This is a genomic window from Acinetobacter sp. TUM15071, assembly GCF_008980925.1.
Taxonomy (GTDB): Bacteria; Pseudomonadota; Gammaproteobacteria; order Pseudomonadales; family Moraxellaceae; genus Acinetobacter; species Acinetobacter dispersus.
This window is the reverse complement of record NZ_BKGB01000004.1, coordinates 115,343-173,013: the sequence shown is the minus strand read 5'-3', so window position 1 is coordinate 173,013 and position 57,671 is coordinate 115,343. Positions and strand designations below refer to the sequence as shown.

Below are 57,671 nucleotides of genomic sequence, written 5' to 3'. Positions count from 1 at the left end.
TAGGTTTTCGGATCATTCAGTGCCAATTTAGCCACTTCAATCATGCCCATATCCGCGGTCACAGCCACAATCACCACAGGGAAGATTAAACGCATGCCAAATACGGCTATCAAGATACCAACCGTTAAGAAGATCATCTTCCAGAAATGATCCCAACCACGTAGTACCGACGCATTTACAACCGCATTATCAAATGATAAAGAAACTTCCATCACTGCTAAAATTGCTGTAATCGTCAATGCTTTCAGCATGGTTGCTACGCCTGCTTCAGGACCATGCGTATAGCCCCAGTAGGCAGATAGTGCTAAGCACACTACCGTAAAAAATATTGAGAAACGGAAATGCTTCATGAGCAACCTTTTATTCAAATCGTAGGGTTATAAAAATGCGTCTATTGTAGGCGAGTTTTAGTTGAAATAGACAAAAGATTGTTGCACTTATTTTGAAGAAAAAATTATCACTGCAAGACTCTGTTATAGTGCTGACAGATTTCTTTTCGGCTTGCTTTAATAGGTTTAATCCATGACGTTTTCTCAAGATGTTTGGCAACGTAATCAAGATTTATATCAAAAAATATTAGCACTCCCGTTTAATCAAGAACTTGCAGCAGGTTCATTAGACCGTGAAGCCTTTTGTCATTATGTGATTCAAGATGCACATTACTTATTGGCTTATGGTCGCGCCCTTGCTGTGGCTGCGGCAAAAGCTTATGAAGCTGATGATGTGATTCAATTTTCTGAGGCGGCTAAAATTGCCATTATTGTGGAACGCAGTTTACACAGTGACTTTATGCAGGAATTTGAGATCAGCAAAACTGAGTTTGAAAGTACACCGCTCACGCTTGCCTGCCATCATTACACCTCTTTTCTGACAGCAACTGCTTGGTCTGAAAGCTACCCTGTCATTCTGGCAGCATTACTGCCATGTTTCTGGATTTATGCCGAAGTGGGTAAAGACATCGTCAGTCAATCGGTTGCCAACAATCCTTACCAAGCATGGATCGACACCTATGCAGGGGAAGAGTTTAATACCGCGGTGCGTAACGTGATTGCGACGGTTGATAAAGTCGCTGCTCGTTGTGATGCAGATACTTTAGCGAAAATGCATGCGGCTTATACCATGGGTGCAAAACTGGAATGGTTGTTCTGGGACAGCGCTTATCAGCAACGCCAATGGTTAGGCTTGGATTAAATTATCCTGATCCATTCGCATGTAAAAAAGGAGGGAAAAGCCCTCCTTTTACATCACACATAAAAGCTGATTCAAATATTTAATTCCTACGCCATTTCCCCCAATTAAGAAAAATGGTTGCCGCGATAATCACTAAAAAAATAAGAAACTTAGCCTCGAAACGGGCAAAACTCAATTCATGGCTACGACTTTTCTCTTGGAAAAAATTCTGCACTTGTTCAGCATCCATTTTTTGATGAATATTCAGTGCTATTATTTGTGGTGTTTTTTTCCCTTCCCCTATCACCAAATAAGCAGCCTTGATTTCAAAATCTTGCTGGTTTGCTATGCCAAAACTAATTTTAGCGGGCTTTTGTAAATTATATTCAGGAATCCAATCAATAATCTGACCATAAACACGAACATTACTCGCGTCACCCAATACTGGGTCTTGTATTTTCTTTCCCGTTTGATCTTCGATTTCTTCAACCAAATCATCAAACTCTTTAAAAGAATAGTTTTGTCGTGCTGGTAAATTATTGGCGACTAAACTTACAACCTCTGTTGGATTAGCAGGATGATCTTTATTAATAACGCCCTCACCACTAATCACAAAATCAGCTTTTGTATTCATTGCTGCAGATTTTGGAACACCAATTAAATAAAAAGCAGTCCACAATTGAGAGCTTGGATTTAGATTTTGCAGCTCTAATTCATAAAGCTCATCATGATTTAAATTAAAAACCTGATCAAATCCAAGAATTTTTGTCTCTTGTGCTGCCACCCCAAAACAAAAAAACAATCCACATCCGAATAACATGATTTTTCTTAACATTATTATTGCTCATTTTCTTTATCTTATTAATTTTAATCTATTTATTTTAAATTCCAGAAGATGTTTTTTGATTTTATTCACACATGATGACCAAAAATGGCAACTTGTGGCAGTCCTTTATCCATAATTCCCAGTCTTGCTCTCTATCAAGATGTGGGCAGCACAAGAGATTTTCCTTGAGACATAAAAAAGCCCCATATAGGGGCTTAGTCGTATATCGTATCGTCCGATATACTGTATGAGGCTCATCTCAAACTGAGCGCATTAAAGCATAAATCAGATTAAATGCCTACTTTTATTGCTCGCTTAAAAAACATTCACCACGATTAAAGCAATCAATGCAGGCACAGCCTGAATATAGATAATCTTTTTACTCGCAGTGAGTCCACCGTAAATCCCTGCAATCAATACACAGCCCAAAAAGAAATTGGCAATCGCAATAGCATATGTTGCAGGTGCTAATAATGACCAGAATAGACCCGCTGCAAGAAAACCATTATACAGCCCCTGATTTTGTGCCAACACTTTGGTCAGTTGTGCTTTTTCCAGACTATTACCAAAGGCCTTTAAACCATAGGGCTTATCCCATAAAAACATTTCCAGCACCAAAATATAAACATGCAATACTGCAATCAAACCGATCAGTACTTGTCCTAACATACGATTTTTTCCTTTTTATTGTGTTTGAATTTGATTGGATCAGTCGCAAAACTGACCCAGTATTTTACAGTGATGGCTTTAACAACACTTTACCTTGACGCGCGCCTTGAGTTGCTTTCAATGCCGCTGCTTCAATCTGATCGAAACCAAAAATCCCTTCAACAGGTAGAACCAGTTTTTTCTGAGTTGCCAATGTAATTAGTTCCACAAACAAAGCCTTTTTACGCTCTGCTGGCATTTCTTTATTGACCACACTGGCCCAGAAACCCTTAACCGTGGCTTGTTTAAAAATCAGATCACCCGATGAGATCTGCATGGTCTCGCCAGTCATGCTACCAAATGAAACCAACAGACTATTTTCGCTGAGCAGATTCAACATTTCCCCGCTGGCACTGCCGCCAATTGAATCAACCCCAGCAATTAATGGCTGATCCGCATGTATGGCTTTTACCTGTTGTTTCCAATCTGGTTGATCCGTCGCAACCACATGCTGAATCCCCAAGGCCTGCATTTCCGCAATCGCATCACTACGACGAACCAAATTAATCACTTGTAGTCCGCGCGCTTGGGCAATCATGGCAACCGTTTTTCCTACCGCGCCATTTGCCGTATTTTGAATCAGCCATTGACCTGCTTGTACATTGACAAAATCGAGTAACATTAAGGCACTGATCGGCATCCCGATCAGTTGTGCTGCGGTCTGGTCATCAATCGCATCATTTAAAGGAATGATACTTGCTGCTGGTGCGATAAAATATTCTGCCCAACTGCCATGTACCCCTGCGACCGCAACGCGCTGTCCTAATTTACTTGCATCAACACCGTCACCTACTGCATCGACGATACCCACCGCTTCGCTGCCACCAATTGCAGGTAAAGTTGGCTTATAACCATAGCTACCACGTACGGTCCAAACATCATGATTATGGATTGGAGACATGATGGTTTTAATACGAACTTCACCTGCTTTCGGCTCAGGCTGAGGCATATCACCCAACTGCAACACATCGACGGGTTCACCAAAACTGTGATGGATAATACTTTGCATGTTTTATTCCTTAATCGGTTGGAGCAGTTGTTGAGTGGTTTCTAAGGCTAAATGTAAGGGTGCTTTATCTTGAGCCAACTTGGTCATCAAGGCGGCACCTAGCCACAGTTGATACATCACTTGGGCTGTTTTGAGTGGGTCAAGATGGGCAGGAATCGAACCTTGCTGTTGCCCTTCTTGCAGTAACAACGCCACGCGTTGTGTCAATCGATGCACACCTAAGTTGAGAATTTGGCGCATGTCTTCAGATAAATCCGAAACCTCTGCGGCCAATTTCACAATCAGACAATTCTCTGCCCAACTACCATGAACAGGGTCATCAATCCACGCCTGCCATAACGCCATCAACCGCGCATACGCACTTTGTTCGGTCTGCTGCCAAAGCCGCTCAACACGGATTTTATAATCCGCCATGTACTGTTCAAGTAAGGCACAACCAAATGCCTCTTTAGAAGCAAAATAATGGTAGAACGACCCTTTCGGGACATCACAAGTCTTGAGAATTTCTTGTAAGCCAACACCAACAAAACCTTTACGCAACACCAGTTCAAAGCTGGTATCGAGAATGTGCTGTCGAGTGGCTTCACTTTTATTTGATCGTTTCATAGCCACACTATAAATCAATATTAGACCAGTCGTCTAGTAAATTATGTATTTTAATAAGTGATCAATTTTTAAATGGTAATCTGAGGCATTGAATGCTAAAAATACTAAGCGCTTAGCGTGAGATAAATGTGAACCAGTTCATTAACCGTCACAATTTGTCGTTTTAATTATTTTTATACCACTTGAACGATTTTAAATCGCTATCATATACACGTTTTCATATTCAGCTTATTGAGATGTATTTATGAGTCAAAGTCATATCCGTATTCGAGGCGCACGTACCCATAATTTAAAAAATGTGTCACTCGATATTCCACGTGACAAGTTTGTGGTGATTACGGGACTTTCTGGCTCTGGTAAATCATCATTGGCTTTTGATACCTTGTATGCCGAAGGTCAACGTCGTTATGTCGAATCGCTTTCGGCCTATGCTCGCCAATTCCTGTCACAAATGGAAAAGCCAGAAGTCGATTCGATTGAAGGTCTCTCCCCTGCGATTGCGATTGAGCAAAAGTCAACCAGCCACAATCCTCGCTCAACCGTCGGTACAATTACTGAAATTTACGACTATTTACGTTTGCTCTATGCCCGTGTCGGTACACCTTACTGCCCTGAACATGATCTGCCGATGGTGGCACAAACCATTTCAGAAATGGTTGATGCAGTAAAAAGCCTTGAAGAAGGTACGGCATTGATGTTGCTCGCTCCTGTGGTACGTGAGCGTAAGGGTGAATACACCCAGTTGTTTGAACAGCTACAAGGTCAGGGTTTTGTACGTGCGCGTGTCGATGGTGAAATCATTGATATCGATACCCCACCCGAGCTGGACAAAAAGAAAAAACACACCATTGAAGTGGTGGTCGATCGTTTTAAAGTGCGTGACGATCTCGGTAACCGTATCGCAGAATCATTTGAAACTGCGTTACGTCTAGGCGGTGATATTGCGGTTTTATCATGGATGAACGGCGAGCATCCTGAACGTGTTTTCTCAGCAAAACATTCTTGCCCTGAATGCGATCGTGCCGTGGCTGAACTTGAACCACGTCTATTCTCATTCAATAACCCGTTCGGTGCATGCCCAGTTTGTGATGGTTTAGGCACACGTAGCCATTTCAGTTCAGATAAACTGATTCCAAATCCTGAAGTTTCAATCAGCCAAGGTGCAATTCGTGGTTGGGACAGACAACGTCCTTATTACTACACCATGCTGCAAAAAGTTGCGGATCATTTCAGTATTGACCTCGATCAACCGTGGAACACATTAGATAAAGACACCCAGAAAAAATTCTTACAAGGCTCAGGCAAAGAGAAAATCGATCTGAGCTATATCGATGAACGTGGTCGTAAACACAGCCGTGTGCAAGCCTTTGAAGGGATTTTGCCGCATTTAGAACGTCGCTACCGCGAAACTGAATCGAATTATGTACGTGATGATTTAGCGCAATACTTATCCAATGCAGCATGTGATGCTTGCGGTGGTTCACGTCTCAATGAAATTTCTCGTCATGTACGAGTCAAAGACAAGACCATTGCACAGATCACTAAAATGTCGATTGGTGATGCAGAAAACTATTATCAAGATCTGAATCTGGAAGGGGCTAAAGGTGAAATCGCCGATAAGATCTTTAAAGAGATTCGTGAGCGTTTACACTTTTTAGTCAGTGTTGGCCTGAATTATCTCAGCTTGGCACGTTCGGCTGAAACCCTTTCAGGTGGTGAAGCACAACGTATCCGTCTGGCCTCACAAATTGGTGCAGGCTTGATGGGCGTAATGTATGTGCTGGATGAACCTTCGATTGGTCTACATCAACGTGATAATGATCGCTTATTACAAACTCTGATTCGCCTACGTGATCTAGGCAATACTGTATTGGTAGTTGAGCATGATGAAGATGCAATTCGTGCCGCTGACCATATTATTGATATCGGACCAGGTGCGGGTATTCATGGCGGTGCTGTGATTGCTGAAGGCACTTATGATGAGTTGGCCAATCATCCTGACTCCCTCACAGGTCAATATCTGTCAGGTAAATTGAAGATTGAAGTGCCGAAACAGCGTACTCAATCGCCACGTCCAGATGAAGTCATCAAGTTGTCTGGCGCAAGCGGACATAACTTACAGAATGTGGATCTGACTATTCCATTGGGCATCATGACCTGCGTCACAGGGGTTTCAGGTTCAGGTAAATCAACGCTGATTAACCGTACCTTATTGCCTTTAGCTGCGACTCAACTGAATGGTGCAACCACGCTGACTGCGGAAAAATTTGATTCAATTGATGGCTTACAGCATTTGGATAAAGTGGTCGATATTGACCAAAGTCCAATTGGTCGTACTCCACGTTCAAACCCTGCAACCTATATAGGTTTATTCACCCCGATTCGTGAATTGTTTGCGCAAACACCTGAAGCCAAAGCGCGTGGTTATAGTGCAGGCCGTTTCTCGTTTAACGTGAAAGGTGGACGTTGTGAAGCCTGTGAAGGCGATGGCATGATCAAGGTCGCGATGCACTTCCTGCCAGATATGTATGTGCCATGCGATGCCTGTCATGGCAAGCGTTATAACCGTGAAACCTTAGAAGTCGGTTATAAAGGTAAAAACATTTCTGATGTACTGGAAATGACTGTTGAAGATGCCGCTGAGTTCTTTAGTGCTATTCCTGTGATTCATCGTCGTTTAGATACTTTGACCCAAGTCGGGCTTGGCTATATCCGTTTAGGACAAGCAGCAACGACCCTTTCAGGTGGTGAAGCACAACGTGTGAAACTGGCACGTGAGTTGGCAAAACGCGATACTGGTCGAACCTTATATATCTTGGATGAACCGACTACTGGTCTGCATTTCCATGATATTGCCAAGTTACTCGACATTTTGTATGAGCTACGCAATAAGGGGAATACCATCGTAGTGATCGAGCATAATCTAGATGTGATCAAGACCGCGGATTGGGTGATTGATCTAGGCCCTGAAGGTGGTTCGGGTGGTGGTCAAATTATTGCCGAAGGAACACCTGAGCAAGTGGTGAAATCTAAAATTTCACATACAGCGAAGTTCTTAAAACCTTTGTTGAAATAAATTTAATTGGTTCACAATTGTTGGTGTAAATTTAGCCTGAGTTCGTTTTTCTAGTTTAAATTTACGCCAACTCCCTAAATGCTGAACTGGTGCATATTCAAGATTATCGAACAAAGAATGTTGTATTTTCTGGAGTTTTTCAGCCCGTTTTAAACATTGTCTTAACCATGAATAAGACATTTTCATATAATCAGCGATACTTAAATACGTATATTTGATTAATTTAGGTTTAAGGCTTTCAAATAAATGGACATAGGCTAAAGCCATAGAAAAACTATTCTCCTTGATTTGGTGTGTTTCTTTATTTTGTTGTATATGCTGATCTTCCGCATCTAACATTCGCTGTAATGGTTCAGTAGATGTAGGGGAAGATATCGTCAAAAGGATTGGATTGATTGCTTCATCTAAATCATTTCTAGTACTTTGATCAAAATCAAAAGCATTTTTAAGTATCCGATCTGCACCATGAACAAATTTATTCCACATTTTATGTTTCAATTCATTCCAATGTTCATCATTTGCTAAATTAAACTCTCCGTTCCAATGCTCGATAATAAATAAAAATGCATCTTGGGCAACATCATCGGCTTCACATTGTTTAGAAGCTTGGGCTATTTTGTGCCAGTCCTTATAATTCTGAGACGAATAAATAACTTGAGATAATTTATTTGGATCTTTTTCTAACACAGGCAGAATCTTATATTTCGGATTCTGCTAAGCTAGCAATTCTAAATTTAAATATGATGACTAAAAAATTAGCATTTAAATAAATGAAAAATACTCACCCCTCCACCACATTCTTCCCTTTCGCCTTCGCTTTGAGCAACGACTGGTCCGCTTTTTCTAACAACTCTAACCAGCTATTTGCCCCAATCGCAACACCAATACTGACCGAAACCTGAATCGGCTCAGCCACATTCGGAATAACGATTTTTTCTTTTAAAATTGCGGAACGAATACTCTCTGCCACTACTTTTGCAGCGGTCATCTGAATATTCTCAATGACCACCAAAAACTCATCACCGCCATAACGCACAATTAAGTCAGATCCACGAACGTTATACTTGAGCTGATCCGCAATCATAGTAATCACCTGATCACCAACAATATGCCCATATTGATCATTTACAAACTTAAAATTATCAATATCAATCGCAATCACACACGTCTGAGACAACCCCTCGGGCTTGGATTCAAGAGCCTGAATATACTCATCCAAAGCCAAACGGTTTGCCACGCCTGTTAACGCATCTGAATTTGCAATCTGCTTGAGTTGCAACTCCATGGTATCGCGCTGCTTTAACATCCCATTTAGTTTATCAATCGCTTCAAACAGCGAGACAAATTCTTCCTTATTATTTTTACCTGAAGGAAGTTCATCCGAGGTTTCTGATAAACGCAAAATCATATCACGGGCATGGATCAGTGGACTAAACACCTTGCGCTTGGCATAAATCATGGTGAAAATTGCAATCAATAGAGACAGACTAGAAATAATTAAAGTAAAAATGAACTGTCGCTTTGCGAATTTATTTTCATTCACTGCAACCCGAATGCTGTAATCCAGAATATAGCTTTGCAAATCCATGACTGGAGTAAATTTTCCCACCATGCGTTCTGTCAATTGTGTCCCAGACAGAAAGTACGCCTTATTATTTTTACTTTCATCCAATAAGCGCGCAACAATAGGTAATCCTTTATCTAAAAACTCCGTTTTAACACGACGATATAAATCTACATATTCAGGTGTCTTCGACTGTTCAGGCTGGATCGTATCAATTAACTCCCAAAGATAGATCGCTTGATGCTGTGTCTGTAATGATCGTGCCCGATTTTCATCTGAAATTTTTTCACCAAATGTCACTGGTGCCATGACATTGGACGCAACTCGCCCTGCTTGATCACGCATATCAGTGAGCACCAAAATCGAAGTGAAGTAATTCGACATCTTGCTGTTCTTACTATTGGAACGAACCAATAACCACGTTAAGAACTCACGGCTTTCATCCCAAACACTAAACATTGATAAAATCGCATGATCATATTGCTTCGACGTGCGCTCAGCATGCGGTGTACTGGCATATGCATCAACAATGGCCCGTGCTGCAGCCAATTTAACTTTTAAATCTGTTTCCAATTCATAAGCAATCAGCCTAAAACCGTTTTGTTTTAAAACTTCAATGGTGTTATCAATTTCTGCATCAACAATCTTTCGATACTCGAATAATTCTTTTTGATTTTCCAATAACACATCTGGTTGACTCGACATCACTTTATTGGAAGGTGCCCGTTCTCTAGAAATTTTATTGGCTGTTTTGACTAATGTACGGAGGCAGGTAATTTCAGTGAGTGTTTGTTCTGATTTTATATATTCTTGATAACTATTAATAATTAAAGGAATGGAGAGATAAAAAATCGAAAAGATAATGACTATCATGCAGAAAAAGAGGCGACGGCTAATCTGCTCAGAACGTAATTTTGAGCTTTTTAATTCACGCTCCATTCAGGCACCTTGTACTTTTCAAAAACGATCTCTATTGATTTTTAAACAGAACTTAATTTTACCCGAATTCTAAATGACACGACCACGCATTAACTCAGTTTTTTGGTTACATTAATCTTTATTGTCATTATTAAGTAGAGAATTCATCATTTAATACACTAATTGAGAATGATTTCCATTTAAACAAACCCCTATTATTAAATAAATAACTGAATAATATAGCTTTTCATCACACCAGCATTCCTACAAGAGATTAAAATTAAGATATTTTTTGAATAGATTTAGTTTTTAATCATCTTAGAACTAATATTCATAATGATATTAAACTTATACGATTTATGAATAACGAATAACTTTCAGCTCTGTTACTCAATATATATTTCCCACATTCACATTAATAATTTTTAACATTCTAAGCAGCCATGGTTAGTTTATTTTTCTTTATATATTTCAATAATGTCATTTAGTTTCAAAACTCGACCTATCATTGATAACCAAACTGCGAAAGATTCACCTTAAGCATTCATTACCCTGATTCCTCAAACATAGATCAAAGTCGAGCTAATGACTCATACAAATATAAATCAGCATGATAAAATAGTTAAAACACAATTTTTTCTATTAAAATCAATATCATCTGATTTTAAAACAAAGTTTCTTTTTTGAATATTTCATCTATCTATTGATCGAATAACCCTATCCTAAGTATAAAAATTATCAATTTCACAAATTACGTTCCACAGAACATAATTCAAGCATAGAAAGATTCCAGAATTTATACCAGTAACCCTCTAGGATGTTTTCTCCCCCAAGTTAAACATCCTTTCTCAGCCCAGCTTTCCCTAAAGCTGGGTCTTTTTTTGAGACTTTAGAAAGAATCTAATTCGCCAATAAATCTAGCTGCTGCAAAGCTTGATAGACAATCGCCTTCCGTGCCTCAGTATGCTCAGGTCGACTCATTTCCATATTTAATGAAAATGCGGTGATCTTGCCATTTGCTTGCTCTATCCAACCTGTCCACCATCCCACTTGGGGGCTAACATCCATACCCCAGCCACTTTTGGCGTATATTTTGGTGCCATGAACCTCATCCACCAATAACATGCCTTTTACTTGTTGCTGAGTTGACTGATCAAATGGCAGCTTTTGCTTCGCCAATGCGTAGGCAAAGCGTACTTCCTCCACAGGCGTAATTTTTAATGGACCAACCAACCAAAAGTTATCGACTTGTGTCCCAATATTCTTATTTCCATAGCCCACTCGCTTAACTTCACGAGTCATCAGCTCCAGACCAATACGTCGTGCCAGCTCTTGATAAACAGGCACAGCCGATGCCTGCATTGCCTCAGCTAATGTGAGATCTTTTTCCCAACTACTGAATGCGCGTTTCTGTCCATCCCATTTAAAGACTTCTTTTGGCGTAGTTTTATGATGCTGTATGCCAATTAACGCATTCAGCATTTTAAAGGTCGAGGCTGGGATATAGCGCTGATCTGCACGATGTACATCATTGCCAAATTTTTGAATTTTCTTTCCATCATAAATGACCAAAACACCGCTGGTTTGAGCATTTTGGAATAAACTCGCAATCTGCTGTTGTTCACTTTCCTGTGTCATTATTTGCTGCTTTTGTTGACTAAAGCTCTGGCAAGCCATCAAGGGTAAGCCCAGCATCATTGAAATAGATAAAGTGAGCATTTTTAGTTTTTTCGACATAAGCATAAAAGGTGGAAAAGTAGAATAAACAGCCACTATAAGTCTTTTATTACATGTCTTCTGTAGTGTTATTTCATCTAAAACTGAGAAAAAAGACAAAAAAAAGCTCGACCTTGGGGAAAGCCGAGCTAGTAAAACAGTGATGTAAAAACATCAAAATACTTCAAAGAAAATGTTACGAGACACTTAAATGCAAATTAGATATCTCTTGCTTTGTATTATGTGAATTAATTCTCATAAAGTAAAGTTGATTAAATAGATCGGGTTTATTGTTACAATCGATTTTGCTAATTGATCATTAAAGATGCGATTTTTACATGATTTTTAGTTTATATTAACTGAGAATGAATATCATAATTTTGCAAAGTCTATCGCAAAAAAATTACGGAATATTATTTTAACTCACACTTTTGAACTCAGATTTATGACAGAAATAAGAACTCAATAAACGAAAAAAACGATCATTACAATCGAACAAACCAATTAAAATATTTATTGATGTGAACACTATAAGCCCCCTTATCTCGTTAAAAAATAAACATATCTATTTGTTAGATATATACTTTATAAAAGGTTGACAATATTTTTTTCAATCGCTCACTTTTCACACACACTCTGTTCAGCATTTGTTCGTTTATCGGAAGCCCAAATTTATTACATTGACTTCATACTTTGTTACAATACAATGGCTCCAACTTTACTCTTTAATTGTTTTAAAGCTGGAAATCATTATGAAAAAACTCGGTTTAGCCACTGCTTTAGTTTTAGCCATGACCGGTGCTCACGCATACCAAGTAGAAGTTCAAGGTCAATCTGAATTCATCGACGCAAAAAGCGACAATGACAAAGACTTTACTGGTGCTGCTCAAGGTACTTACTACTTCAAAAATGTAGATTCTTCTAAAGGTCCATTAGCTGAAGCTGCATTCTTAAACCAAGCATCTAATGTTTCTGTAGCTTATAGCTTTGCAGAATTAAGCGGTGACGAAGTTGCAACTGTTAAGAACAACTCTTTCGGTGCAAAAGGTGAAGCTTACCTTCCAACTCCTTACTTACCTGTGTATACAAGTGCTGCATACAGCCACTCACAAACTAAGTCTGAAGGTAAAAAAGACAATGGTGACCGTTTCGCATTAGAAGTCGGTACTATGCTTACTCCTAACTTCTTAGTTGCTGTTGGTTATACTAACATTGCTGATCAATTTGCTTTAGACGCAAACAGCGTACTTTCAAATGGTATCGCTAAATCAGTAGCTCAAGCTAAAATCATTGGTCAAGACCAAGATGCGATCACTGCACGTACTAAATACGTAGGTAACATCGATGGTACAAACATGGCTGTAGGCTTCGAAGCTGGTCTTGTTTACGGTGATAACCAAGCATACGAATTAAAAACTGACGTATATGTAACTCCTAAGTTAAGCGTTGGCGCTTCTTATGCTGAAGCAAATTACAGCTCAAACCCAGCAAATGAAGACAACTTCTCTGCAATCAATTCTGCTTGGGGTGCAAACGTAAACTACTTCATCACTCCAGCGATTGCTGTAGGCGCAACTTATGTTAACGCAAATGCGAAACATGAAAGCACTGATACGCAAACTATCGGCTTAAACGCGAAGTTCCGTTTCTAATATTGGATTTAGGTTCTACATAGAACACTAAATTCATAACAAAAAACCAGTTCTTATGAACTGGTTTTTTGTTTTCTGATCTTCAATAAAATTAAAAATCGAATTTGTCATTCAATCTCTTACATCTTCTTATCTTCAATATTTAAAGCACTAATTGCCAACACCGCTTGGGTACGGTTTTGTACGCCCAACTTACGGAAAATTGCGGTGACATGTGCTTTGATTGTGGCTTCTGAAACTTCCAGTTCATAAGCAATTTGTTTATTCAATAAACCTTCTGCCACCATCATCAAGACACGGAACTGCTGTGGCGTGAGTGATTGTAAGCGTTCAGCTAAAGCGGTTTCATCTGCCGCACGAGGATCAAAGCCCGCATGGGTTGGCAAGTTTGGTGGTAACCAAATCTCCCCTTCTAAAACATGTTTAATGGCTTCCCCAATATGACTTGGATGGGAAGATTTTGGAATATAGCCCATTGAACCATGCGCAATCGCACGTTGAATAATCGACACTTCTTCATGTGCCGAAACCACAATAATCGGAATCGCAGGATATTGGGCCCTGACATAGACTAAGGCAGAGAAACCAGAAGCACCGGGGAGATTTAGATCCAGAAGGACTAAATCAGGTTCTGCACCATGCTCTAAACGTGCATAGAATTCATCTACATCTGCAGTCTCTTGGATCTGCGCCTGAGGCAAACTATAACGAACCGCTTGAATCAAAGCATGTCTAAATAAAGGATGGTCGTCTACAATTAAAATATTCATAAGCGCTTAAGCTATCTGCAAGTACGTCACTGTACGATGTTTATTTAAATTCAATCCGCTTAAGCCTATTTTCAATTCAAGGCTAGGTCAAGCACAAGACATGATTTATTTCCTTTTCCCGCAAAATAAATCAAATATTGATATAACTTGATTAAAATCACCTTTGCATAAAACAGATTCAAAAATATTGAATAGAAACAGAAAATTAACGACCTAAAATTTGATATTTATTGTGATTTATCGACATATCTTTAAAAAAGATAAGCTTGCAGCATTTCCTTATTTTACAGCTTGGCATGCGGTGTAGATAAATAAATAGTAATTCGAAATGATCTTTTAGGCCGTTATTATGTCCAATCACAATACCCTCTCAACTCCCCTTAATATTGTTGCAGTATCTGGTGGTTTAAATAGCCCATCAAAAACAGAAAGCTTAGTTCAGGCGATTCTGGATGAGCTGTCTGAAGCAATTAATATTAAAGTGCATTTCGTTAAGCTTAGTGAAATTGGACCTTTATTGGGTGGTGCAATTTATCGTAATCAACTGCCTCAACGCGTACAAGATGATTTGGCTGCAGTTGAAGCCGCAGATGCATTGATTGTGGGCACCCCTGTTTATCGTGCTTCGTTTACAGGTTTATTTAAGCATTTCTTCGACTTTGTTGAGCAAACAGCTTTGGTTGATGTACCTGTGTTACTCGCCGCTTCAGGTGGCAGTGACCGTCATGCACTGGTGTTAGAACATCAATTACGCCCTTTATTCAGTTTCTTCCAAGCACAAACCTTACCGATTGGGGTCTATGCCACTGATCGTGACTTTACGCCTGAATATACGGTAAAAAGCGAACAATTGTCTGATCGCGTCACCCTCGCTGTGGCACGTGCCTTACCAATTTTAGAATGGGCACCAGCCAAAGGCCAACGTGCAGCGGCCATCAAAGCCAAAACTGAGCAAGCGAATCAGAATCTCGGCATCAACAAACAAATCGAACAAGCCGAAGTCTTACCATCTGCGGCTGTACCGAATCTGGATGCAGCTGAATCTCGCTTACACCCGAAATCAACCAAGAATCTAACCCACGTCGCATAAACCATATCTGTTATGGAGGATACAACGATGACAACAACAGCATCCGCAATTAAATTTGCCTACTGGGTTCCCAATGTGAGTGGCGGTCTCGTTGTAAGCAACATTGAACAACGCACTGACTGGAGCTATGACTATAATGTGCGCTTAGCACAAGCAGCGGAACGAAGCGGCTTTGAATATGCTCTCACACAAATCCGTTTTACCGCTGGCTATGGCGCAGAAAACCAACATGAATCCGTAAGTTTTAGCCATGCTTTATTAGCAAAGACCGAAAAACTCAAAGTAATTGCGGCTATTTTACCTGGCCCTTGGAAGCCTGTACTTGCGGCTAAACAGCTGGCAACCATTGACTACCTCACCCAAGGGCGTATTGCGATTAATGTCGTCAGCGGCTGGTTCCGTGGCGAATTTGATGCGATTGGCGAACCTTGGCCTGAGCATGATCAACGTTATGTTCGTTCGGAAGAATTTATTCGTACCCTCAAAGGTATCTGGACAACAGACAATTACAGCTTTGATGGCAAGTATTACCAATTCCAAAATTACACGCTTAAACCGAAACCTTTGCAAAAACCTTATATCGAAGTATTTCAAGGCGGCAGTTCCCGTGCCGCACGTGATATGGCCGCGCGTGTATCAGACTGGTATTTTACCAACGGCAATAGCGTTGAAGAAATCAAGAAGCAAGTTGATGATGTCCGCAGCAAAGCAAAGTTAGCCAACAGACAAGTCAAAATTGGGGTTAATGCTTTTATTATCGCACGTGATACTGAGGAAGAAGCCAAAGCCGTACTGAATGAAATCATTGCTCAAGCCAATGTCGAAGCGGTGAATGCCTTCGGTGATGCTACCCGTGAAGCAGGGGCAGCGGCCCCTGAGCGTGAGGGCAACTGGGCAAAATCGACCTTTGATGATTTAGTACAATATAACGATGGCTTTAAAACCAATCTGATCGGTACACCACAGCAAATTGCAGAACGCATTGTGGCCCTAAAAGATGTGGGCGTTGACCTAGTTCTTTCTGGGTTTCTGCATTTCATTGAGGAAGTTGAATATTTTGGAGAAAAAGTTCTACCCCTCGTCCGTCAACTTGAACAACAACAGGAGCAGCATCTCGCAGCAAAATCAGCGTAGTTTTCAGCATTAAATAAGAAGAAAAACAAAAGAAATGGCAAATACTCCCCAAGGCTCGGCTTGGGGCTTTTTTATTTTAACGGGTCTCAATTTCTCGCATGACAGTTTCAACCGAATAACGGCACCATTTCGACAGCTGCTCAATAAATTCATTTAATTGTGGCGGATTAAAGTGACTAACAATCATATAGCAGGCGTTGCCGAGAATTTTAAAACACTCATCCACTTGCTCATATTGTTTGACCAAATGCTCAACCTCAATAAAAGCTTGCTGATCATTCATAAACAGTTGGATGAATTGTTTATGTTCGTATTTTATCGCGACGGTGTAATTTTTGATAATACCTGCATCCATTAACTGTGCAATACGCGCACCCACCGCCTGCCCAGTACGATGTACCCGCTGTCCAATTTCTTTATGACTTAAACGCGAGTCTTGCTTCAGCAGTTCAATAATTTTTAAGTCGATGGGATCAAGTTCAATATTCATTTTTCATTACGAAAGAAAACCAGCAACAATGCTTTCATTTGAATATAGCCGATTTCTCAGTTTCACCCTACTCTTGTTTTATCTTAATGTTGGACGTAAAAACAATGAAACAAGCCTTACTGATTATTGATGTTCAAAACGACTATTTTAAAAATGGCAAAATGGAATTGGTCAATCCAGAGCTTGCTCTGGCGAAAACCAACCAATTAGAAGATCATTTTATTCAAAATAATTTACCGATTATTTATATTCAGCATATTAATCCTGCCTCAGCCAGTTTTTTTCAGGAAAATACCGTGGGTGTTGAATTACATCCACAACTTAAAGTCACCGATCAATCATTGATTATCGAAAAGCATTTCCCAAATAGCTTTCTAGAAACCAATCTTCAAGCCATCCTTGAGCAGCATCAAGTTGAACAGTTAGTAATTACTGGCATGATGACCCATGTCTGTATTGATTCTGGGACGCGTGCAGCCAAAGAGCTTGGCTACCAACCAATTGTCATTGCAGATGCCACTGCAACCCGTGATCTTGAACATGAAGGTAAAAGCGTCAAAGCAGCAGATGTACAAACGGCGTTCTTATCTGCACTGGGTTTCTTCGCCACTGTACAAAACACTGTAGATTTTTTAGCGCACAATTAAATAATGGAGCTCTTTCAAAAGTCAAAAAATGATCAATCATTGGTAAAAAATTAGTTTTGAAAGTCCCATCTCCCTTTGGGATGAGGGCTGCAAGTCCGCAAGAGGATGAGGAAAATTCTTCATATAAATCCTCTCCCTAGCCCTCTCCTTTAAAAAGGAGAGGGGACTTTCATTGCGAATTCAATCCTGCTTAAAAAATGACTTATGCAAGAATTCTAATGCAGATAAAAAAAGAGCGTTCAATCGAACGCTCTTTTCACATTTGCATCGGGTTTATCGGTTTGGATAAACTGTCGCAATCAAATGATCAACCACAGCGGGTTCAGCAAGGGTCGAGGTATCACCTAAACTATCCAATTCATTGGCAGCAATCTTTCTCAAGATGCGGCGCATGATTTTGCCTGAACGGGTTTTTGGCAAAGCGGGCGCCCAATGTAAGGCATCTGGGGTTGCCACAGGGCCAAGTACTTTACGTACCCAATTCACCAACTCCTTACGTAGTTCCTCAGATTCAGCCACATCGGCTTGTAAAGTGACAAAGGTACAAATCCCCTGTCCTTTAATATCATGCGGCATACCCACCACCGCAGCCTCTGCAACTGCTACATGCGAGACCAAGGCACTCTCAATCTCGGCTGTACCTAAACGATGCCCCGATACGTTGAGTACATCATCGACACGTCCCGTAATCCAATAGTAGCCATCAGCATCTCGGCGTGCACCATCACCAGTGAAATAACAGCCTTTAAAGGTCGAGAAATAGGCTTCAATAAAGCGTTGTGGATCACCCCAAATGGTTCGCATTTGACCCGGCCATGAATCCTTAATCACCAGATTGCCTTCAGTTGCACCTTCTAGCTCATTACCCTCTCCATCCACCAGTGCAGGTTGAATACCAAAGAATGGACGTGTCGCGGATCCTGGTTTTAAGGCAGTTGCACCCGGCAATGGTGAAATTAAAATGCCGCCTGTCTCTGTTTGCCACCATGTATCGACAATTGGGCAACGGCCTTCACCAACCACTTCATGATACCAATTCCACGCTTCTGGGTTGATCGGCTCACCCACCGAACCGAGTAAACGTAAGCTACTGCGGTTACTTTCACGTACATAGGCATCACCTTCACGCATCATGGCGCGAATCGCAGTCGGTGCCGTATATAGGATGGTGACATTATGCTTATCAATCACATGACCAATACGTGCCCATGTCGGATATTGTGGAATACCCTCAAACATCACCGTGGTGGTGGCATTACTGAGTGGGCCATAAAGTAAATAACTATGGCCTGTAATCCAGCCGACATCGGCAGTACACCAATACACATCATCTTCACGTAGATCGAAGACTTCTCTAAATGTGGTATTTACATAGACTAGATAACCACCTGTGGTATGCAATACGCCTTTCGGTTTACCAGTTGAACCTGAGGTATACAGAATAAATAAAGGGTCTTCTGCTTTCATTGGTTCTGGTGGACAGTGTTCGTCTACTTCCATGATAGCAAGGTGATACCAAACATCACGTTCCGCATTAAACTGAATTGGATTGCCCGTGCGATGTACCACAATCACGTTTTCAACACTACTGGTACCATCAATGTCTAAAGCTGCATCGACATTTTCTTTCAGTGGCAGTAACTTTCCACCACGCATGCCTGCATCCGCAGTAATCACCAGTTTTGCTTGACAGTCTTCAATACGACTCGCCAAGGAGTCTGGCGAGAAACCACCAAACACCACACAATGCACTGCACCAATACGCGCACAAGCGAGCATGGCAATTGCTGCTTCAGGCACCATTGGCATATACAGCACGACACGATCGCCCTTGCGAATACCTTGTTTCTTTAACACATTGGCAAAACGACAGACTTCATCATGCAGTTCAGAAAATGAGATGATTTTATGACGCGAAGGGTGATCACCTTCCCAAATAATGGCAGGTTTTAATGGATTATCTTTAAGATGACGATCTAAGCAATTGGCTGAGACATTCAACTCACCATCAGCAAACCATTCGATTTTGAAATTATCTTGATTAAAACTGGTATTTTTGACCTGTGTAAATGGTTTGATCCATTCAATCTTGCTGGCTTCCTCTGCCCAAAATGCTTCTGGCTGCTCAATCGAATGCTGGTAACGTTTGAAATAGTCTGCTTCAGAGATTCTTGCCGTTTCTTTGAATTTATCAGGCACTGGGTAGATTTCTTTCATAGCTCACTTCCTTGGTTTTTTATCTCATACCTTAGATGTTCTCATCTATTACACGGGTATGTTTTGTTCTCACTTGCAGTATTGACACCATTTACAAGTGCAAACAATGCGGCTTTGGTCGTAGAAATGTCAGGACTTTTAATCTTTCGACCTTGACTAAGTTATAGGCTAAAATAGCAAAGCCGACGCTTTTACGATCAATTTATTTTCAAAAATTTACTCAAAATAATTTAAATTTGAACTGCTTGTCTATGCTTTTTGTTTTTAAAATAAGTGATTATTTTGATCATTGCCAAGACCACAAAAGATTTAATAAGCAGAAAAATAGGAACGCTCTATGTTTGATCCCGCAACAACTGCTCGAGTGCAGCCCATGAGTGACTATCCGCTCTCCCCAAATGGTCGCTTCAACCGCCTCAGCTATATCGCTTGGTATGGTTTACTCAGCTTCATATGTATGGCTGCTTTTTTCGGTATTTTTGCCTTCGCTGGCATTTTTAGTCTCAGTCATGTCGATGAAACCTTCTTTTCTACATTTTCAGGTCTTACCATCTTTGCTTTGATCGCACTGTGGTTAGTCGCATTTTATTTCCAAATCGTATTTCTTATCCGTCGCCTGCATGACTTGAATAAAACAGGTTGGCTATGTTTACTGCTCTTGGTTCCAGTGCTGCAATTTTTATTTACTTTATATGCCTTATTCGCACCTGGAACTCCCCATCGCAATGATTATGGTGATGTTCGCCCATCCAGTGCGTGGGAAAAAATTCTCGCTTGGATCATGATTCTGTTTAGTCTATTCATGATGTTTGGTGTCTTTATTTTTGCGTATTATTTTGCCAGCCCAGATGTATGGGATGCACCAACCCAGATCATTCAAAATACGACCGAATATTTTTAAGCGACTACATTCAGCGAATTGATTTGATCATCATGGGAAACAAAGACTGAATTTTGCATGCGTGTTGGCAATAAATTCATTATGATTGCTTCCCTCATTTACTCCTTCCTTTGCGAAATAGAGATCTTGCTGTGGCAAACGAACAAACAACATTGACTGAAGTGGCGAAAGATACAGGTGCGCTGATTCATCAAGCCAGCACCAAGACCACTGAAACGGTTTTGGCCCATACTGAAAAGTACCACGATGCCTATACCACGATTGATAAAATCATGGACAGCTTTTGGGAGCGTATTCCCTATATCGGTATCGCAATTACAGTTTTCATTATCTTTTGGTTACTCACCAAGTTGTTTAAACTCTTTATTCGCAAGACGCTAGAAAATCGCAGCTATACTCGCCAAAACCTAGTATTGGTACTGAATCGGGTCGGTAGTACTTTTATTATCTTCTTTGGCTTCTTGATCGCGCTGGTGATTGCTATCCCAGGCTTCACACCAAGTCAGTTGATTGGTGCACTAGGTATTGGTTCGGTTGCGATCGGTTTTGCTTTCAAAGATATTTTTCAAAACTTATTGTCAGGGATTCTGATTCTGATCAGCGAACCGTTTCGTATCGGTGATGATATTGTCGTCAATGGCTTGGAAGGAAACGTCGAGGATATTCAAATCCGAGCAACCTTCTTACGTTCGCCTGATGGCCGCCGTATCGTAATTCCTAATGCCACGGTGTATACCAGTGCTGTTACGGTTAACAATGCCTATCAACGTCGTCGTTGTGAGTTTGTGGTCGGGATTGGCTATGAAGATGACATGCAAAAAGCCAAGAAGATTATTCTTGATATTCTGGATCGTAATTTAAATGTACTGAGTCAACCAGGCTTCTCTGTCAATGTTACCGCACTGGCAGATTTCTCAATTAATTTAACGGTACGTTGGTGGGTCAATACCACTGAAACCAGCACCTCAGCCTCTATCAGTGAAATTCAAGAATTGGTAGTCACTGCTTTTGATGAGAAAGGCATTTCAATTCCTTATCCAGTGCAGGAAGTCAAAGTCTATCGTGGTGATCAATCTGAGCAGAGCGATACTTTAGACAAATAATCGCCCTAAAATATTTGACACCGCTGTTTCAGTTCGCAAAATTCGGTTGCCTAAGCTCATCGCTTGGCAGCCGTTTTTTATGAGTAGATCGACCTCATAGGGAATAAATCCTCCCTCTGGGCCAACGATCAAACTACAAGGCTGTTGAATTGCATACGGCATTTGCTGCTCAGCATAAGGATGCGCCACGTAAGCAGGCTGTTCTGCGCTGATCAACGTCGGTAAAACATCTTCAACAAAAGGTTTAAAGCGTTTATAGAGTTGGATTTCGGGTGCAATGGTATCGCCGGCCTGTTCTAAACCCAAAGTTATATAATCACTGAGCTGCTGTAAAAACGGTGTGTGCCAATAGCTCTTATCCACTCGATAACTATGAATCAGGCTAATCCGTTCCACCCCCAGTGTCGCAGCATCCATAATGATGCGACGCAATACTTTTGGACGTGGCAAGGCAAGAATCAGATGCACGGGAAGCTTTGCAGGAACCGCTTCAGTTTGAACTGGCCGAACTGTAATGCATTTTTCGCTGATAGCGACCACCTCAGTTAAGTATCGCTGACCTGCACGAATCCCAACCTTTAAGGTATCACCAACATTGAGCTGTAAGTGCTGAGCTAAATGCTGCAATTGTCTGGGCTGGCTGATCTGCCATACATCCGCTGAAACACACTGATCTGGCTCGAGTAAAACAATATTCATGATAATGCTGTTTGCTGTAAATAGTGATCAAGACACTGAATATGCTGCTGTAGTGAGCCTTTATTTGTTTGTAGAACCCGCTGAGCCTGCGTAACCAGTTGCTGAGTCTGAGCATCATCTTCTAAACAGGCTAATAATTGCTGCCCCACCTGTGCTGCATCCTCTCCAATCAAAATCCCTTGTTCAGCCACAAACTCATCCACAATCGTTTGAAAGTTGAAATAACGTGGACCAATCACTGTAGGCACATTCAAGACCATCGGTTCTAGAATATTGTGACCACCACCAGGCTCATTCAATGAACCACCGACAAAACAGGCTTGGCTCAAGGCGTACCACAACCACATCTCACCCATACTATCGGCAAGAAATACCTGTGTATCCGCTTGAATCGGTTGTTGAAGACTACGGCGTTGTGTTTTTAAATTTAAACTTTGACAAACTTGGTACACCTCGTCAAAACGTTCAGGATGACGTGGCACCACAATACAGATTAAATTTGGATTTGAATTTAAATGCGGCTGCAATTGTTTGAGTAAACTTTCTTCTTCGGGCGCATGAGTACTGGCCAAAGTGATGATCTGCCGCCCCACCAAGTGCCAATCTTGTTTCAACTGCTGTGCTTGTTGCAGATACTGTTCTGGTGCTGAAATATCAAATTTAATATTTCCAACCACCTGACTTTTGGTTTGTTCTAAACCTAATTCAACATAACGCTGTTGCGTTGCCACATCTTGTGCCAGCATCCAAGTGAGCTGTTGCAACATCGGTTGGGTCAAACGACGAACCTTGCCATAACCTTTGGCTGATTTCTCTGACAGACGCGCATTCAATAAAATACAGGGAATCTGTTGCTGTTTTGCTTGGGCAATAAGATTTGGCCAGATCTCTGTTTCAACCAATGCCAATAGTCGCGGTTGATACAGATTAAAAAATTGTTTTAATAATGCTTTTTGATCGACAGGCAAATATACCGCCTGAAATAAATCGAGATAAGGGGCTTTTAAAAACAGGGATTTGGCACGCGCTTGCCCTGTCTTGGTAGTATTGGTCACTAAAACCGGATGGCCTAGTTTTAAATAATGTTCTATTAACGGTTGAGCCGCGTTGGTTTCACCGACTGATACCGCATGGAACCAAATTGCCCCCAAATTTTTAGGGGGTTGGAATGGCCCAAAACGCTCAATACATTCCTGTTGAAACAGCGCATCACTTTCAGCCCGTTGTTTGATTTTCCAGCGGTACAACGGCTTGATACAAGCCAGTAAAAAGTTATACCAAAACGGTGTTTGCTGTGCTGCTGTATTCTGCGCCATCCGAGACCATAATTTACAATGTGATTCCTGCTCATTATGCGGAATTTAAAACAAAAACTCATGCAATTTTGGTAAATCACATGAGTCATTTTTTAAAGTTTTAAAGCAAATTATGCTTCTAACTGTTCAAAGGCAGGATAATCGGTATAACCCTCAGCACCATCACCGTATAAGGTTTGTGGTTGAAGTGGGTTTAAAGGTAAATCATGTTGTAAACGTTCAAATAAATCAGGGTTCGCGATATATTGTTTACCGAATGAGACTGCATCAGCTTGACCTGTCGCCAAAATGCGTTTCGCAGAATCCGCCGTTAAACCTTCATTGGCAATCCACACGCCTTTAAATTTCGGGCGTAATTTAGGTAACACACTATCCTCAGCTTCATATTCACGCGTGAAAATAAAACCAATATTGCGTTGATCTAATTGCTCTACCACATAACCAAACGTTGCTAATGGATTTTCATCACCCATATCGTGCGAATCACCACGTGGAGCAAGATGTACACCCACTCGACCAGCACCCCATACTTCAATGAAGGTATCTACAACTTGTAGTAATAAACGCGCACGGTTTTCAATTGCACCGCCATATTCATCATCACGATGATTAGTGCTGCTTTGCAGGAATTGATCAATCAGATAACCATTGGCAGCATGCAATTCGACACCATCAAAACCAGCGGCTTTGGCCTGTTCTGCTGCATTTTTATATTGTGCAACAACTTCTTGGATTTCTTCATGCGATAACGCACGTGGTGTCACAAAAGGACGTTTTGGACGAAGTAAGCTCACTTCACCCGCAGGTTGAATTGCACTTGGCGCCACAGGTGTATCACCATCCAATAAGTCTGGATGTGAAATACGACCGACATGCCACAGCTGAACCACAATTTTTGAACCTTGTGCGTGTACGGCTTCAACAATTTTATGCCATGCCTGCGCTTGTTCTTGCGACCATAAGCCTGGTGTATTGGCATATCCCGCTGCTTTAGGGCTAATCACCGTTGCTTCGGTAATAATAAGGCCAGCATTGGCACGTTGTTGGTAATATTCCACCATCAAATCATTTGGAATACGCTGCGCACCACTACGCGCTCTCGTTAAAGGAGCTAAAACCAAGCGGTTTTTAATCGTGAAATCACCTACTTGCAAAGTAGAATTTAGTTCAGCCATGATCGCCTCAACTTACACTTCTTCGATTTAAAGTGCTTGTTTTAAATGTTCGATATATTGCTGAATCAAAGCTTCATTGCGCGTGAAATAAGACCACTGCCCATATTTCTCAACCTTAATCAAACCCGCCTGTTGTAGTACAGACAAATGATTCGACATAGTCGATTGTGCAACTTTTCCTAAACGTTCGATGTGTCCTGCACATACACCACGTTCAAAACTACCACCACATTGCTCAACGGGTAGAAATTGCTCAGGCTCTTTTAGCCATTGCAAAATCTGTCGACGTAATGGATTGGCTAAGGCTTTGCTTATAACATCAATATCCATAGACTCACCACGTTTCTCAAGCGGCAACGCTTTGTTCAGCACCTAAATCCAGTATATCGAAATTTTAAAATATTAATATCCATTTTTTTCGATATTAATATCATATTTTTTCGATTAACTAGCAGATGCTGAACGAGATTGCCGTTTTAATTGGATTAAAACTTATAAACCTTGTTTCAAACTTGCTTCGATGAACTTATCCAAGTCACCATCTAACACTGCTTTGGTATTGGAATTTTCCACACCAGTACGCAGGTCTTTAATACGTGAATCATCGAGGACATACGAGCGAATCTGGCTTCCCCAACCAATATCTGACTTCGAGTCTTCTAAGGCTTGAGCAGCTTCATTACGTTTGCTCATCTCTAATTCATACAGTTTGGCACGTAATTGCTTCCATGCATGGTCACGGTTGGCATGTTGTGAACGTTGGTTCTGACATGCCACCACAATACCTGTCGGTGCGTGAGTTAAACGAACTGCAGAATCGGTTTTGTTAATATGCTGACCACCCGCACCCGAAGCACGGTAAGTATCGGTACGCACATCAGATGGATTGATATCAATTTCGATATTGTCATCAATCTCAGGTGAGATAAACACGGCTGAGAATGAAGTATGACGGTTGTTGTTACTGTCAAATGGTGACTTACGGACTAAACGATGTACGCCACTTTCAGTACGTAACCAACCATAGGCAAATTCACCATCCACACGGATGGTCGCTGATTTAATCCCAGCCACATCACCATCTGAGACTTCCATCAATTCAGCTTTAAAGCCGTGACGTTCGATCCAGCGTAGATACATACGCAATAGCATCGAAGCCCAGTCTTGTGCTTCTGTACCACCCGAACCTGATTGAATTTCAAGGAAGCATGGGTTTGGATCCATCGGATTACTGAACATACGGCGGAATTCAAGATTACCTAAGGCCTGTTCAGCACTATCTAATTCTGCTTGAACATCCAACAATAAACTTTCATCATCCGCTTCAACCGCAAGGTCTAGCATGGCTTTTGCATCATCTAACTGTTCAGCAAGACGATCAAATACACCTAATGTGTTTTCTAAACTGCCCTTTTCTTTTGCGATGGCCTGAGCACGGCTTTGATCATTCCAAATCGCAGGGTCTTCTAATTCTCTTAAAACTTCTTCTAAACGCTCAGCTTTTAGATCGTAGTCAAAGATACCCCCGTAGTGTTTGGCTACGATCAGATAAATCTTTCAATTGGACTAAATACGGATTAATTTCCACGCGTGTTTTCTCACAACTTTTTCACTTAATCCGCTATTTTAACATAACTGTTTTGGTCGACACAGCCATGTCATTTTGAATACCTTTATTTATTAAAATTGATTTTTTTAATTACTTAATCTTATGCCTGAAATGTTTAGTCAGATGTATTAGATTCAAGTTTTTGTATAAAAATTAGACCATTTACACTAAAACACACAATCTCTCCTAAGTTTTAATAAATCAAAACATTGATTTTTTATTAAACAATATCAATTAGATAAAATGTCAAAATTACAAGTCAATTACATTCGTACTGTTCGATTACCTTATCAAGATTGACGATCATGAAAATTGCTCTAGACTCGAGTTGTAACAAAACATGTATCAGTGTTTAACACTTGGTTTAAATCTTAATGAGGAAACAACCATGAAAAAATTAGCAATTGCATCAGCACTTTTATCTGCTATCGCAGTAACAGGCACTGCTCATGCTTATCAAGCTGAGGTAGGTGGTTCTTATACCTATAAAGACCAAGATCGTTTTGGTGACAATGATCGTTTCAGCGTAGACGGCAAATATTACTTTAACCCAGTACAAACACGTAATGCACCTCTTGCAGAAGCTGCGTTCCTTGACCGTGCGAGCAATGTAAAAGCTCAATACGCTCATGAAGAAGATGATGCATTCAAAAACAATCAATATGGCGCAGGTATTGAATACTTCGTTCCAAACAGCGATTTCTATTTAAGCGGTAATATTGGCCGTGAAGAAATCAAACCGAATTCGAAATATGCAACTGATGAAGACAAATTAAAAATCAATCACTACGCAGCAGAAGTAGGTTACTTACCAGCACCAGGTTTATTGGTTGCTGCGGGTGCAAAAACTGTTGATGTGAAAGATGGCGACCGTGAAACTAGTCCAACACTTCGTGCGAAGTATGTGACTAAAATGGGTCAAAATGACGTGAACCTAGAAGCATACACTGCTTTTGGTGACAACAAAGAAGTGAAGTTAAAAGGTGATTACTTCATCGACAAAACTTTAAGCGTTGGTGTTGATTACCAAAAACTTGATTATGACAACACTTTCATCAATTCAAATGAATGGGGTATTTCTGCGAAGAAATTCTTCAATCAACAAGTGAGCTTGGAAGGTCGTGTAGGTTTCGGTAACGATAAATCATACATCGATAATGACTACACTTCATTCGGTCTTCGTGGTGCATACCGCTTCTAAGACTTGAACAGAAGTTTGTAATATTGAAAACGCCCTGAATCATTCAGGGCGTTTTTCATTGTTTTAAATAAGCGACTTGCAATTGTAGGCTAGTGTTGCCATTAAAGACATTTCGTTCCAAGGTGTAGACTAAATCGACATAACCCAGCATTGGATTAAATTCAAAACGGTCCATCGCATTAAATGCAATCGCATCTACAGAATGTGACCCGACTGCCAATTTGAGTTTTAAATGTTGCTCTTTGAGCCAACGATAATCGATCACTTTGAATCGCCCCTCAAATTGAGGCAAGGGAAACTTCTGCCCCCAAGGTCCAAGCTGCTCAATCCAATCCAGCGTCCCTAAATGTAAATCTGCATCGCCCAGTTCACCATCAGTCCATAAGGTCGCCGTAAACAAGTCATCGTCCATTTCGGCAATAGATTGGGTGAAAGCGATTTTGAATGCAGCAAAATTTTCTTTTTTCAGGGTTAGGCCGGCTGCAGCAGCATGTCCACCAAAGTGACTGACCAAATGTGGATGTTGTTCTGCAACTTGCTCGATGGTATCGCGGATATGAATCCCATCAATCGACCGTGCGGAACCTTTGATATGGATCCCATCCTCATCAGGAGCAAACACTAAACTTGGACGATGAAACTGTTCCTTTAAACGCCCAGCCACAATACCAATCACACCTTGGTGCCACTGTTCATCAAACATCACCAATGCTGCAGGTAAATGCTCTGTTTCTACCTGAATATGTTGCAAAGCACTTAACGCTTGCTGCTTCATTTCAGTTTCAACTTGACGGCGTTCAATATTCAGCTGATTCAACTGCTGTGCAATCGGATAAGCAGTTGCCATATCAGCCGCAAGTAAACACTCAATTCCGATCCGCATGCTTTCCATACGGCCGGCCGCATTGATTCGCGGGCCGACCACAAAGCCTAAATCTTGTGCCCGCAAACTGGCTGCATCTCGTCCTGCAATATCCAGTAAGGCCAAAATACCCGCACGACATTGATGTTGCTGAATCCGCTTTAATCCAGCATCAATCAAGATACGGTTGTTATAATCCAAACTGGCGACATCGGCATAGGTCCCCAAAGCCACAAGATCAAGGTATTGGGTCACTTTACTGCTGCTTTTGTCTTGCTGGCTGCGCGAACTGGCCAATTTCGCCAATACATAAAAAGCCACCCCAACCCCAGCCAAAGCCTTACTTGAAAACGCGCAACCGAGTTGGTTTGGATTAACCACTGCCTCAGCACAAGGTGTCGGCTTAGTGGTTAAATGATGATCAGTAATGATCACCTGCATACCTAAAGCTTGAGCAGTGTCTACACCCGCATGGCTCGATATACCATTATCCACAGTAATCAAAAGATCTGGCTGATAGCTTTGTTTTGCCAATTCAGCAATTGCAGGCGTGAGTCCATAACCATACTTAAAACGATCAGGAACCAGATACTCAACTTTGGCACCCATATCTTGCAGGACAAGAACCATTAAAGCGGTACTGGTCGCACCATCAGCATCATAGTCACCCACAATCACGATCTGCTTTTGCTGATCAATGGCTTGATCAATCAATGCAACTGCCTGCTCCAACCCCTTAAGCTCAGGAGATAGCAAGTGTTTAAGCTTCAGTTCCAGCTCTTGCTCCGACTGCACGCCTCGTCTTGCTAAAATTTCGGCAATAAAAGTAGGCACGCCCTGAAACTGTTCAGGGCGTGTAAGCAATGGTCTTTTTTGAATTTGAATCTGCGTCATTTATGGCATCAAACGTTGTATAGTCCAAAGACCGTTTTGTTTTTCATAACTTAAACGATCATGTAAGCGATTTGGTCGTCCCTGCCAGAACTCATAATAATCTGCTTCTAAGCGATAGCCGCCCCAGAATTCAGGCTTATCCAGTTCATCTTGAGCCTGAGCTTGCAGCGCTTGAAAGCGTTGTTGCAATAATTCACGGCTCTCAATCACCCCACTTTGTGGGGTACTGATATGCGCAGCAATCTGACTGTCACGCGGGCGTTTATGGTAGTAATCCGTCGATTCTTGTTCAGAAATCTTCACGACTTTGCCACCAATGCGGATCTGACGCTCTAAACTTGGCCAGTAAAACAGCAACTCAGCATAAGGGTTTTCTGCTAAGTCCAACCCTTTTTGACTGTCATAATTAGTATAGAAATCATAGCCTGCTTCTGTCGCACCACGTAATAATACGGTACGCACATGCGGACGCCCTTGAGCATTTGCCGTGGCTAATGACATTGCATAGGGTTCATGTAAATTGGCAGCTAATGCATGATTAAACCAATTCAGGAATTGTGTATGCGGCTGTACGCTGATCTGGGCTTCATGTAATTCGCCCTGCTCATAGCTCAAACGCAATTCACTCAGGTCTTTAATGACATCACTCATGATTGCATTTCCTTAAGCAGCTTGGGCTTGAGCTCGTACCGCTTCTGCCAAATGATTCGCTAAAGCCTCGACTTCTTGCTGTTGATCACCTTCCACCATGACGCGAATCACAGGTTCTGTACCTGATTTACGAATCAACAAACGGCCTCGACCTTTCAATTGTTGTTCAGCTTTTTCAAATTCAGCCACCAAAGCAGGAATGGAATACGGATCAATCATATCTTGTAAACGTACATTCACCAGCACTTGAGGGAATAACACAAAGCCTTCAATCAACTCATGCAATGCTTTGCCTTGTTCGACCATCACGGTGAGTACTTGTAATGCTGCAATAATTGCATCACCTGTGGTGCTCTTATCTAAAGTCAGAATATGACCTGAAGGCTCACCCCCTGTCATCCAAGCATTTTCTTCAAGTGCTTGTAATACATAGCGGTCACCAACACTGGCACGTACGAAATCAACATTCGCTTTTTGTAATGCCAGCTCGAGTGCCATATTACTCATCACAGTTCCAACAACACCTGCTGGCTTATTTTTTGCCTGTGTTGCAAGGATATAAAGGATATGGTCACCATCAATCAACTGACCATTTTTATCTACCATCACCACACGGTCTGCATCGCCATCAAAAGCAATACCAAGATCGGCTTTATGCTCAATCACTGCTTTTTGTAATAGCTCAGGATGAGTCGAGCCACAGTTTTCATTAATATTTAAACCATCTGGTTCATTAAATAATGGAATGACTTTGGCACCTAATTCACGGAACACCGATGGCCCTACGCTATAGGCTGCACCATTGGCACAATCCACCACGATTTTTAAATTACGCAAGTCAAAATGGTACGGGAAAGTCGATTTACAAAATTCGATATAACGGCCATTGGCATCTTTCACACGGACACTTTTACCCAAATTTGCTGTGTCCTCAATCACTAGATCTTTCTCTAGCTCTTGATTGATCTGGTCTTGGATTGCATCTGGAAGTTTTTTGCCTTCGCTCGAGAAAAACTTAATCCCATTATCAAAATAAGGATTATGAGAAGCAGAAATAACGATTCCCGCATGCGCATGCAGTGCGCGGGTTAAATGTGCAATGGCAGGGGTCGGTAATGGCCCCAATAAGTGGACATAAACACCTGCAGCATTCAAACCTGCTTGCAATGCAGCTTCTAGAATATAACCCGATAAGCGTGTGTCTTTCCCCAGTACCACAATCGGTTTATTTTTAGGACTATTTCTCTTTAATACTTTTCCTGCTGCGAAACCCAATTTTAATGCAAACTCTGGGGTAATTGGCATTTGTCCAAATTTGCCGCGAATTCCATCAGTACCAAAATAGCTCATCTTTTACTCACTTTCTTATCTTTATATGGTGTCTAACCATATCCTTCTTCATCTAATTCACTTTACACCAAAACAAAAAAAACCGTCAGTGTCCTGACGGTTTTTCAATCAGCAAAGTTACCAAAAATCAACCAACGCGATAGTTTGGTGCTTCCTTGGTAATCGTCACGTCATGAACATGTGATTCTGACATGCCTGCTGAAGTAATTTTCACAAATTTCGCATTTTGACGAAGGTCTTCAATCACAGATGAACCTGTATAACCCATTGATGAGCGTAAACCACCCATCATTTGGTGCACGATGTTACCCATTGGCCCTTTATATGGAACTCGACCTTCGATGCCTTCTGGTACTAACTTTTCAGCACCTGCTTTAGCATCTTGGAAATAACGGTCGGCAGAACCAGATACACCCGCCATTGCACCCAATGAACCCATGCCACGGTATGCTTTGTAGTAACGGCCTTGGAAGAATTCAACTTCGCCAGGTGCTTCCTCTGTCCCAGCAAGTAGAGAACCCACCATAATCGTGCTTGCACCAGCACCAATCGCTTTCGCCATATCACCAGAGAAACGAATACCACCATCTGCAATCAAAGGAATTTGATCTTTCAATGCGTTGGCAACGCTGTCAATTGCAGAAATCTGTGGCATACCAATACCAGCCACAATACGTGTCGTACAGATTGAACCAGGACCGATACCGACTTTCACAGCATCTGCGCCTGCATCAAGCAATGCCAATGCTGCATCACCTGTTGCGATGTTGCCACCAATGACTTGAACTTGTGGGTAGTTTGCTTTAACCCAACGAACGCGTTCAATGACACCCGCAGAATGCCCATGTGCTGTGTCGACAACAATCGCATCTACACCAGCATCTACTAAAGCTTCGACACGGCTTGGTGTTTCAGCACCAGTACCAACCGCAGCACCAACACGTAAACGCCCCAAATCATCTTTACAACTGTTTGGGTAGCTTTCAGCTTTACGGAAGTCAGTTACGGTAATTAAGCCTTTAAGCTCATTGTTCTCGCCAACAACCAAAACTTTTTCAATGCGATGCTTTTGTAACAATGCTTGGATATTTTCTTTCGACTCGCCTTCACGAACAGTCACGAGACGATCTTGACCTGTCATGATGTTACTTACAGGCTGCTCAAGATTGGTTTCAAAGCGTGTATCACGACCTGTGACAATCCCCACGACTTTGCCATCTTTTACAACAGGCACACCGCTAATGTTATTCGCTTGGGTAATCGCAATCAGCTCACGCACTGTCGTTTCAGGGCCAACAGTGATTGGGTCTTTCACCATACCAGCTTCAAATTTTTTCACACGGCGAACTTCAGCAGCTTGCGCTGCGATATCCATGTTTTTGTGCAAAATACCAATACCACCATTTTGCGCCATCGCAATTGCCATACGTGATTCAGTCACTGTATCCATTGCAGCAGAAACGAGAGGGATATTAAGTTGAATTCCGCGAGTTAAACGTGTCTTTAAGGAGACATCTTTTGGGAGAACAGTTGAGTAGGCAGGAAGTAATAAGACATCATCGAAGGTTAGCGCTTCTTGAACGATGGTCAGCATAACAATCTCACTGGTAATTTCCGTGAGCTATTATAAACAAATTTCGATGTGATTTTCATTTTCTATGATGAAAATAATTTCAAGCATTGCTTAAAAAGCTGTCTGATCGACGCTTATTGCTTCCAAACCCGATAAATCCAGTTAGCAAACCTGATCATAATTGTCATTATTTTCAGAGGACTGCTGCTCAATCGTGACCAACGGAATCAGTTTGTGCGCCAACCGTGCCTTGTTACAATGTGAATCGGCAATCTGCACTTCCTTGCAACTTGAACTCCGAAATGGGTAGATGGAACAGCTCACTTGCTGTCCCACCTCTCCTTGCAAAGCCACACATTTGACTTGTGCTTGATTGGTTCCCTTCATACAGGAATAGACGGCTGTAAGTGGTTCAACCATGTGCTCAGGGAGCTGTTCTGCCTCAGCCCAATAGAAAGAAACACGGTAATTTGCACAGCAGGCACCACAACTAACACACGCATCTGGGGTCGCAATTTGAGACAACATTTTCTTAAAATTCTCGTTATCAAATTTAATCCTTTATCTGATGAATCCTAAGAAAATTTATTGGTGGCGACAAGAGTGCTCAATCAGCGATTTATGTATTTTCCAGTCATTTTCCTGACTCAGAAATTTAGCTCATTTCAGTCGGTAAACTAAAAACATATTCATTCATCAAATCAACACCACATTCCAGCGTTTCGATCCAGTCCAGAAATTGATTGATCATCTCTTTGCCAACAAAGGCCGTACCATGCTGCGGCACAATCATTTCAAGATCCATCTGCCGAACCATATTAACCCAGAGTCGGATTACTTTATTGGAACACATATAACGCTGATGGAAACCTTTCATTTTTTTAATATGTGCTTCAAAATCGGTAATTGGTAAGCTTGCATCATCAACAATCGAAGCGCCCATATCCCCTGAGAACAGAACTTTTGCGGTTGGATCATAAAACTGGAAATTACCCACCGAATGCAGAAAATGCGCAGGGACAGCCACAATCGTAGACTCCCCCAAAGGAATAATTTGCCCCGTATCTGACAGTTCGATCAAGCGCTCTTCCCAATTCCCCTTCATACGCTCACTCATAAAAGCTGAATTCAAATGCGGTAAAAAGCGCGCCCATAGTTTTGATGCCACCACTTTGGCATCGGTATAGACCAACCAGCGTGGCATTGAGGTAATAATGTCAGGGTCTTGATGCGAAGCCATCACATAATCCAGATTTTTCAGTTTGGTATAGCGATTAAGCTCCATGGTTAAAGGCACATAAGTCAGATCTCCACCAGGATCTAAAACAGCCGCCCGATCATGATCAATAATTAAAAACTGATTGGCCTGAATACCTTCCCCTTTAACCAAACTGGTAAAACTAATGCATTTATGTGTGCCATTATCAAACAAAATTTGCGATGTTGTCCGCTCGAAACTCATAATTTCCCCAGAAAAATTCTTTAAATATGAAATATTTTTAATTCCATAATAAAATAATGGGATTTAGTTCATGTTTCAATCAGATATTGGACTTTTATCATAATTTATAGCAAAAAGACCCATCAATATTGGATGGGTCTTTACTGATTTAATATTCGATTAGATTAGAAGAAATAATGCTGCACTAGAGTAGAGACACCTACGATCAAGAAGATTGCAGCACCAATTTTATGAATCAGGGAAATCGGCAACTTATCTGCCAGCTTATCACCAATAAACACTGCAGGTGCATTGGCAAGCATCATCCCAAATGTGGTACCCAGCATCACCCAGAAAATACTGTCAAAACGTGCTGCCAAAGCCACGGTTGCGATTTGAGTTTTATCTCCTATTTCAGCTAGGAAGAATAAGATAAAGGTTGCGCCAAAAACCCCAAATTTTTGCCATTTGTTGATATTTTCAGTTTCATCACCTAACTCATCTGGAATCAACATCCAGATCGCCATACCAATGAAACCAAGCGCAAGAATCCACAATAAAATATCCGGACTCAGTACCGTGGTGATCCATTGTCCCAAAACAGCAGAAATACCATGGTTAATGGTAGTGGCTAATAAAATAGCAATTAGAATCGGAATCGGTTTACGAAAACGTGCAGCAAGTAATAATGCGAGCAGTTGTGTTTTATCACCCATTTCAGCAAGGGCAACAATTGATGTGGAGATGAGAAATTCATACATAGTTGAATGCTCTGGCTAGCAAAATATACCGATGACCTACCCCTCCTGCTAGCCAAAATCAAATAGATTGATGCAGAGTGGTAAATCAAAGGTCTTGCCAACAAAAGCACAGCTGAAAAGCTGTTCTTGGTTCTTTGCTATGATGACCATGTTCTGTTGAACAATTATGTTGATCATCACCTCTTTACTTTGCGTAAAGAGCGGCTACTCCCCAATGAAGTAACGCCATTCTATCAAACAATAAAATGCTTTTGAATGGTTAAGCCCAAAATTTTTGGTAACTCCAGACCAATATACGGACAAGCCCCAAAAATAATGCCAGATAGGTACTGAGACCGAGAAAACCAAAACTGCCCCAGCCACTTGCACCACCGACATGCTGTGCCTGATACTCCATTGCCATCACCACTGTCGCCACCAGCACTTCGACGCCCATTACGGCGTACATGACCCAGTCCCAAGGAAAATGCAGGAAACTCACCCACAATCCCATTAAAACAAAAACGATGAGTAATAAGGGTAGCATCACCCGATAAATCACTAACATCCTTGCTCCTTGATCCAAAAAATCGTTATCAATACGAATTTATTTTAGGCAAAAGTATTCTCAAATAAAGCCATATTTTTGTCATCCTAAAAATAGAAAACCCCGCCAAAGCGAGGTTTTCTAAATTCAAACAGTCATTAGAGCAATAAGCTACGAATGTCTTTGAGTAACTTGGTCAGCTTATTGGTAAAGCGTGCTGCATCCGCACCATTAATGACACGATGGTCATAAGACAATGACAATGGCAACATCAAACGTGGATCAAAGTCTTTACCATTCCATACAGGCTGCATGGTTGCTGGTGAAATACCTAAAATCGCAACTTGTGGCCAGTTCACCAATGGGGTAAATGCTGTTCCACCAATACTGCCTAGGCTGGTAATGGTAAAATTGGCACCCTGTAAATCTTTCGGTGACAATTTGCGATCACGTGCCTTTTGGCTGAGTTCGGCCAATTCTGTTGCAATCTGCTTAATTGATTTCTGGTCAGGGTTACGTAATACCGGAACGGTTAAGCCATCTGGAGTCGCAACTGCAATACCCATATGAATTTCGTTACGCAATAATACTGACTTCTGATCATCGGCCAAATGCCCAGCAAAATACGGCTCTTCTTTCAGCAAGTGCGCAACCGCCTTAGCAATAAAGGCCAAGATGGTTAAGCTCAGACCCTGCTTTTTAAAGCCATCTTTCAGTTCGCCACGCCATGCTTCAAGCTCGGTGATATCCGCCAAGTCAAACTGTGTCACTTGCGGAATAAAGTTATTCAATGATAATTGCGGTACAGACACTTGCTGTAAACGCGTCATTGTTTTCACTTCACCGCCACCAAATGCACTAAAGTCTGGTAACTTCGGCAAGCCTGAAGCAACTGCTGCCGCTTGGGTTACTGCAGCCGGTTGTGGTGCAGTCAGACGTGTTTTCACATAAGCAAAGACATCGTCCTTCATCACACGACCGTGCTCACCTGATGCTTTCACCTGTCCAAGAACCACACCTAACTCACGTGCCAGTTTGCGCACGGCTGGACCCGCATAGACTTTCGCATTGTCAGCTTCTTGCTGTTTAGTCAACTTCTCAGCTTGTGCAGGCGCACTTGGGGCTGCTGTCGCTGCCGCCTGTGATTTTGCTGGCGCTGTCGTTGCTGCTGGTGCCGAAGGAGCTTGAGCTTTTGGTGCAGATGCTGGTGCAGCGGCCTGACCACTGACCTCAATCGTTGCCAAAGCCACACCTTGACGCACTTCTTGATTCGCAGAGACATGGATTGCTTTCACAATCCCTGCTACTGAACTTGGCACTTCAACAGAAGCCTTATCTGACTCAACCACGCATAGGCTTTGTTGAGCTTCAACGCGATCACCGACATTGACTAGAATTTCTGAAACAAGAGCTTTTTCTACACCTAGATCAGGTACTTCAATTTCAACATTACCTGTTGAGGTATTTGTTGCAGCTGGTGCTTCTGTAGTTGCGACTGGCGCTTCTGTTTGAGCTGGGGCTGCTTGTGGTTCAGATGACGTTGCAGCACTCGCAGTCTTGACCTGAATCAATACCACGCCTTCTTTGATGCTGTCGCCTTCTTTAATCTGGATCGCTTCCACAATCCCCGCAACCGAGCTTGGTACTTCTACAGTCGCTTTGTCCGATTCAACCACCACAATGCTTTGTTCAGGTTCAATCTGATCACCCACTTTGACCAGTACTTCTGCAACCAACGCTTTTTCTACACCAATATCTGGGACTTTTACATCCACAATTTGGCTTGCTGTCGCTGCTGGAGCAGCAGCTGGTTGTGCTTTTGTTTCAGCTTCGACAGGTTTTGCTTCTGCTTTTGGCGCTTCTGACTTCGGTGCTTCTTTCGCAGGTGCTTCAGTAGCAGACTCAGACTCTAATTCGATCAATGCGACGCCTTCAGTGACTTCATCGCCTTGTTGAACCAGAATACTTTTCACGATACCTGCCGCCGTGCTTGGGACTTCTACCGTTGCCTTATCTGACTCTAACACCAGAAGGCTATCGTCAACTGCAACATGGTCGCCTACTTTGACCAAGATTTCTGCAACGAGCGCTTTATCTACGCCAATATCAGGTGCTTGGATTTGCATGATTATTTCCCCTCACCTGTTTGCGCTTCATTGTATTCAGCAACTGCCTGAACTTCTGGATGCGCTTGTGGCGCCCATGCAACTGGACGGTCCGTATCTAACTCAAAGTTAGAAATTGCATCTTTGACCAAACGATTTTCAACTTCGCCTTCATCCGCTAATTTTTTCAATGTCGCAACCACGATATGTGCAGCATCAACACCAAAGAAACTACGTAAGTTCGCACGAGTATCTGAACGACCGTAACCATCAGTACCTAATGCAACAAATGGACGACCATCTGGAAGATATGCGCGAATTTGTTCGCTATACGCACGCATATGGTCTGTCGCAGAAACGACAATACCTTCAGTTCCACGTAACTGTTTAGATACCCAAGATTCTTTCACGTCTTCAGTAAGCGGGTGTAAACGGTTGTATTCTTCACATGCCATACCATCACGCGACAATTCATTGAAGCTTGTTACGCTCCAAACGTTTGAGTGGATCTGGTATTCATCACGTAAGATTTTCGCAGCTTTAATCACTTCACGCAGAATGACGCCTGAACCAAGTAATTGAACCGTTGCTTTTTCATCTTTTTCGAACAAGTACATACCACGTTTAATGCCTTCCTCAGCGCCTTCTGGCATTGCAGGATGCTCGTAGTTTTCGTTCATTACGGTTAAGTAGTAGAACACACGCTCTTGGTTCACATACATACGTTGTAAACCGTCATGTACGATCACAGCCAATTCATAACCAAAACATGGATCATAAGATACGCAGTTTGGAATCGTGTTCGCCAAGATATGTGAATGACCATCTTGGTGCTGTAAACCTTCACCGTTCAATGTGGTACGGCCAGCTGTTGCACCCAACAAGAAACCTTGTGCCTGTGCATCGCCCGCAGCCCATGCAATGTCGCCAATACGTTGGAAACCAAACATTGAGTAGTACATGTACATTGGAATCATTGGCAAGTTATTGGTTGAATAACTGGTTGCCAACGCAGCCCAAGCACTCATCGCACCCGCTTCGTTAATTCCTTCTTGCAACATGTGACCGTCACTTGCTTCACGGTAATGCATTAACTGTTCTTGGTCTTCTGGGGTATATTTTTGACCGTGAGCCGCATAAATACCAAGCTGACGGAACATCCCTTCTAAACCAAAAGTACGTGCTTCGTCTGGAACGATAGGAACTACGCGGTCTTTAATTGCTTTTTCTTTCAGTAAAGCAGCAATTAAACGCACCATCAGCATCGTGGTCGATTGCTCTTTACCACCAGAACCATTTAATACCGCATCAAATACTGATAATTCAGGAATCGCTAAAGTTTCACTCTCACGACGACGTGCAGGTAGGTAACCCCCTAATGCTTCACGACGCGCCTTCATGTACTTCATTTCTGGAGAGTTTTCACTTGGGCGGTAGAATGGAAGTTCTTCTAACTTATCATCTGTAAATGGCAGGTTAAAACGGTCACGTACATACTTCAAAGAGTCGATCTGCATTTTCTTGATTTGGTGAGTTTTATTCACCGCCTCAATTTCTTCAGACAAACCGTAACCTTTAACCGTTTTCGCAAGAATAACGGTTGGTTGACCTTTGGCTTTCATTGCTTCTGCATAGGCAGCAAACACTTTGTACGGGTCATGACCACCACGATTAAGATTATCGATGTCTTCATCGCTTAAATCTTTTACAAGTTCCGCAGCTTCTGGGTACTTGCCAAAGAATTTTTCACGTGTATATGCGCCGCCTTTCACTTGATAGCGTTGGTACTCACCATCAACTGTTTCTTCCATCACTGCTTTTAAAGCGCCCGAACTATCTTGCGCAAGTAGTGGATCCCAATGACGGCCCCAGACGACTTTAATGACACGCCAACCCGCACCACGGAATAAAGATTCTAATTCTTGAATAATTTTACCGTTACCACGTACAGGGCCATCTAGGCGCTGTAAGTTACAGTTCACCACCCAAATGAGGTTATCAAGCTTTTCACGACCAGCAAGTGAAATTGCACCCGTACTTTCTGGTTCATCCATTTCACCATCGCCCAGATAAGCCCAGACTTTACGATCTTCTTCTTTGATCAAGCCACGATTCATCAAATATTTTTGAATGTGCGCTTGATAAATCGACATAATTGGACCAAGACCCATCGATACGGTAGGGAACTGCCAATAGTCAGGCATTAAATATGGATGTGGGTAGCTTGGTAAACCATTACCGCCAACTTCACGGCGGAAATTACTTAACTGTTCTTCATTTAAACGTCCTTCAAGGAAAGAACGCGCATAAATACCAGGTGCACAGTGACCTTGGTAATAAATCATGTCGCCGCCAAAGTTATTGCTGTTTGCGCGGAAGAAATGGTTAAAACCAACGTCGTACAATGTTGCAGACGATGCAAAACTTGCAAGGTGACCACCAAGATCATCACCCGTTTTATTGGCACGTAATACCATCGCCAATGCATTCCAGCGGATCAAGGCACGGATACGGCGTTCCATATCCTGATCGCCAGGCATTGCTGGTTGTTCTTCAACTGAAATGGTGTTGAGGTAAGGTGTATTTAAGCGCTGGATTGGCACATGTTTCGCAATTGCCCGTTGATAGAGTTTTTCTAGTAAGAAGGCAGCACGTTCCGTGCCCATATGTTGTAATACTGAATCAAATGCTTCTTGCCATTCTTGGGTTTCTTGCGCGTCAGAGTCGCCATAAAACGCCATACAATTCACCTTTTCCCTTAAGTTATTTGTCGACCCTATTTTTATCATGTTTTGCTGTGATAGAACTATTGCCCCAGATGAATGCAAAACGCCTTATTATTTTCTGACAAAATAGTCATTGACCTAAATGAAACAAAACACATAAAAAATCGCCAATAAAGGCGATTTTTTTGAATATTTATATACAACTGTTAACAAATTACATTAAGGCAACATTGCTAAGTAAGTTGATGGATTTTTACGTTGACCATCTTTTACAACTTCAAAGTGTAAATGCGGGCCAGTACAACGACCTGTACAACCGACATTGGCAATATGTTCACCTGCACCAACACGGTCACCTGCACTCACGATTAAACGTGAAGCATGTGCATAACGGGTGATATAACCATTGCCATGATCAATTTCAACATATTGACCATAACCCGTACCCCAACCCGACTTTGTTACAACGCCAGGGCCTGTTGCATAAATTGGTGTGCCTGATGGTGCAGCAAGATCAACACCTGAATGGTGGCGAGTAGAACCAAGTAGCGTACGATTCCCCCAAGAAGAACTTACACGACCTTCTTGTAGAGGATGGCTAACGAGCCAAGAATAACCTGTGTTTGCAGAGAATGAAGATGCGTTGTCTTGAGATGAAATCGCTGAACGACCATATTTCTTCTCGATCGTTGCATTATTCAATTCAATGGTTTTTTCGCGTAATTTAACTGACACATTCGATACAGCTGGCAAATCCATATCAGCTGAATGACTATAAGAACCTTGAGCTAAGGTTTTTGATAATTGCTCTAAGCGGTCATCGCCTGTCGTCTGACCAATGTTCTGATAATCTGCGAAAGCAACCGAAGCAGCTGAAGCAGCTAATGAAAATGCGAGTAAAATACGACGCGTATGATGCATAAAAACCTCTTGAAACCGTCCTTCAAACGTTCCTTTATCATCTGTTCCTTGATAACAGCTGAACCAAACGCTTAAGATGGACACATTACCTCCGAGGAAGCCACATGTCTGAACCTAACAACGTTTTCCAACAGAAAGGACAACATATAAAAACTGGAAACTTAACGCTTCTGACGACGCAAGTGACACAATGGAAACAACTTACGAAAATTATTCAACCGTTATTGCCCCAACCAGAGCAATGGCAAGTTGTTTGTTATCAACAGGGTGTTTTGATCATAACGGGTGAAAATCAAGCAATGATTAGTCAACTCAGTTATTTACAAAGCCACTATGTTGCGCAGTTAGCTCAGCTCGAAGGACTCAAGGAATTACGAAAAATCCAAGTTCGCTTAAGAAACAAAAATGTTGTCTCTCGTGAACCCTCTCCCCCAACAAAAACACTGACATCAGAGACCCAAGAGCTATTACGCAGCGCCGCTGAATATGTGAGCGACCCTAAGCTTAGCCAAGCTTTACTACGTTTGGCAAGCAATAAAAAGTAAACTGCATAGATTAAGTGTTGGAATACACACTATTTTTATGTGATGGAAATCTCAGATTCAATTGTTATAACATAACATAGGCAATAAAAGACAATGACTTATGTCACACTTACATAAGGAATTGGACAATCACTCTCGTTATTAAATGTTACAATTTCATAGCTGCTTGGATCATTTTGAACATTGCGTAATAACTGATTATTCAGCGCATGTCCTGATTTATAGCCATCAAACTTGGCAATAATTTGATGTCCAAGCAAATACAGGTCACCCACAGCATCTAGAATTTTGTGGCGCACAAACTCATCGGCAAAGCGCAAACCTTCCTCATTCACCACACCTGTATCATCGACACCAATCGCATTTTCCAGACTCGCACCTAGCGCCAAATTATTGGCTTTCAAATAGTCCAAATCTTTCATAAAGCCAAAGGTTCTTGCTTCACTAACTTCATAGACGAAGGTTTCAGTAGAAAAATCGATGGTTGCTGACTGGTATTCTTTGGCAAATGCAGGGTGATCGAAGTCGATGGTAAAGTTGAGTTGGAAGCCCGAATGTGGAGAGAAAATTGCTTTTTTGTCGTCAATTAAAGCCTCTACGGGCTTTAAAATACGAATGAACTTCTTTGGCGCATCTTGCTCCGCCAGTTCACCTTGCATCAGTAAATAGATAAAAGGCCCTGCACTACCATCCATGATCGGCACTTCAGATGCAGACACTTCAACAATCAGATTGTCGATGCCTAATCCCGCAATCGCACTCATCACGTGCTCAATGGTACCAACTTTGATGTCTTCACGAACCAAGTTCGAGCACATAAAGGCTTCTTGGATCAATAAAGCGTTGGCAAGAATGTCAACAGGCGGATTTAAGTCGATACGGCGAAAGACAATACCTCCATCAATATGATGTGGAACAAAATTAATCAACACCTTCTGACCACTGTGCAGACCAATCCCGCTCGCTTTCACCACACGTTTGAGAGTACGTTGTTTCAACATGCCATACCAACTTCATTTGCAAAAACCGATATAACTTAGCATATTTTGCCATTTTAAAAAAATAAAAAAGGGGGCAATTCATTGCCCCCTTTCTCTAAATATATGATTTTATTATTTACGCTGTTGATTTTTCAGATAGTCTTGAATGCTCATTGGTGATGAACGTGGCGTAGAATTCGCTGCTGCACTCGCTGGAGCATCAACATTTGCACGTTTGCTGATCGCTGGAACATCATCTTCATCAATAGATTGTTGCGCAGATTGAGAAACTGGTGCATGCGAAGTCACCGCACGACGTTTTTGATCAACTTCACTCGCATTACGCGTTAACCCTGTAGCAATCACAGTGACACGAAGCTCATCACGTGCATCTGGATCGAATACCGTACCGTAGAAGATTTCACCTTCATCCAAATCAACGATTTGGTTCACGACATCGGTAATAATTTCAGTTTCACGTAGGGTAATGTCATCACCACCCGTGATGTTGATCAACACACCTTTTGCATTGATAATATTTACATTATCAAGCAATGGGCTACGGATCGCCTGTTCAGCGGCTTGACGAGCACGATCTTCACCGCGACCCAAGCCAGCACCCATCATCGCATAACCACGCGTACTCATTGCAGTTTTCAAGTCAGCAAAGTCGAGGTTAATGTGACCACGATTGACCACAAGATCAAAAATACTGCGCACTGCGTTCAACAATACATCATCTGCCTTTTTATAGGCATCTTTCATTGAAATATCGCCATAAACGCTAAGTAAGCGTTGGTTTGGAATGATGATTAATGAATCAACGTGTGCTTCTAAAGCATCAATCCCTTTTTCAGCAGACTTTTGACGACGACGGCCTTCAAAGTTGAATGGTGTAGTCACCACACCTACAGTCAAGATGCCCATTTCTTTGGCAACTTCAGCCACCACTGGTGCAGCACCGGTACCTGTACCACCGCCCATGCCGGCAGTAACGAATACCATATCAGTACCTTCAAGGTGCTGACGGATCACGTCACGACTTTCTTCCGCTGCGATTTGGCCTACTTCTGGATTCGCACCTGCGCCTAAACCACGCGTACTTTGTTCACCCAATTGAATTTTGAATGGAGCATTCATGCTATCCAATGCTTGTTTGTCTGTATTTGCACAAACGAACTTTACGCCTTGAATATCAGATTGAGCCATATGCTGCACGGCATTACCGCCACCACCACCAACACCAAATACTGTGAAACGGGCTTGACCGTTGCCATTGTCTAGTTCATCTTCTATAAATTCAAATGAGGCCATGACCTTTAGATTTCCTAATATTAATGGCAGTTACTTCAGCCCGTTACTGCCCTGATTTTTAAACAACTGATGTGTAGGATGCTGTTCAATAATCGCTAGCTTGTCAAGTACAGTGGCGGATTTAGAACAACTTCCTAACAAATTTTCCCAAAAATAACTACAACTTAAAAAATGGCCTTTAATTTGCTATTTAATGCATTCCAACCATTGGCAACACGATCAACAAAACTACGATCACTTGCTTCTTCTGGTTCTTCAACGGTATCTTGCAAATCACTTTGGCTAAACATCAACAAGCCCGATACTGTGGCATACATCGAACGACGCAAGGCCGGTAAATGTTGATCATCCGCATACACCTGTAATGGTGGATTGCCCAAATGTGCAGACACACCCAACATACGACGCGCCAAATTCACCATACCTTCAATTTGACAAGAATCGCCAGTGAGTACCACACCATGGTAGAGACCATGAATTGCACCGCTATGTTCCAATTCTTCACGAATTAAAGTGAAGATTTCTTCATAACGCGCAATGATGATTTCTGCAAGTTCAATACGACTGATGGTTTGTGTTCCATCAATCGCTTGCACTTGAATCATGTGATCTGGCTTAACGACGCTTAAATCAACACAACCATGTAAAATCTTGATGCGTTCAGCTTCTTCTGTTGTGGTCTGCAAAACAGCAGCAATATCACGAGTGACATTTTCACCACCACGTGGCAAAGTTCGCGCCAAAGCCAAACGGCCATCTAAATACACCGCAATATTGGTAATGCCTGCGCCAATATCAACTAAACACACGCCATATTCTTTTTCATCTTTGAGTAGACTGGCTTCAGCAGTTGCCAAGCAAGACACCACCATTTTTTCCACCCCGATATTCGCCCCTTTCATGGCACGATCAAGGTTTTGCATGGTGCTGATCGGCATCATCATCAGCTGATAATGCCCTGTCATGCTATGCGCTGACATATTGACTGGGTTTTGCACCCATTCAGCGGAATCACCTAGCTCAAAGCCTAAAGGTACAGCACTGGCCAGATAATAGTCTGGCGATACATGACTAGCTTTGGCTAACTCTAAAGCACGTACCACTTCATTTGTCGTAATAATATGATCGTGGTTAGCGACAGGAGTACGACCTGATGCATAAAAGCTTTGTAATTCTGTACTTGGAATCGACACCCACGCACTATGAATACGACATTCCGCCATATCCTCAGCTTCGGATACCGCATTTTTAATCGCCGCAATCACCTTGTCTAAGCTAACAATCTTGCCTTTAACCATACCTCGGTTGCGAGCAGTTGCCATGCCAATGACTTGGATCTTATCTGGTGCATGGATCTTACCAATCAAAACTGAGACTTTATGGGTCCCAATATCAATCGCAACAACTGAGGGAACAGCTTCACTCATTACTTCAATACCATATCTTTAGTGTTGTTTAGGACAACTGTCCTTTATTTTCAAGCCACGTATTATGGCTTTGCCTGAATTGCCCCTGCAAGGCTTGTGTCATCAATCGTTACAACTAACTGACCGTTGACAATCTTTGGCGGAGCTGCGTTTTTCCACTGAATAGCCAAGCCATTCCGATAACGCAAATCAATCGCCGTGATTTTTGACCATACAGGTTTTAAATCCGTTTGTGCCAAATGGCTTAAGCGTTGCAACTTATTCATGGTTTGATCTTGGTCCACAATAATCCGTAGGCCTGAATCAAACTGCATGAACCAAGTCATACGCTCGGTTAAATACAATTCTTTTAATCTCAAATTCGCTGGATGAAATAATTGATTAATTTCATTATAGCGACGCATCATCATTTTGGATTGGCTGGCTGGCCCATGTAAAAGCGGCAAGTTTGGATGTGCTGTTGGCACTGCCTCACTAAATACATCGCCATTGTCACTGAGCAAGCGCCCTGTTCCCCAACGCGCAATTGCATGTCGCGGCATCACCCGCACCCGAATTGCATTTGGCCAAGCCCGCGACACCACCACTCGATCAACCCAAGACACTTTTAATGCTTGATCTCGAATCTGTTCTAAATCAGAAGTGAAATAATTATCTTTAACAATTGGATTGAGAAATTTGACCAACTGTTGATTTTCAACATCTGAATTGGTCCCAACCACCTGCAACTGCGCTACACGTGCATCCGTCATGACTTTATATAAGCCAAACAAACCCAGCGCCAATACAGCAAATGCAATCACCAGCAAGACCCAACCGCCCGCATTCACCATTTTTTGTTTAGGCGAAGGCGGTTTCTCGTGAATCGAGCTAATGGCTGGGCGCGTTTTACGGCGCATAGAGGCAGGAAGCTGAGCCATAAATCGTTAAGCCGACGTTGCTAAGGTTTGCTCTAAAATCGCAACACAGAGCTGATCAAAGTTATAACCCACTGCTTGCGCCGCTTTTGGCACCAACGAGTGACTGGTCATTCCTGGAACGGTATTCACTTCCAATAACCAGAAGTTGCCTTGCTCATCCTGCATCGCATCAATACGCCCCCAACCTTCTGCACCAACGGCTTGGAATGCACGTAAACACAATGCTTGTAAGCTTTTCTCTTCCGATTCGCTTAGACCGCAAGGAATCCCATATTCCACATCATTACGTTGATACTTTGCTTCATAGTCGTAGAACGCCACATCTGCGGGTGGCTGTAAACGAATCACCGGTAATGGCTGACCATTCAAGAATGAAATGGTGAATTCACGACCTGTGATCCATTTTTCTGCCATGACTACCGCATCATGCTGAGTCGCTTTTTCAATTGCCGCAGCAAAATCTTCCGCTTTCTCAACCTTACTCATGCCGACACTTGAGCCTTCATGTACAGGTTTGATAATCACTGGCAAGCCCAATTCAGCAATTACTGCATCAAGATTCGTATCTTTAGTGACAATACGGTAAGGTGCGGTCGGTAAATCGCTGCCTTGCCAGATTTGCTTGGTTTTAACTTTATCCATACCAATCGCTGAGCCTTGTACGCCCGTACCCGTATATGGAAGGTTTAACCACTCCAATACACCTTGGATCTGACCATCTTCACCACCACGACCATGCAATACGATAAAAGCACGATCATAAGCAACTAACTCAGTCACACTACGATCTTGTGGGTCAAATGCTTCTGCCTGAACGCCCGAACGTAATAACGCCTCTAAAACAGCTTGACCGCTGTCCAATGACACAGCACGCTCAGCCGACTTCCCACCAAACAACACAGCAACTTTGCCGAATTTTGCAGCATTTGACACGTTTATATCCTTAAAACTTTTCTAAATTCTCTAAATCTCCCCTGCCCCCTCTTTATGAAAGAGGGGAACTCCTCCCTTTAACAAAGGGAGGCTGGGAGGGATTTTCTAAAACTATTTGGCATACAAGCGATGCTGAGCCAATTCTACCGAAATTGCGCCAACGTTACCCGCGCCTTGTGTTAATAACAGGTCATTTGCTTGTAACACTTTTTGTAAAACGTTCGGTAAATTGCCTTCCACTGGATCAACTAAAATCGGTTCAACATCACCACGTAGACGAATACTACGCGCTAAAGCACGACTATCAGCACCCACAATCGGCTTTTCACCTGCTGGATAAACTTCCAGTAATAACAACTGATCCACTTGTGATAACACATCAACAAAGTCATCAAAACAATCACGGGTACGGCTAAAACGGTGCGGCTGGAACAACATTACCAAACGACGGTCTGGATGGCTGGCACGTGCTGCCTTAATGGTTGCTTCAACTTCTTTTGGATGGTGACCATAGTCATCCACCAATTTTACCAAGCCTTCATCAACCTCAAATTCGCCCTGAACTTGGAAGCGACGACCAACACCACTAAAGCCTTCTAAGGCACGGCAAATCGCGCCATCAGACACGCCTTCATCAGTTGCCACACCAATCGCAGCAAGTGCATTCAAGACATTATGCAAACCAGGTTGATTGATAGTGACACGTAATGGTTCGCGATCTTTACGCAATACGGTAAAATGCGATTGCATACCGTCTTGCGCCACATCCACCGCACGGATGTCATTATCTTCAGCAAAACCATAAGTCAATACTGGACGACCCACGCGCGGAAGAATCTCACGGATATTGGCATCATCACCACAGACCACAGCCAAACCATAAAATGGCAGGTTATGTAAGAACTGGATAAATGTATCTTTTAACTTATCAAAGCTACCTTCATAGGTGTCCATATGATCTGCATCGATATTGGTCACGATCGCAGCCATTGGTTGCAAATACAAGAAAGATGCATCTGACTCATCCGCTTCAGCCACGATAAAACGGCTTTCGCCTAATGCAGCATTTACACCTGTGCTATTCAGCAAACCGCCAATCACATAAGTCGGATCAAGGTTTTCTTCTGCCAACATGGTGGTTAATAAGCTTGTCGTTGTGGTTTTACCATGCGTACCCGCAACCGCAATCCCGTGACGGTAACGCATCAACTCACCCAGCATTTCCGCACGACGCACGATTGGCGTACGTTGTTCGATAGCTGCTTTAATTTCTGGGTTTTCTGGATCAATCGCAGTCGATACCACCAGTACATTGGCATTTTTAATATTGTCAGCTGAATGACCAATAAATACTTTAATACCATTCGCTTCGAGTTGAGCCGTGGTTTTCGACGCTTTAATGTCTGAACCTGAAATTTTATAACCTTGGTTACTCAATACTTCGGCAATACCGCACATCCCCGCACCACCAATACCAACAAAGTGGATATTTTTAATACGGCGCATTTCTGGCACTTTAATCAGCTTTTTGGCTTGGTTTGGATTTGTAGGAGACATAAATAAACTCGAATTACAATTTTTTAATCAGATCAACCACATGCTGAGTTGCATTCGGTTGCGCTTGTTGACGTGCTTTTACAGCCATTTCAGAGAGTAGCTGACGATTTAATAAGCTCGCTAATAACTCATCTAAAACAGCAGGTGTCATGTCTGCTTGCTGGCAAATCTTGGCTGCGCCAGCATTCGCCAAGAATTTCGCATTTGCCGTTTGGTGGTCATCCACCGCAATCGGTAAAGGCACAAAAATCGCCGCCAAACCTGCGGTTGCAACTTCCGTCACTGTTAAAGCACCAGCACGGCATATAATCAAATCTGCTTCACTATAGGCTTTTGCCATATCGTGAATAAAGGGTTCCACTTGAATGTCTAAACTCGCAGGTGCACCTTGATATAGTGCACGCGTGGCATCTTGCTTGTTTTGACCACACTGATGGAAGACCTTGAGCGGAACATTGACCTTTTTCAAAGCTTCAGGCAAACGCTCATTCAATGCTTGTGCACCCAGTGAACCGCCAACAATTAGAAGATTGATAGGCAATTGTTCCTGTTCACGGGTTTGATAGCGCCATGATGGATTTAAAATCGCAGTAATCTCCGCACGCACAGGATTACCTGTGGTCACGACTTTATCACTGTTTGCAAATGTATTTGGAAAAGCCTGACACACGGTCTTGGCAATACGTGCCAATTGGGTGTTGGTAAAACCGGCAATGGCATTTTGCTCATGAATCAGCACAGGAATACCCAGTAAGCGTGCAGCTAAACCACCTGGGCCTGCCACATAACCACCAAAACCTGCTACAGCATCAATTTTGAGCTGTTTCATATAGCGCATCGCGCTTAAAGTCGCTTTTAAAATTTTAAAGGGTGCACTGAGTTTACGAACTAAACCATTGCCGCGTACACCTTGAATATCAATTTGATAAATTGGAATATTTTGATCTTTCAGCAACCGATTTTCCATTCCCGCAGGCGTCGCTAACCAAGAGACTTGGCAGCCTTCCTGTTGCAGCTGTTTGGCAACAGCAAGCGCGGGAAACACATGCCCACCAGTACCTGCGGCCATCATCAAGACATGTTTGGGTTTGTTCTGCGGTGAATTGGTCACGGTCTAATTCTTCAACTCAAAAAAAGAAAGTTATCGTCTATTGTTTTCGAGCGTTATTTTAATCCTAAAGCTTCATTCACGAAAAGCGAATTTCACTTGTTTACAACAGAAAGCTATGCTTTTTTCGATTCTTTGTTAAAAACAAGGTACTGCCGATATGCAAATGCCCATTTGCATGCAAATTTTCATTCAATACAAACGGGCAATTCGGTCAAAAATGCAACTTTTTAGTTTTTACGACCTGCTTCTAAAACATCAAAAAGATCGTCGGCAATAGAGGTGCCAAATTGTGCATCAATCTCACGGATACAGGTTGGACTGGTCACGTTAATTTCAGTCACATAGTTACCAATCACATCCAAACCAACAAAGATCAGACCTTTTTCACGCAGGAATGGGCCGACTTTTGCCGCAATCAATTTATCATTTTCAGTCAGTGGGCGGGCTTGACCTAAACCACCTGCCGCCAAGTTACCACGCACTTCGCCATTTTGCGGAATACGTGCCAAGCAATACGGAATCGGCTCGCCATTGACCATCAAGATGCGTTTATCACCTTCGACAATTTCAGGGATATAACGTTGCGCCATAATTGGACGTGTACCCATTTCCGTGAGCATTTCCAAAGTTGAACCAATGTTTACCCCATCTTGATACAGACGGAAAATCCCCATCCCACCCATACCATCTAATGGTTTTACAATCACATCGCCATGTTCTTTGATAAATTCACGAATCAGGCTTTGTTGTGAGGTTACCAAAGTGGGTACTTGTAATTCAGGGAATTGGGTCGCGAACAGCTTTTCATTACAGTCACGTAGCGATTGTGGTTTGTTAATAATCCATACGCCTTCACGCTCTGCCTGCTCCAAAATATAGGTGGTATAGACAAAATTCATATCAAATGGCGGGTCTTTACGCATCAACACCACATCGTAATCCGCCAAAGATTCTTTTCTTTTTTCACCCAACTCATAATAATGGTTATAGTCTTCAAATACTTTCAGTGGTGAGATCAGGCCAAAGGCTTTACCTTGGTCGATATATAAATCGTGTTGTAATGCATAACCCAATTCATGTCCGCGACGACTGGCCGCCCATAGCATCGCCATAGTAGAATCTTTTTTGAGATTCACAGTTTCAATCGGGTCCATCACTACAAGTACACGCATAATCTGACGCTCGTATTTTTAATCTTGGCAAAAAGTATAGCGAAGTTTGCGGTCAATCGTGAAACAAGTTGTATAAATCTTAAAGATTAAAAAATCTATTTTGTTCAATTAATTACAACATATTAAAAATGTTCAGCTTTATGATTCAATTTGCTTCGGATGAGGAAATCACCAGTGGATGCACCGTAGACCAGTAATTTCCATCTTCCTCATTTTTAGCCTATTTATCCCAATAGCTTTTGAATATCTTTTGCAATTTTTTCAGGTTTGGTAATCGGGGCATAGCGTTTGACCACGTCACCGTTTTGATTGATCAGGAATTTAGTGAAGTTCCATTTAATGCTGCTACCTAACAGACCCTTGGCTTCAGAGGTGAGGTATTGATATAAAGGATGTGCGGTTGGGCCATTTACATCAACCTTGGCAAACATGGGGAACGATACGCCATAATTGCGCTGACAGAAGCTGCCGATTTCTTCATTGCTCGATGGATCTTGGTTGGCAAATTGATTACATGGAAAACCGAGAATCACCAACCCTTGTTGTTGATAGTCCTGATATAACTTCTCCAAACCCTCAAATTGTGGTGTTAGACCACACTGGCTTGCGGTATTCACCACCAATAACACTTTGCCTTGGTAATCCGCGAAGTTCTTTTGTTCGCCTTCTAACAATTCAGCCTGAAAATCATAAATCTTGCTCATAGGTGTTCTCTCTTCTATCCAATAATGGATGTACTCAAAATAGTTTGCTGAATCATTCAGCTCACCTATTTAATATTTCACACAATTATCTTGTGTGCAAGTTAATTATGCGCAATGTACTTTTAAAGCAATCCAATTTATACTGAATGTTCAACAATCGAGTCGAGGAAAAACCATCATGGCTGAAGTTTCATTTTTGGATAACCAAGTGTGTTTTGCCATGTATTCCGCGACCAATGCGATGATTCGCCAATATCGCCCTTTGCTTCAGGAATATGATCTGACCTATCCGCAATTTATTGTATTGCTGGCTTTGTATGAGCAGGACAATGTGATGTTGTCTGAGATTGGACAAAAGACTTTTTTTGATTCTGGAACGCTGACACCGATTATTAAAAAACTCGAAGAAAAGCAGTTTTTAAAGCGTGTTGCGGTCAAAGAAGATGAGCGGATGAAGAAAGTAATCTTGCTGAAAAAAGCACTGGCTGCAAAAGATGAAATTACCCTGATTCCGTTTAAGCTCGCCTGCTCATTGAGTATGGACCCAAATGATTTAGTGGCGATTCATAACTTATGCCATCGTTTCTTAAAGGGTTTGGAACAATCTAAACTCGAAAGTCTGGAAAATTAAATGCAGCAAGCGATTGTCGGTTTTCATCTCGATGAAGAAGGACATTATGTTGCTGATCTCGCCTGTGGGCATGGGCAGCACGTCCGTCATGATCCACCGTGGCAAAATCGTCCTTGGGTGTTAACCAAACAAGGGCGGAAAGAGAAATTAGGGGTAATGTTGGAATGTAAGAAGTGTGAGGGAAAATAAAACCTAATACTGCATCAAAATTTAAGAGAAACATCAACTAAAAAGCCCAATAGATGATTGGGCTTTTTAGTTGATACATATTATTTATATATCCATTTTCTTAAATAAAAAGAACGGTAAATTTCGAATAATCATCATAATAATTGCCCATTTACCTGGTGTATAAATGGTTAATTTACCTTTATCGATTCCTTGCACAATATCGCTAGCAACTTGCTCAGGTGAAGCAAGCTTGCCTTTACCAGACATTCCAGCCGTCATAGGGGTCGCTGTCGGACCAGGCTTGATTAAAGTCGCTGTGACTTGAGAACCTGTTAACGCTAAGCGATGTTGTAATCCTTGTAGATATTTATCAAGCAATGCTTTGGATGCACCGTATACATAATTCGATTTACGACCACGGTCACCTGCTACAGAACCAATCACCGCTAATTTCCCATGATTATGTTCAATCATATGTTTAGCAATAGCTTCAGTAAATAAGACTGGTGACAACGCATTTACTTCGATTGCCTGCTGACATTGAACTAGATCATTTTGACATTGATCTTGATCAGGTAAATTACCATGTGCAATCAGGGCAATATCGATTTTTCCCTGTTGATTGATGGTATCAATACAATCTTGAATTGCCGCAGCATTTAAAAAATCGACGGTCTGTAATTGGATATTGGCCTGCGGGGTACGGACTTTAAGATCATTCGCAACACGCTGTAATTTGTCTTGGTCTCGACCCAACAGAATAACTTCACAAGGCTGCTGCTTAAGCCAGAGTCTGGCGCAGTGTTCAGCAATAGCGGAGGTTCCACCTACAATTAAGATTTTTGGTTGATTTGACATTTAACCCCCTAATAGACGACGAGACATTTCCGAGCTGATGCCTGGGTCCCGATATTTTAAAAATTCATTCAAGTGCGGATAACCCGCTTCAAATAATGACCTTGGCATACGAGCATCTTTGGCTAAATAAAGGCGGCCTTGTGCTTGCTGCACAATATGATCCAATTCATTTAACAGTTTTAAGGTTTTTTCACCACGATTAGGGAAATCCAACGCCAAAGTAACACCAGATTTTGGAAAGCTCAGTAATCCACCAGACTCACGATCACCAAATGTTTTTAATACCGCTAAAAATGAGCCTTCGCCTGATTTTTTAATGGCGTTTAACATATCTTGAGTGACTTCTTTGCCAATCTCGTTCGGCACCACACTTTGATATTGATAAAAACCTTTCGGTCCGTACATTTTGTTCCATTCATGCATGGCATCTAATGGATAAAAGAATGGCTCGTAATGTACTTTTTGCGATTGGCTTTTGAGCGAGTTCCCATGAAAGTAGGCAAAATTAAAGACTGGTAAACTGAGTTTATTCACCAATGAAATCGGAGGAGTAATCGGAAATGTTTTATCGTTTATTTTAGGTTCCGCTTGCGTAGATGCACTCGCCAAATTTCCCCGTGAAAAAAGTCCCTTAGCATTAGCACCATTCATACAGTCAATCCAAGATACCGTATATTCCCAATCAGGTTCAGATGAATCAGAGAGTGCAAAAAACTCATCTAGATTGTGATAAGGAATAGTTTCTGAATCAATCCACGAACTTTGAACTGGACGTAATTGTATTTTTGCTTCTAAAATTATACCTGTTAGGCCAATTCCACCTACAGTTGCATAGAACCAATCAGCCCTTTCAGTCTTTGAACACTCAATAATTTCACCATCAGTCCGCATCAGCTTAATCTGCAGAAGGTGGTCACCAAAAGACCCAAAAGCATGGTGGTTTTTGCCATGTACATCATTTGCAATGGCCCCGCCGACAGTAATCATCTGCGTGCCTGGGGTTACAGGTAACATCCAGCCTTGTGGGATGAGTGTTCGGTGAATATCTTGTAAGGTAGCACCTGCTTCGCAGTGCAAAATTCCAGTATTTAAATCAAAAGAAATCAAATGATTCATGGCTGTGGTCAGCCATAAAAGGCCATTGCCATTTAATGCCACATCACCATAACTACGTCCCATACCATGAGCGATACCTGGGAACGTGCCATGTTTTATTTGTTTGGATGCTTGTGAAGGTGTTATTAAAGGGATAACGTGATGTTCAGCGTCAGAAAGCCGACCCCAAGCCTGTATTGTTTTCATTTATGCCTCAACTTTACGAAACACAAAATGTTTATCTAGATAATATTTGCAAATATAGCCAATCATTAGACCGATTATTCCACCCACGTAACGCATCTCTTTGGTTCCAAACGCTGCATGAAAGCCAAATTCAAAACCCCAGAAAATAATCGTAGTAAAGATACCCATAATGGTATACAGCATAAAAACCTTTCCATCATGTTTAGTATTATGTGTTTTATATTTAAAAATATACTTTTTATCTAAGATATACTTAACAATTAAACCGACACCTGTGCCGACAAAAATTGAAATAAAAATATAAAAATTTCCAACATAAATATAACTGGAAATATCTTGTGCTATAATATTGCAAAACGTAGCAACCATAGCAAATGCTGTATAAAGCAGCGCGAGCTTAATAGAGTCCATCATTTATATTTAATAGCGCTGAAAAAAAAATGTATGATATAGCAGAAAATCGGTCTTTTCTAGCGGAAATCCCAGGACTGATAAAACTAATAAGACCTAAACAATGGCTTAAGAATAGCTTTGTTTTCGCACCGCTGATCTTTGCAGGCGAATTCCTAAATTTAGACTCTATTTATTCCGTATTATTTGCGGCATTTTTATTTTGTCTAGCGGCCTCAGCGGTCTATATTGTTAATGACTTAAAAGATATAGAAAAAGATCGGGCACATCCTGAAAAGTCATTGAAACGACCTTTAGCTTCGGGTCAAGTAAGTCCCCAAAGTGCAATTATCCTATTAACCTTGATTTATATTGCTTTAGGATTCGCTTGGTTAGTTGCGCCAAAGGTCATCTACGTGATCGTGGTATATTTACTACTGAATTGGGCCTATACCTTTAAACTGAAGCATGAACCCGTTATTGAAATTTTCATTGTAGCCTTTGGTTTTGTATTACGAGTATATGCAGGCGCTGTAGCTCTTGCCGTGCCAGTTTCTCACTGGATGTTTATTACGACATTAAGTATTTCACTGTATCTCGCTTCAATTAAACGTCGTCAGGAACTAATACAAAGTGGCTCGCAAGGGCGTGGTGTACTTGAACACTATTCAGTAAGTCTGATTGACCGCTTTGCAGGTATCTCAGCCGTTACAGCCATTGTTTTTTATAGCTTGTATACGATGGAAGTACAGCCACAACTGATTATCACTATCCCATTTGTGATGTTCGGCTTATTCCGTTACTGGTTTATTGTTGAAACATTAAAAGGTGGAGAATCTCCAACTGACGTGATCGCTCAGGACTGGCAAATATTATTAACCGTTGTTTTATGGGTCGCATGTTGTATCTGGACATTATTGCCAGCCTAATTTTATTTTGGATTGTTTTGTGACGTATTATATTTACCTTATTACCCCATTTTTAGCTTGGCTAGTTGCTGGCTGTCTAAAATTTCTTATTAATTCAATTAAAGCCAAGAAATTGGCTTTTGGATTAATTGGCTATGGTGGATTACCAAGTAATCATAGTGCCATTGTAAGCAGTATGGCTGCGCTTATTGCCATTAAGGAAGGGATTGATACACCTGCTTTTGGTGTTGCGCTTACCCTCTCATTTATTGTGCTTTTAGATGCGAATAGCTTAAGACGTGCTGTTGGCAAACATGCTGCAGCTATCAATCTTTTAGCTAAAAATACGCCTGAGTATCAGCATTTAAGAGAGCGTATGGGACATACAAAGATTGAGATCTTAGCTGGTATCGTTGTAGGTGTTTTCGTTGCTTATTTAGCAAGCATGTTATAAGTCAAATATTACCTTGGGACTATATAACTTATTAAACGTTAATTTAGTCACCAATCTAATCTTTGCCTACCCTCCCAGTATTAGCTAGCCAATAGTTATTTCATAATTAAGTTTTAGTAGCGCGTTTATGAACATGTTCATTAAAAGCAATAAAGAAAATATTAAATTTATTTTATATTCTTTATTAATCCTCATTGTTATTATTTTCATCCACAGCAACATATATTCTTTTAACTTTACAATAAGGTTGCATGACTATTTATACTCACAATGGGTATTTAGCTATGACTATGGTTTTGTTAGAAGAGCTTTGCCTGGTGAAATATTAAACATTTTCGGGGTGGATCCAACTTATAGACATGTTCGCCTAGTATCCATTATTTTATTACTTATACTATTCTATCTTTTTTCTAGAATTACATTTGTTTTCTTCAAAAAATTAAAACTTGAAAACAAAGATGTTATCATTTTTTCATTATGTATTTTTAGTTTATCTTTTCTAACCTCTCAATGGGTAAGAGAATTATCTCGTTTTGATCATGTCGGTCAAATTATTCTGCTCACCTCTATTTTACTCATATTAAAAAATTCAAAAAATTTCATTGTTCTAGCTTTTATATTATTATCATTACCCGTAATGGCATTGACGCATGAAGCGATGCTAATATTCTTTGTTCCAACTTTGGCATTTATATATTATCAGAAATATAGAAAAATAAGTCACATTTTCCTTATTGGGATAGAGTCTGCTTTACTATTAGTAGCAGTAGTGATCTATGGAAAGATGTCTCCATTCCAAGTTAACTCTATCATTAAAACCTTTATGTATTACGACCATTTTCAATCTTATGCTGTCAGCACGTCGCTACTGACTTTAAAAGAAAATT

Annotated in this window: 54 protein-coding genes and 1 riboswitch (2 of these 55 running past the window's edge); of the genes, 15 read left to right on the top strand and 39 right to left on the bottom strand. The window is 41.6% G+C overall.

Going from position 1 to position 57,671, the window contains the following annotated elements; all coding sequences use genetic code 11:
* Nucleotides 1-350, bottom strand: the 5' end (the start) of a protein-coding gene (locus tag GBI66_RS05595; protein ID WP_005185790.1) for a DUF475 domain-containing protein. The gene continues 733 nt to the left of window position 1, outside the view; only the first 350 of its 1,083 coding nucleotides appear in the window; it begins with the start codon at nt 348-350; the stop codon falls past the left edge of the window.
* A gap of 172 nt (nt 351-522) precedes the next feature.
* On the opposite strand from GBI66_RS05595, the gene tenA reads away from it, so the two are divergent.
* Nucleotides 523-1,191, top strand: coding sequence for a thiaminase II (tenA, locus tag GBI66_RS05590; protein ID WP_005185792.1), 669 nt, complete (start codon nt 523-525; stop codon nt 1,189-1,191).
* A gap of 79 nt (nt 1,192-1,270) precedes the next feature.
* On the opposite strand, the gene GBI66_RS05585 is transcribed toward tenA, so the two are convergent.
* From GBI66_RS05585 to GBI66_RS05570, 4 genes are all read right to left on the bottom strand, one after another.
* Complete coding sequence (locus GBI66_RS05585) at nt 1,271-2,005, bottom strand: hypothetical protein (RefSeq protein ID WP_005185794.1); 735 nt, start codon at nt 2,003-2,005, stop codon at nt 1,271-1,273.
* Between the two features lie 306 nt (nt 2,006-2,311).
* On the bottom strand, nt 2,312-2,665 hold the full coding sequence (locus tag GBI66_RS05580; protein WP_004803688.1) for a DUF1304 domain-containing protein: 354 nt from the start codon (nt 2,663-2,665) through the stop codon (nt 2,312-2,314).
* A 64-nt stretch (nt 2,666-2,729) separates the two neighbouring features.
* The gene (locus GBI66_RS05575; RefSeq protein ID WP_005185797.1) at nt 2,730-3,713 is read right to left on the bottom strand and encodes a zinc-binding dehydrogenase; all 984 of its coding nucleotides are present in this window, start codon (nt 3,711-3,713) and stop codon (nt 2,730-2,732) included.
* A gap of 3 nt (nt 3,714-3,716) precedes the next feature.
* The gene (locus tag GBI66_RS05570) at nt 3,717-4,319 is read right to left on the bottom strand and encodes a TetR/AcrR family transcriptional regulator (protein WP_005185799.1); all 603 of its coding nucleotides are present in this window, start codon (nt 4,317-4,319) and stop codon (nt 3,717-3,719) included.
* Nucleotides 4,320-4,563: 244 nt separating this feature from the next.
* Between GBI66_RS05570 and uvrA the strand changes: the two genes are divergently transcribed.
* The gene (gene uvrA / locus GBI66_RS05565; protein WP_151715437.1) at nt 4,564-7,395 is read left to right on the top strand and encodes an excinuclease ABC subunit UvrA; all 2,832 of its coding nucleotides are present in this window, start codon (nt 4,564-4,566) and stop codon (nt 7,393-7,395) included.
* Here uvrA and GBI66_RS05560 read toward each other — a convergent pair.
* The 3 genes from GBI66_RS05560 to blaOXA form a co-directional block, all read right to left on the bottom strand.
* Nucleotides 7,375-8,082 (bottom strand): hypothetical protein, encoded by a 708-nt coding sequence (locus tag GBI66_RS05560; RefSeq protein ID WP_151715436.1) that lies wholly within the window; start codon nt 8,080-8,082, stop codon nt 7,375-7,377. The two genes, uvrA and GBI66_RS05560, sit on opposite strands and share 21 nt — an antisense overlap.
* A 94-nt stretch (nt 8,083-8,176) precedes the next feature.
* Nucleotides 8,177-9,898, bottom strand: a complete 1,722-nt coding sequence (locus GBI66_RS05555) for a GGDEF domain-containing protein (RefSeq protein ID WP_151715435.1) — start codon at nt 9,896-9,898, stop codon at nt 8,177-8,179.
* Between the two features lie 879 nt (nt 9,899-10,777).
* Entirely contained in the window at nt 10,778-11,614 is an 837-nt protein-coding gene (blaOXA, locus tag GBI66_RS05550) for an OXA-286 family carbapenem-hydrolyzing class D beta-lactamase (RefSeq protein WP_171494267.1), read from the bottom strand.
* Nucleotides 11,615-12,342: 728 nt separating this feature from the next.
* Between blaOXA and omp33-36 the strand changes: the two genes are divergently transcribed.
* On the top strand, nt 12,343-13,245 hold the full coding sequence (gene omp33-36, locus GBI66_RS05545; RefSeq protein WP_266095276.1) for a porin Omp33-36: 903 nt from the start codon (nt 12,343-12,345) through the stop codon (nt 13,243-13,245).
* 119 nt (nt 13,246-13,364) lie between these two features.
* On the opposite strand, the gene GBI66_RS05540 is transcribed toward omp33-36, so the two are convergent.
* Nucleotides 13,365-14,015 carry a response regulator transcription factor gene (locus tag GBI66_RS05540; protein ID WP_151715433.1) on the bottom strand — a complete coding sequence of 217 codons (651 nt, stop codon included), beginning with the start codon at nt 14,013-14,015 and terminating at the stop codon, nt 13,365-13,367.
* 349 nt (nt 14,016-14,364) lie between these two features.
* Here GBI66_RS05540 and msuE point away from each other — a divergent pair, with 349 nt between their 5' ends.
* Together msuE and sfnG are read left to right on the top strand one after the other, a co-directional pair.
* The gene (gene msuE / locus GBI66_RS05535) at nt 14,365-15,105 is read left to right on the top strand and encodes an FMN reductase (RefSeq protein WP_005185815.1); all 741 of its coding nucleotides are present in this window, start codon (nt 14,365-14,367) and stop codon (nt 15,103-15,105) included.
* Nucleotides 15,106-15,132: 27 nt separating this feature from the next.
* On the top strand, nt 15,133-16,239 hold the full coding sequence (gene sfnG / locus GBI66_RS05530; protein ID WP_151715432.1) for a dimethylsulfone monooxygenase SfnG: 1,107 nt from the start codon (nt 15,133-15,135) through the stop codon (nt 16,237-16,239).
* 76 nt (nt 16,240-16,315) lie between these two features.
* On the opposite strand, the gene GBI66_RS05525 is transcribed toward sfnG, so the two are convergent.
* On the bottom strand, nt 16,316-16,729 hold the full coding sequence (locus GBI66_RS05525; protein ID WP_151715431.1) for an Lrp/AsnC family transcriptional regulator: 414 nt from the start codon (nt 16,727-16,729) through the stop codon (nt 16,316-16,318).
* Between the two features lie 104 nt (nt 16,730-16,833).
* Between GBI66_RS05525 and GBI66_RS05520 the strand changes: the two genes are divergently transcribed.
* A complete protein-coding gene (locus GBI66_RS05520) occupies nt 16,834-17,376 on the top strand; it encodes a cysteine hydrolase family protein (protein ID WP_151715430.1) in 543 nt (180 codons plus the stop codon).
* A gap of 273 nt (nt 17,377-17,649) precedes the next feature.
* Here the strand turns inward: GBI66_RS05520 and acs are convergent, their stop codons facing one another.
* Entirely contained in the window at nt 17,650-19,593 is a 1,944-nt protein-coding gene (acs, locus tag GBI66_RS05515) for an acetate--CoA ligase (protein ID WP_151715429.1), read from the bottom strand.
* 337 nt (nt 19,594-19,930) lie between these two features.
* On the opposite strand from acs, the gene GBI66_RS05510 reads away from it, so the two are divergent.
* On the top strand, nt 19,931-20,494 hold the full coding sequence (locus GBI66_RS05510; protein ID WP_151715428.1) for a DUF805 domain-containing protein: 564 nt from the start codon (nt 19,931-19,933) through the stop codon (nt 20,492-20,494).
* Between the two features lie 131 nt (nt 20,495-20,625).
* Nucleotides 20,626-21,597, top strand: a complete 972-nt coding sequence (locus GBI66_RS05505) for a mechanosensitive ion channel family protein (protein ID WP_151715427.1) — start codon at nt 20,626-20,628, stop codon at nt 21,595-21,597.
* On the opposite strand, the gene GBI66_RS05500 is transcribed toward GBI66_RS05505, so the two are convergent.
* From GBI66_RS05500 to prfB, 5 genes are all read right to left on the bottom strand, one after another.
* On the bottom strand, nt 21,586-22,296 hold the full coding sequence (locus tag GBI66_RS05500; RefSeq protein WP_151715426.1) for a 16S rRNA (uracil(1498)-N(3))-methyltransferase: 711 nt from the start codon (nt 22,294-22,296) through the stop codon (nt 21,586-21,588). The genes GBI66_RS05505 and GBI66_RS05500 overlap by 12 nt on opposite strands.
* Nucleotides 22,293-23,612: a 3-deoxy-D-manno-octulosonic acid transferase gene (locus GBI66_RS05495; protein ID WP_151715425.1), complete on the bottom strand. Its 1,320-nt coding sequence runs from the start codon at nt 23,610-23,612 to the stop codon at nt 22,293-22,295. Before GBI66_RS05495 ends, GBI66_RS05500 begins: the two co-directional genes overlap by 4 nt.
* A 110-nt stretch (nt 23,613-23,722) precedes the next feature.
* Complete coding sequence (locus tag GBI66_RS05490) at nt 23,723-24,787, bottom strand: alkene reductase (protein WP_151715424.1); 1,065 nt, start codon at nt 24,785-24,787, stop codon at nt 23,723-23,725.
* 27 nt (nt 24,788-24,814) lie between these two features.
* Nucleotides 24,815-25,117: a helix-turn-helix transcriptional regulator gene (locus GBI66_RS05485; protein WP_010590065.1), complete on the bottom strand. Its 303-nt coding sequence runs from the start codon at nt 25,115-25,117 to the stop codon at nt 24,815-24,817.
* Between the two features lie 162 nt (nt 25,118-25,279).
* Nucleotides 25,280-26,375, bottom strand: a protein-coding gene (prfB, locus tag GBI66_RS05480; protein WP_151715423.1) for a peptide chain release factor 2 whose coding sequence is annotated in 2 segments (ribosomal slippage) — nt 25,280-26,302 and nt 26,304-26,375 — 1,095 coding nt in all. Because the reading frame shifts where the segments join, the coding sequence is not laid out codon by codon here.
* 409 nt (nt 26,376-26,784) lie between these two features.
* On the opposite strand from prfB, the gene GBI66_RS05475 reads away from it, so the two are divergent.
* Nucleotides 26,785-27,597 carry a putative porin gene (locus GBI66_RS05475; RefSeq protein ID WP_005185851.1) on the top strand — a complete coding sequence of 271 codons (813 nt, stop codon included), beginning with the start codon at nt 26,785-26,787 and terminating at the stop codon, nt 27,595-27,597.
* A gap of 55 nt (nt 27,598-27,652) precedes the next feature.
* Here the strand turns inward: GBI66_RS05475 and recJ are convergent, their stop codons facing one another.
* The 11 genes from recJ to GBI66_RS05415 form a co-directional block, all read right to left on the bottom strand.
* On the bottom strand, nt 27,653-29,353 hold the full coding sequence (recJ, locus tag GBI66_RS05470) for a single-stranded-DNA-specific exonuclease RecJ (RefSeq protein WP_151715422.1): 1,701 nt from the start codon (nt 29,351-29,353) through the stop codon (nt 27,653-27,655).
* On the bottom strand, nt 29,354-30,004 hold the full coding sequence (gene pdxH, locus GBI66_RS05465; RefSeq protein ID WP_151715421.1) for a pyridoxamine 5'-phosphate oxidase: 651 nt from the start codon (nt 30,002-30,004) through the stop codon (nt 29,354-29,356). It lies immediately after the preceding gene.
* A gap of 12 nt (nt 30,005-30,016) precedes the next feature.
* Nucleotides 30,017-31,354 (bottom strand): phosphoglucosamine mutase, encoded by a 1,338-nt coding sequence (gene glmM / locus GBI66_RS05460; protein ID WP_151715420.1) that lies wholly within the window; start codon nt 31,352-31,354, stop codon nt 30,017-30,019.
* 127 nt (nt 31,355-31,481) lie between these two features.
* Nucleotides 31,482-32,948 carry an IMP dehydrogenase gene (guaB, locus tag GBI66_RS05455; protein WP_005147644.1) on the bottom strand — a complete coding sequence of 489 codons (1,467 nt, stop codon included), beginning with the start codon at nt 32,946-32,948 and terminating at the stop codon, nt 31,482-31,484.
* A 141-nt stretch (nt 32,949-33,089) separates the two neighbouring features.
* The gene (locus GBI66_RS05450; RefSeq protein WP_005185856.1) at nt 33,090-33,455 is read right to left on the bottom strand and encodes a YkgJ family cysteine cluster protein; all 366 of its coding nucleotides are present in this window, start codon (nt 33,453-33,455) and stop codon (nt 33,090-33,092) included.
* Nucleotides 33,456-33,582: 127 nt separating this feature from the next.
* Complete coding sequence (locus GBI66_RS05445) at nt 33,583-34,389, bottom strand: MBL fold metallo-hydrolase (protein WP_151715419.1); 807 nt, start codon at nt 34,387-34,389, stop codon at nt 33,583-33,585.
* Between the two features lie 164 nt (nt 34,390-34,553).
* Nucleotides 34,554-35,129, bottom strand: coding sequence for a TMEM165/GDT1 family protein (locus GBI66_RS05440; RefSeq protein WP_151715418.1), 576 nt, complete (start codon nt 35,127-35,129; stop codon nt 34,554-34,556).
* Nucleotides 35,130-35,213: 84 nt separating this feature from the next.
* Nucleotides 35,214-35,354, bottom strand: a riboswitch (yybP-ykoY riboswitch).
* Between the two features lie 34 nt (nt 35,355-35,388).
* The gene (locus GBI66_RS05430) at nt 35,389-35,676 is read right to left on the bottom strand and encodes a hypothetical protein (protein WP_005185861.1); all 288 of its coding nucleotides are present in this window, start codon (nt 35,674-35,676) and stop codon (nt 35,389-35,391) included.
* A 137-nt stretch (nt 35,677-35,813) separates the two neighbouring features.
* On the bottom strand, nt 35,814-37,781 hold the full coding sequence (locus tag GBI66_RS05425) for a 2-oxo acid dehydrogenase subunit E2 (protein ID WP_005185864.1): 1,968 nt from the start codon (nt 37,779-37,781) through the stop codon (nt 35,814-35,816).
* A 2-nt stretch (nt 37,782-37,783) separates the two neighbouring features.
* On the bottom strand, nt 37,784-40,501 hold the full coding sequence (gene aceE, locus GBI66_RS05420) for a pyruvate dehydrogenase (acetyl-transferring), homodimeric type (protein ID WP_005185866.1): 2,718 nt from the start codon (nt 40,499-40,501) through the stop codon (nt 37,784-37,786).
* 204 nt (nt 40,502-40,705) lie between these two features.
* Nucleotides 40,706-41,407 (bottom strand): M23 family metallopeptidase, encoded by a 702-nt coding sequence (locus GBI66_RS05415; RefSeq protein WP_151715417.1) that lies wholly within the window; start codon nt 41,405-41,407, stop codon nt 40,706-40,708.
* Nucleotides 41,408-41,511: 104 nt separating this feature from the next.
* Here GBI66_RS05415 and GBI66_RS05410 point away from each other — a divergent pair, with 104 nt between their 5' ends.
* Nucleotides 41,512-41,952 carry a DciA family protein gene (locus tag GBI66_RS05410; protein WP_005185878.1) on the top strand — a complete coding sequence of 147 codons (441 nt, stop codon included), beginning with the start codon at nt 41,512-41,514 and terminating at the stop codon, nt 41,950-41,952.
* Nucleotides 41,953-42,050: 98 nt separating this feature from the next.
* On the opposite strand, the gene lpxC is transcribed toward GBI66_RS05410, so the two are convergent.
* The 9 genes from lpxC to GBI66_RS05365 all read right to left on the bottom strand — a co-directional run bounded on the left by lpxC (nt 42,051) and on the right by GBI66_RS05365 (nt 52,070).
* Nucleotides 42,051-42,953: a UDP-3-O-acyl-N-acetylglucosamine deacetylase gene (gene lpxC, locus GBI66_RS05405; protein WP_005147660.1), complete on the bottom strand. Its 903-nt coding sequence runs from the start codon at nt 42,951-42,953 to the stop codon at nt 42,051-42,053.
* 111 nt (nt 42,954-43,064) lie between these two features.
* Nucleotides 43,065-44,246, bottom strand: a complete 1,182-nt coding sequence (ftsZ, locus tag GBI66_RS05400) for a cell division protein FtsZ (RefSeq protein WP_151715416.1) — start codon at nt 44,244-44,246, stop codon at nt 43,065-43,067.
* 164 nt (nt 44,247-44,410) lie between these two features.
* A complete protein-coding gene (ftsA, locus tag GBI66_RS05395) occupies nt 44,411-45,673 on the bottom strand; it encodes a cell division protein FtsA (protein ID WP_005185883.1) in 1,263 nt (420 codons plus the stop codon).
* Nucleotides 45,674-45,735: 62 nt separating this feature from the next.
* Entirely contained in the window at nt 45,736-46,593 is an 858-nt protein-coding gene (locus tag GBI66_RS05390; RefSeq protein ID WP_005185884.1) for a cell division protein FtsQ/DivIB, read from the bottom strand.
* Between the two features lie 6 nt (nt 46,594-46,599).
* Nucleotides 46,600-47,526: a D-alanine--D-alanine ligase gene (locus GBI66_RS05385; protein ID WP_151715415.1), complete on the bottom strand. Its 927-nt coding sequence runs from the start codon at nt 47,524-47,526 to the stop codon at nt 46,600-46,602.
* A gap of 111 nt (nt 47,527-47,637) precedes the next feature.
* The gene (murC, locus tag GBI66_RS05380) at nt 47,638-49,083 is read right to left on the bottom strand and encodes a UDP-N-acetylmuramate--L-alanine ligase (RefSeq protein WP_151715414.1); all 1,446 of its coding nucleotides are present in this window, start codon (nt 49,081-49,083) and stop codon (nt 47,638-47,640) included.
* A 13-nt stretch (nt 49,084-49,096) separates the two neighbouring features.
* A complete protein-coding gene (murG, locus tag GBI66_RS05375) occupies nt 49,097-50,194 on the bottom strand; it encodes an undecaprenyldiphospho-muramoylpentapeptide beta-N-acetylglucosaminyltransferase (RefSeq protein WP_151715413.1) in 1,098 nt (365 codons plus the stop codon).
* Between the two features lie 227 nt (nt 50,195-50,421).
* Nucleotides 50,422-51,366, bottom strand: a complete 945-nt coding sequence (gshB, locus tag GBI66_RS05370; RefSeq protein WP_151715412.1) for a glutathione synthase — start codon at nt 51,364-51,366, stop codon at nt 50,422-50,424.
* 224 nt (nt 51,367-51,590) lie between these two features.
* Nucleotides 51,591-52,070 carry a glutathione peroxidase gene (locus GBI66_RS05365; protein ID WP_151715411.1) on the bottom strand — a complete coding sequence of 160 codons (480 nt, stop codon included), beginning with the start codon at nt 52,068-52,070 and terminating at the stop codon, nt 51,591-51,593.
* A 178-nt stretch (nt 52,071-52,248) separates the two neighbouring features.
* On the opposite strand from GBI66_RS05365, the gene GBI66_RS05360 reads away from it, so the two are divergent.
* Nucleotides 52,249-52,701, top strand: coding sequence for a MarR family winged helix-turn-helix transcriptional regulator (locus GBI66_RS05360; protein WP_151715410.1), 453 nt, complete (start codon nt 52,249-52,251; stop codon nt 52,699-52,701).
* Nucleotides 52,702-52,890 carry a DUF3565 domain-containing protein gene (locus GBI66_RS05355; protein WP_151715409.1) on the top strand — a complete coding sequence of 63 codons (189 nt, stop codon included), beginning with the start codon at nt 52,702-52,704 and terminating at the stop codon, nt 52,888-52,890. It abuts the gene before it with no gap.
* An 84-nt stretch (nt 52,891-52,974) separates the two neighbouring features.
* Here the strand turns inward: GBI66_RS05355 and GBI66_RS05350 are convergent, their stop codons facing one another.
* Genes GBI66_RS05350 through GBI66_RS05340 form a run of 3 tightly spaced genes read right to left on the bottom strand, consistent with a single transcriptional unit; the run spans nt 52,975 to nt 55,446 of the window.
* On the bottom strand, nt 52,975-53,730 hold the full coding sequence (locus GBI66_RS05350) for an SDR family NAD(P)-dependent oxidoreductase (protein WP_151715408.1): 756 nt from the start codon (nt 53,728-53,730) through the stop codon (nt 52,975-52,977).
* Complete coding sequence (locus tag GBI66_RS05345; protein WP_151715407.1) at nt 53,731-55,032, bottom strand: FAD-binding oxidoreductase; 1,302 nt, start codon at nt 55,030-55,032, stop codon at nt 53,731-53,733.
* On the bottom strand, nt 55,033-55,446 hold the full coding sequence (locus tag GBI66_RS05340; RefSeq protein ID WP_151715406.1) for a GtrA family protein: 414 nt from the start codon (nt 55,444-55,446) through the stop codon (nt 55,033-55,035). It abuts the gene before it with no gap.
* Between the two features lie 26 nt (nt 55,447-55,472).
* On the opposite strand from GBI66_RS05340, the gene GBI66_RS05335 reads away from it, so the two are divergent.
* The 3 genes from GBI66_RS05335 to GBI66_RS05325 all read left to right on the top strand — a co-directional run.
* Nucleotides 55,473-56,351, top strand: a complete 879-nt coding sequence (locus GBI66_RS05335; protein ID WP_005185901.1) for a decaprenyl-phosphate phosphoribosyltransferase — start codon at nt 55,473-55,475, stop codon at nt 56,349-56,351.
* Between the two features lie 19 nt (nt 56,352-56,370).
* On the top strand, nt 56,371-56,784 hold the full coding sequence (locus tag GBI66_RS05330; protein WP_151715405.1) for a divergent PAP2 family protein: 414 nt from the start codon (nt 56,371-56,373) through the stop codon (nt 56,782-56,784).
* A gap of 127 nt (nt 56,785-56,911) precedes the next feature.
* A protein-coding gene (locus GBI66_RS05325) for a tetratricopeptide repeat protein (protein ID WP_151715404.1) crosses the window boundary here: on the top strand, nt 56,912-57,671 show its 5' end (the start). The gene runs 950 nt beyond the window's last position; the window shows 760 of its 1,710 coding nt (coding positions 1-760); the start codon lies at nt 56,912-56,914; its stop codon lies beyond the right edge, outside the window.

Bases quoted from the DNA above. Each gene is read 5' to 3' on its own strand.
- tenA (WP_005185792.1), top strand. From the start codon at position 523: ATGACGTTTTCTCAAGATGTTTGGCAACGTAATCAAGATTTATATCAA.
- GBI66_RS05585 (WP_005185794.1), bottom strand. From the start codon at position 2,005: ATGTTAAGAAAAATCATGTTATTCGGATGTGGATTGTTTTTTTGTTTT.
- GBI66_RS05580 (WP_004803688.1), bottom strand. From the start codon at position 2,665: ATGTTAGGACAAGTACTGATCGGTTTGATTGCAGTATTGCATGTTTAT.
- GBI66_RS05575 (WP_005185797.1), bottom strand. From the start codon at position 3,713: ATGCAAAGTATTATCCATCACAGTTTTGGTGAACCCGTCGATGTGTTG.
- GBI66_RS05570 (WP_005185799.1), bottom strand. From the start codon at position 4,319: ATGAAACGATCAAATAAAAGTGAAGCCACTCGACAGCACATTCTCGAT.
- uvrA (WP_151715437.1), top strand. From the start codon at position 4,564: ATGAGTCAAAGTCATATCCGTATTCGAGGCGCACGTACCCATAATTTA.
- GBI66_RS05555 (WP_151715435.1), bottom strand. From the start codon at position 9,898: ATGGAGCGTGAATTAAAAAGCTCAAAATTACGTTCTGAGCAGATTAGC.
- blaOXA (WP_171494267.1), bottom strand. From the start codon at position 11,614: ATGTCGAAAAAACTAAAAATGCTCACTTTATCTATTTCAATGATGCTG.
- GBI66_RS05540 (WP_151715433.1), bottom strand. From the start codon at position 14,015: ATGAATATTTTAATTGTAGACGACCATCCTTTATTTAGACATGCTTTG.
- msuE (WP_005185815.1), top strand. From the start codon at position 14,365: ATGTCCAATCACAATACCCTCTCAACTCCCCTTAATATTGTTGCAGTA.
- sfnG (WP_151715432.1), top strand. From the start codon at position 15,133: ATGACAACAACAGCATCCGCAATTAAATTTGCCTACTGGGTTCCCAAT.
- GBI66_RS05525 (WP_151715431.1), bottom strand. From the start codon at position 16,729: ATGAATATTGAACTTGATCCCATCGACTTAAAAATTATTGAACTGCTG.
- GBI66_RS05520 (WP_151715430.1), top strand. From the start codon at position 16,834: ATGAAACAAGCCTTACTGATTATTGATGTTCAAAACGACTATTTTAAA.
- acs (WP_151715429.1), bottom strand. From the start codon at position 19,593: ATGAAAGAAATCTACCCAGTGCCTGATAAATTCAAAGAAACGGCAAGA.
- GBI66_RS05510 (WP_151715428.1), top strand. From the start codon at position 19,931: ATGTTTGATCCCGCAACAACTGCTCGAGTGCAGCCCATGAGTGACTAT.
- GBI66_RS05500 (WP_151715426.1), bottom strand. From the start codon at position 22,296: ATGAATATTGTTTTACTCGAGCCAGATCAGTGTGTTTCAGCGGATGTA.
- GBI66_RS05495 (WP_151715425.1), bottom strand. From the start codon at position 23,612: ATGGCGCAGAATACAGCAGCACAGCAAACACCGTTTTGGTATAACTTT.
- GBI66_RS05490 (WP_151715424.1), bottom strand. From the start codon at position 24,787: ATGGCTGAACTAAATTCTACTTTGCAAGTAGGTGATTTCACGATTAAA.
- GBI66_RS05485 (WP_010590065.1), bottom strand. From the start codon at position 25,117: ATGGATATTGATGTTATAAGCAAAGCCTTAGCCAATCCATTACGTCGA.
- GBI66_RS05475 (WP_005185851.1), top strand. From the start codon at position 26,785: ATGAAAAAATTAGCAATTGCATCAGCACTTTTATCTGCTATCGCAGTA.
- recJ (WP_151715422.1), bottom strand. From the start codon at position 29,353: ATGACGCAGATTCAAATTCAAAAAAGACCATTGCTTACACGCCCTGAA.
- pdxH (WP_151715421.1), bottom strand. From the start codon at position 30,004: ATGAGTGATGTCATTAAAGACCTGAGTGAATTGCGTTTGAGCTATGAG.
- glmM (WP_151715420.1), bottom strand. From the start codon at position 31,354: ATGAGCTATTTTGGTACTGATGGAATTCGCGGCAAATTTGGACAAATG.
- guaB (WP_005147644.1), bottom strand. From the start codon at position 32,948: ATGCTGACCATCGTTCAAGAAGCGCTAACCTTCGATGATGTCTTATTA.
- GBI66_RS05450 (WP_005185856.1), bottom strand. From the start codon at position 33,455: ATGTTGTCTCAAATTGCGACCCCAGATGCGTGTGTTAGTTGTGGTGCC.
- GBI66_RS05445 (WP_151715419.1), bottom strand. From the start codon at position 34,389: ATGAGTTTCGAGCGGACAACATCGCAAATTTTGTTTGATAATGGCACA.
- GBI66_RS05440 (WP_151715418.1), bottom strand. From the start codon at position 35,129: ATGTATGAATTTCTCATCTCCACATCAATTGTTGCCCTTGCTGAAATG.
- GBI66_RS05430 (WP_005185861.1), bottom strand. From the start codon at position 35,676: ATGTTAGTGATTTATCGGGTGATGCTACCCTTATTACTCATCGTTTTT.
- GBI66_RS05425 (WP_005185864.1), bottom strand. From the start codon at position 37,781: ATGCAAATCCAAGCACCTGATATTGGCGTAGATAAAGCGCTCGTTGCA.
- aceE (WP_005185866.1), bottom strand. From the start codon at position 40,501: ATGGCGTTTTATGGCGACTCTGACGCGCAAGAAACCCAAGAATGGCAA.
- GBI66_RS05415 (WP_151715417.1), bottom strand. From the start codon at position 41,407: ATGCATCATACGCGTCGTATTTTACTCGCATTTTCATTAGCTGCTTCA.
- GBI66_RS05410 (WP_005185878.1), top strand. From the start codon at position 41,512: ATGTCTGAACCTAACAACGTTTTCCAACAGAAAGGACAACATATAAAA.
- lpxC (WP_005147660.1), bottom strand. From the start codon at position 42,953: ATGTTGAAACAACGTACTCTCAAACGTGTGGTGAAAGCGAGCGGGATT.
- ftsZ (WP_151715416.1), bottom strand. From the start codon at position 44,246: ATGGCCTCATTTGAATTTATAGAAGATGAACTAGACAATGGCAACGGT.
- ftsA (WP_005185883.1), bottom strand. From the start codon at position 45,673: ATGAGTGAAGCTGTTCCCTCAGTTGTTGCGATTGATATTGGGACCCAT.
- GBI66_RS05390 (WP_005185884.1), bottom strand. From the start codon at position 46,593: ATGGCTCAGCTTCCTGCCTCTATGCGCCGTAAAACGCGCCCAGCCATT.
- murC (WP_151715414.1), bottom strand. From the start codon at position 49,083: ATGTCTCCTACAAATCCAAACCAAGCCAAAAAGCTGATTAAAGTGCCA.
- gshB (WP_151715412.1), bottom strand. From the start codon at position 51,366: ATGCGTGTACTTGTAGTGATGGACCCGATTGAAACTGTGAATCTCAAA.
- GBI66_RS05365 (WP_151715411.1), bottom strand. From the start codon at position 52,070: ATGAGCAAGATTTATGATTTTCAGGCTGAATTGTTAGAAGGCGAACAA.
- GBI66_RS05360 (WP_151715410.1), top strand. From the start codon at position 52,249: ATGGCTGAAGTTTCATTTTTGGATAACCAAGTGTGTTTTGCCATGTAT.
- GBI66_RS05355 (WP_151715409.1), top strand. From the start codon at position 52,702: ATGCAGCAAGCGATTGTCGGTTTTCATCTCGATGAAGAAGGACATTAT.
- GBI66_RS05350 (WP_151715408.1), bottom strand. From the start codon at position 53,730: ATGTCAAATCAACCAAAAATCTTAATTGTAGGTGGAACCTCCGCTATT.
- GBI66_RS05345 (WP_151715407.1), bottom strand. From the start codon at position 55,032: ATGAAAACAATACAGGCTTGGGGTCGGCTTTCTGACGCTGAACATCAC.
- GBI66_RS05340 (WP_151715406.1), bottom strand. From the start codon at position 55,446: ATGATGGACTCTATTAAGCTCGCGCTGCTTTATACAGCATTTGCTATG.
- GBI66_RS05335 (WP_005185901.1), top strand. From the start codon at position 55,473: ATGTATGATATAGCAGAAAATCGGTCTTTTCTAGCGGAAATCCCAGGA.